This window comes from Candidatus Pantoea communis (genome assembly GCF_011752685.1).
GTDB lineage: Bacteria > Pseudomonadota > Gammaproteobacteria > Enterobacterales > Enterobacteriaceae > Pantoea > Pantoea communis.
This window is the reverse complement of record NZ_VWXC01000019.1, coordinates 57,205-114,875: the sequence shown is the minus strand read 5'-3', so window position 1 is coordinate 114,875 and position 57,671 is coordinate 57,205. Positions and strand designations below refer to the sequence as shown.

Sequence of the window (57,671 nt, the reverse complement as noted above, 5' to 3'; positions counted from 1 at the left end):
ACAGTTGTTAAGCGTTAATTAGCACCGGGAGTCTTACCGCCAATTCTTTTAAAAAGAAGACGAAAATAAATTCGTCGGGATGGCTGCGGCTTTTTTCGCGAGGAAGGTTTTACCCACATTAAAAAACAATCCCACTTTGATAATTGGAGGGTACGATGAATACACAACCACGTCAGAGTCAAATTATAGAAAATAAGTCGGTGGATTATGTCCCGGAATCGGAACGCCAAGGTAAATCGCACAGTTTATTTACCTTGTGGTTCTGTACCAATATTGCACCCTTGGCGGTTGTCAGCGGCGCGATTGCCACCGAAACGTTTCATCTGAATGTTATTTCTGCTTTAACCGCGATTGTTGCCGGCCATCTGTTTGGCGGGATCTTCCTTGCGTTAACCTCTGCGCAAGGGCCGAAAGTCGGCATTCCACAAATGGTGCAGAGCCGCGCGCAGTTTGGTCGTTATGGTTCGCTGCTGGTGATCAGCTTCACGACGGTGATATATCTCGGGTTCTTTATCTCGAATATTTCGCTATCCGGTAAAGTCATCAACAACGTCTTCCCGTCGATGCCGGTAAGCAGTGCCACGGTCATTGGCGCTATTCTTGCCACCGCCATTGGTATCGTCGGATATCATTTTATCCACCGCATCAATAAAGTCGGCGCATGGATCATGGGTGCGGCGCTGATTTTGGGCCTGGCGCTGATGGTGTCACAACCCTTTCCGGCTGACTTTTGGTCTCGCGGCAGCATGAGTGCAGCAGGGTGGTTTGGCACTTTCTGCATAGGTGCGGTATGGCAAATCAGTTTCTCGCCCTATACCTCTGACTATTCGCGCTACCTGCCCGCCAATGTCGGTATTGCACGCCCGTTTATTGCCACCTATCTGGGTGCCTGTGGGGGTACTATTCTGGCCTTTATTTTCGGCATGATGGCGGTCAATATTGCGCCAACCAGTGATGCTATGATGTCAGTGCGCCACGCCACTGGCTGGCTCGGCCCGATATTAATGGTGCTGTTCCTGATTAATATTATCTGCCATAACTCGATGAACCTGTACGGCGCAGTGTTATCACTGATCACCGCAGTGCAAACGTTCCGTCCTCACTGGACACCGGGAGCCGCCGTTCGGTTGGTGGTTTCAGCGTTGGTATTAGTGGGAAGCGTGTTGGTCGCGCTGGCGGCATCGCAGAACTTTGTTTCCTTCTTTATCAATTTGATTCTGGCGTTGATTGCGGTATTGATTCCATGGATTGTGATTAATCTACTGGACTTTTATTATGTGAATAAGCAAAAGTATGACGTTGAAGCGATATTTCGTGCAGACGGCGGACGTTATGGATTGCTCAATACCCAGGCATTGCTGGTCTATTTCGCTGGAATCTTAGTGCAAGTGCCCTTTGTTGAAAATGCATTCCTTTCCGGTCCCTATGCGAATTTAATTCCGGGTGTGGATATTTCATGGATCATCAGTTTTGTGGTGACCAGCATAGCTTATCCAATATTTCATCGCAAAACCCAACCATTGTTGGCACGGGTCAGTGATAGCAACGCTTGAATTAAAAGCAAGTTATAATATTAAAAACCAATTGATTTGACCGCTATCATAAAACTGTAAAGTATTCACATCTCAACCAGGCGCGAGGGCGTCTGGTTTATAAAAAGTAAAGATGGTATGCGAGAATAACAGGGATGCCGGCTATGAATAACTGCAGCCCAGTTTGGTGAAACTTGCTGAAGTGAGGATGCGGATACCTAGCAGCGCAATTTATTTAGCGTCTTGTATAACCCGCGTTATAAATCGCGCCGCTGTAGACTGTGCTGGCTGTTAGTCATGAGAAAGAGAGGGCATGAGTGCGTCGGCGAATATTTTATGAAACATAATTATGATTTTGATATTAGGTATATGATTGATAAATAGTGTTTTTCATATCAATCCAGTTTAGACCCACTATCTACAGACTGGCGGAGTGGCTGAGCTTAAACAATTTAAGCGAGGGTAAATCCGATAAGAAACTACCTGGACTTCGGTCAGTATCAAAGGGCTAAGTCTTGTTTTACTACCTTGAGTAAAATGTGCATATTTTCAATGGAATCAGATATTAAGTATTAACGTTTTCTATTCATCGTAATGTCAGTGCCTATACTCTGAGTTATCCCCACTAACTCACGAAGGAGTAGTTATGTCCTGTAAACTTCGCGCTGTTTTGTTTACCACCAGTTGTATCTCTGCTTCGGTTAGCGCCGCCACTGACAACACATTGCTCATCCGTCAGGGTTACCTGTTACCCATGACAGCCAATGGAGTGGGCGAACCTTCAACCGACATACTGATCCACAATAACCAGATAGTGAAGATTGGCAAAAATCTTGTGGCCCCCGATGCAAAGATAATAGACGCCCGTGGTAAGTATGTCATGCCGGGGTTTGTCGATGCGCATAATCATTTATGGGTCACCACCATGCGCGGCCAGTTCAGAAACAAGCAGGGTAAATTTTTCCCTGTCAGCAATAAGTTAGCAAAGGAGATGCAGCCGGATGACATCTGGCAGGCAATGTATTCTGGTTCGCTTGAACTGTTACAGTCAGGGGTCACAACGACGGGTGACTTCTTTGATAACATACGTGGTCCTGCCTGGGGTGATGCAGGTTTCAGGGCGCTGGAAAAGAGCGGTATTCGCGCCATCATGTATTATGGTGGTCCTGACAAAACCACCAAAAATATGATTGATTTGAAGCACCTGGCTGAACTTAAAAAGCAGTCAACCAGTCGCGTCCAGCTTGGGTTGGGCTGGCGGGTCCCCCGGGATTTATCCAGCCAGCAGAACTGGGCAATGCGGGATGAAGAATACAGGTTTGCTGTTCAGCACAAGCTGCCGATTCAGGTGCATGTCAGCGGCGATGCTCGCGCAATGTTTGATGCACTGATAGACCGTCAATACTTATCACCATTACTGACAGTCATACACGCAAGCGATGCGCTGCCACAGCAATTAAACGCCTTGCAGAGAGCAGGCGGTGGACTGGTGTTAACGCCAGTCAGCGAACAACGCGTCGGTTATGGGTTGACGCTGCTTAATCAATTTAAGGGTGTTGAAAGGCAGGGCCTGGGCATAGATGGGAATGCTTTGTCTGGCGGAGCTAATATATTCGAGACGCTTCGCACAGCAGCGCTGACTGAAAGCGGTGATGCTAAAGATGAAGCACTTCCAGACCCGCGTGAGCTACTGATGCTGGCTACACGTCGCTCTGCTGAATCGATTGGATTGGGTGCAATAACCGGAACCCTTGAAGAGGGTAAGCGGGCAGACATTCAGATAATCAATCCTAATACCCTGAATATGGCAGGTTTTGGCGGCGGCGACCCGGCAGCACTCATCGTCTACTCGGCTCAGCCGGCAAATGTGGAGACCGTCATTGTCGACGGTCACATTATCAAAGCAGATGGCAAACTGCAGGGTATAAATCTGGTAGAGCAGCTGAGGGCCTCTAATGCTTCGGCTAAAAGGCTTCTGGAGAGAAGTGAATCGCAGATGTAATGGTGTTTACCACTGTCCTTACAATAAGGACATAACGAGCAAGCTGAGGGGCATTGCTGCCTCTCAGCGAATTATGCCAATTTCCGCAGATCAGACGCAAAAGAGTGGATGATGAACACGCCGCTGAAGAAGGAGCGCTGTGGTGTGGCTTACGAAGACATGACTAAAGTTGAATCGCCACAGGTTTAACAGAGACCTCAGGGGCAATTAAGATGGCTTAAAGAGAGGTGCCCATGAGCGCTAGGCGTTATCCTGGAGAGTTCAAAATTGAAGCAGTTAAACAGGTCGTTGATCGCGGCCATTCCATTACAAGTGTCGCCACGCGTCTTGATATCACCAAGCACAGCCTCTATGCCTGGGTAAAATATCGGCTCTGAATCGCCTTCGCTGTTGCTAATCACAGCCGGTGATAACCCTCAGCGGCTTCAGTCTGAGTCAGGCTTTCTAATTAGGGCGAACGCACCGCAATGTGTCGCGCGTCGCCCTAAATGATTGCAGCTTAACCAAATAATTAACATTGAACACATTTATTTCACGCTTAATGCGTGATTTTGTGAGGGCGGAAGTGTTGGTGAGTGCTAGCGGCTGATGATAGCTGAAGGGGTTTTACTGTGCGGTCGTAGCCATTCGGTGGCGATCATGATCAATGCTAAAACCACACCAAAGCTGCACACCGCATACCATCCCCATAATAAAAAGAGGCGAGTGGCCAACAGCGTGCCCAGGGAGCCGCCAACAAAATAGCCGCACATATAGATGCTGTTGATGCGCCCACGCGCAGCCAGATCCAGCGTAAACGCGGCGTTCTGATTGGCGGAATGGCTTAATCCTGCACCGCCGTCGAGCAATAACAGCCCAATCACCATAAACACCAGACTTTTTTCAGCAGCAAACAACAGAATAAAACCGGATAACATCAGCGCCCCCGACAGCAACTGCGTATGGCGAAACTGACCGCGATCGATAGCGCGTCCGGCTAGCGACGCCGCGCCTGCGCCCGCCATGCCCGCTAAACCAAACAGACCGGCGATATTTGGCCCATAGCCAAACTGCTGTTGCAGCCAAATGGCGTAGGTTGCCCAAAACGCCATAAACAGCGCAAACGTGATGGCACCTTTCAGCGTGTGGCGGCGCAGCGCGGGCAGTTGTCGGGTCATATTGATGCTGGATTTCAGCAGTTTGCGATAAGATTGCCGCTCGTGATGGCGACTTTGCGGCAACACCCAGCGCAAATAGGCCGCCAGCAGCAACATCACAATCGATGCGACAAAATAGAGCGTGCGCCAGCCAGATGCACTGGCGACCCATCCCGCCAGCACTTTTGACAGCAGCACGCCGCTTAATACACCGGAAAGCACCAATCCTGACGCCTGACCGGCACGTCCGGCGGGTGCCAGCAGCGCAGCGAAGGGCGTCAGTAGCTGTGGAACCACGCCCCACAAACCAAGCAAAAAACCGCCCGCCAGCAGCCAAGCTGGTGTCGCCGCATATCCCTGAATCAATAACGCCGCGCTGGCAAGCAGCAACAAACTTACAATCAGGCGACGTCGCTCCAGCAAGTCAGAGAGCGGCAGCAGGAAAAAAATGCCCAACGCGAAACCCAACTGCGTCAGCGCCGGTAGCCAGCCGACGTCGGCCAGAGAAACATGTAAAGAAGAGGCAATCGAGGGCAGCAGCGGCTGAGAGTAGTGTAAATTCGCCGCGCCCAAACCGGCAGCAACGGCCATAACCCAGATTACCAGCGGAATTTTCGTGGATGACATAGCATCTCCATCAACAAGCAGGCGCTGCCGAGACAACGCCTGCAACAGTGTTACGGCACCCAGGCGATGACGTCGAGCAAGGTATGCGCGCCTGGCACCACCAAAGGACCGCCTAAAATCATGGTGGTGGAACAGGGTTTCAAACCAGGGAAATGCGCGGCCCACTCTTCAACCGTTTCGGCAAAGTGTTTGCCATCGTCGTGGAAACAGGCGCGACGCACCACGTTCTCAAGTGACGTGCCACCGGCTTCACAAATGGCGGCAATGTTTTTCATCATGTAGCGCATTTGGTCACGCGCGGGCATGCCGTAATAAGGGAAATCAGGATTACGTGACAAAGCCGCGGGCAGAACACCGTCGCTATCGCACGGCAACTGCTGGCTGAGGAACAGGAAGTTACCGGCTTTTACGGCCTGCGGTTCATGACTGAACGGCTTCGGTGCGTTATCTGTTTCGATGGTTTCAATGATTAATTCGCTGTCATTGGCTAACAGCGTCAAGGCGATCTCGACTCGGCTGCCTTTGCCACCCAATCCCATATATGGAATCACGCAACGCGCCGGAGGATGCTCAGGGAACCAACGTTTCCAGACCTTTTCCATGCCTTCAAAGTCGGCAGGATCGCCGATATAAACATCCGCTTTAACGGCGCGTGAAAGGGATGTGCCAGCAGATTCGGCAATCTGCTGCAATTTCCACAAGGTATATTCCGTTTGCTGCTCAATTTCGGAACCGTACCAAACATAAGGATTGACGCGCGCCTCTTTGGCCAGCGCGCTCGGTTCACCGAGATTGATGCCGCTGCCGTAATCGCCTTGCCAATCCACCGGAATTTCCCCGGCGAGGAACACCCAATCCCCACGGCGAATCGCCGGTGAATAGCCCGCAAGCGGAGCCGGAACGCCAGCCGGAACCGGATAACCGATGTTTTCGCCATCGTCGTCGGCGAGGATCAAATCCACTTCGATTAGCGTGTCTTTAACTAACAGCTCATGAATGCCCATGCCGGTTGAAGCGGGACGCGGATCCTGAATGAATTTATTCCGCTCATCCAGATAGGGCGTGATGGTGATGCGCGGCCAGGTATTTCCCAGCTTGAACTCTTCCAGCGTCGGGAACGCAGAGACGTACCATTGCCAGATGCGCACCGCATCTTTGTTGATGTCGCGACCGGCGGCGGTTTTGGCGATATTGCCCAGCAGATAGCGCGACTGTAACGCCATGTCGTTGCCAAGATTTGGATTCGGCGATATCGCTTCTGGCGCCAACGCGGTTTGATAATCGCTGGCTAAATGCCCGGAAACAAACAGCCAGCCGCCGGCTTTAATCGCCGGTGTGTATGGCATTAACGGTTTGGGTGTGCCATCTGGCCAGACAGCTTCTGGTTTTTTATTGGCATTACTCATCTTCGTTTATCCTCGCATGTGTGAATTTCAGGAAAGAGCATGTTCAAGAATCGCTTTGTAGCTGGCCGCTTGGCCTTCGAGTTCCTTCACTAGACGCCCGGACCGCATCACATAGATGCGATCCGCCAGGCCAATGAGTTCTTCAAATTCAGATGAGGCGATCACCAATGTGCAGTCGTTGTGCCAGGCGGCCTGACGCAGCAACGCGTGGATTTCTGCCTTGGCGCGCACATCCACGCCTTGGGTCGGTTCTTCAATCAGCAGCAGACGCGCACGACTCTCCAGCGCTCGCGCCAGCACCACTTTCTGTTGATTGCCGCCGGACAAGCTGCCAATGAGGGTCTCTGCGCTGCCGGGCCGAATGGTGAGGTCATCGACATAGCGTTGCGCCATGTCGCGTTCGGCCTTATGCCAACGTAAACCCCAGCGCCGCACCTGCTGGCGCACGCGGGCGCTTAACGCGATGTTGGCGCGAATAGGCAAGCCCGGCACAATCGCCGAACCGCGCCGGTCGGCGGGAACCAGCAGAATGCCGTGGCGCAGCGCATGGCGGCTGGTCAACGGCGACAAAGTGCGGCTATCCAACATCACTTCACCTTGATGGTGAGGATCAGTACCAGCTATCGCGCGCAGCAGATTGCCGTGTCCGGCGCCTTGAACACCGGCAATGCCAACAATTTCTCCGGGCAAGGCATGCAGCGATACATCGCTAAACTGTTGCCCCGAGAGCTGCGACACCTTGAGGCGCGGAAAGGTGTTGATGTTGAGCGGCGTCGCGCGAACCGCGCATTCGGATGGCAGCTTTCCGCCGGGCTTCGCCATGCAATCCACAATGTCCTGACGATCAATTTCGCCGCGCCGGAAATAGCCTACATTTTTGCCATCGCGCAGAATGGTGAAGCAATCCGCCATGCGCATCACTTCCCCCAAACGGTGGGTGACATACAAGATGGATTTCCCCTGATCGCGCAGCTGTTCGAGGCGGTCAAGCAGCTGTTCTGCATCATGTTCCGAGAGCACGGCGGTGGGTTCATCAAGAATCAACAGATCGCCGGGATTCAGCAGCGCACGGGCAATTTGCGCCAAATGCAGATGCGGCACCGAGAGTTCGCTGGTCAGCGTGTGGGGTGAAAAAGTCGCGCCCACGCGGCTCAGCGCCTGCTCCACTTTCTCAATTTCATGCGGATTGAGGCGATCTTTCAGCGTGTGCAAGCTTTCGCTGCCCAGCAGGATGTTACGGCCGATGGAAAAACCGGGCACCATCAAGATATCCTGCGGCACCAGACTCACTCCGAGCCGCTGCGCCATTTGCGGGTTTTCCATGCGCACAGGTTCATCATTCAGCAGATAGTGACCTGCGTCCGCACGGTGAATGCCGGTGAGGATGCGGATCAGCGTGGATTTCCCCGCGCCGTTTTCACCCAGCAGCGCATGAATTTCTCCGCGTCTCAGTTCCAGATCAATATTGTCGAGCGCGACCACGCCAGGAAAGCGTTTGCCCACGCCGCTCAGGCGCAGCATCGCCGTGCCGTTTGTCTGTGCATTCAGCATGAATCTCTCCACGGATTAGCGGGCAGGCGAACTGCCCGAACAGGTGATTAGCCGAGAGGCTTGAAGTCAGCAGGCAAAATGCTGCTCTTTGACCACACTGGATTACTCAAATCGCTGGCTGTCATGGCGGCAACGGGCGCACAAGTGCGTTTTGCCGGAGGACGTTTTTCAAGGATGTCGATGGCCATTTTCACGCCGTAATAACCGGTGGAAATGGGGAAGTCGGGCAATACGGCAGTGATTTTGCTCTGTTTCAGCGCATCTTCCGTCACATTGGTTAATCCACCGGCGACATACACCGCTTTCTGGTACTCCGCAGGAATGGATTGCGGAGCCAGCAGGAAGGAACCGGTGGCGTAAATCCAGCTAAATTGTGGATTTGCCTGCGCGGCGTTGACGAATTTGGTTAAACCTTGTTGCGGATCGATATCGGTGCTGACGATGGTCGCGATCTGAAATTGCGGGTATTTCTTCAGCGTATCCACAAAACCGGCGATGCGCCGACGTGCCCAACTGGCGTTGGCCGGACCGCCCATCACAATGCCTTTGCCACCGGCAACATCCTGTTTTGCTAAGGCTTCTGCCGCCATCACGCCTTGGGTGTAATCGTCCTGAACCAGTTTCCACGATTGTTCACTGTTCGATAGCGTGCCGACATCAACCACCGGTGTGCCGTTGTCGATGGTGTCGTCAATAGTTTGCGCTAAACCATCGGGATCGGACGGGTTAATCAGCACCGCATCCGGCTTACGCGCCAGCGCATTTTCCAGTTGGGTGATTTGCGAAGCCGGGTCCATAAAACCTTTGCCCGCTGTGACGGCGAGTTTTACGCCGGCTTCGTTTGCGGCCTGCTGTGCGCCGTACAGCAATGCCTGAATGTACGGATTGGCGTACGAAGGCACCGAGAAGGCAATGGTGTAAGGCTTGCTGGCCTTCGTGATCTGCGTCTGCGCTATGTCATTGACGCCCAAGGTGACGTCGCAACTCATCGGTGTATGTTCGGCAGGCGTCAGCGATAACTCTTCGGCCCACAACGGCGCAGAATTGATCAGCAGGGCGACTGGCATTAACAGCAAAGGCAGGTGTGCTTTTTTCATACTCGTTTCTCCCGGTGAAGGCCAACCATCAAGGGCGGGCAGGCATAAAAAGACGTTTAAGCGGTGCGAGACCCATGCCGCGGGCGCGGGAGATAATCACCGCAATCACCAGCACTGCGCCGGTAATCATCTGTTGGATAAAGGGATTGACGCCGGCGATGTCGAGTCCGGTAGTCAGCAAGGTGATAAACACCACGCCGAGAATCACGCCGGTGAAGCGACCGATTCCGCCACCAATCACCACGCCACCAATCACGGCGGTGGCGATTGACAGAAGATCGTAGCCCTGACCAAGGCTGCCTTGCGCCACTGACACACGTGACGTCAGCATCACGCCGCCCATCGCGGCGAAAGTGCCGCATAAGGTGTAGGCCAACATTTCATAGGCTTTGACGGCGACGCCCGCCACGCGCGCGGTTTCGCGGCTGCCGCCGATGGCATAAATGTAGAGACCGAAACGCGTGCGCTGCATCAGAAACCAGGCGAGCAGCAACACAATGATGGCAATTGCGGCGGCGCTGGGAATGCTGCCCCAATTGCTGCGTCCTAACATCGATAACGCGCGAGGCAGACCAATGATGGTGCCGCCATTGGCTAATTGGTTGGCTAAACCGGCGGTTACGGTGAGAACGCCCAACGTCATCACAAAAGGCGTGACGCGAAATAGCGCGATGCCGATGCCATTAATGAGTCCCACCGCGGTTCCTGAAAGCACCGCGAGCAGCGCGGCAAGCGGAACGTCGATGCCAGCTTTCATCAGCAGCGCGCCGGTGACGCTTGCCAATCCCATCGTGGCGCCAACGGAGATATCAAAACCGCCGACGATCAATGCAAAGCTTTGACCGATTGACACCACCGCCAAGATTCCTGCGACACGCGCCATATTGTTGGCCGTGGTCAAGGTGGCGAAGCTGCCGGGAAATAGCAGTGAAAACAGCACGGCCAGAAAAGCGATAGCAAATAGGATCTGCAATTCCGTTGTGGTTAGCCAAAGGCGTTTTGGCTGTGTCGGCGACGCCGCGGACAGAGATGAAGCAGAAATGCTCTTCGCCATTTACAACCTCTCAGGGAATAAAAAAGCTATTGAGTTGGGATGGCTTAAGTTAGAACGTTCGTACTAACACTATCAATGCGTTGGGTAATAGCGTTTTTATATGATGAGAATTTGCGCTTATGGCGGGCAGCATAACTGCCCGTGAAAGTTATGGTGCAGGGGAGGTGGCGGGAGCGCGAAGGGCGGCAGCAAAGGCTTGAATGATGTAGCGAATGGATTCGCTGCTGTCTTCAGGCGAGCAAACACCGGAAGAGATTTCCGCCAATTGCCCGAAATCAGACATGGTGTAGATCATTGATCCCACTAAAAAATGGAAACGCCAATGCACATCTTTCAGCGACAAATGAGGAAGCGCTTTTGCTAATGCTTCAACAAACAGGCGATCATTTACGTCGTAGGCTTCACTGAGCGTGGCGCGAGAATCTGGCGATGCATCGGCGACTAAACGTGCGCGCATCTTATTGAATAAATCATGTTTATCGCCCGGCTGCACATTGAGCGCCGGTTGGACAAAGGCCTCGATAATAGCTTCAATGTCGTTTTCCAGCCCGGTAAGTTTTAACTGTTGCAGGCTAGCGCTACGACGCTCAGTTTGTGCCCGCGCACGACGCAAAAAGATATGACGAAACAGTGCCTGACGCGTACCAAAATGATAGTTAATGGCCGATAAGCTCACGCCAGCTGCGCTAGCTAAATCGCGAAAACTGACCAATTCTGGATTGCGTTCGGCAAAGAGCGGCTCTGCGGCTTCGAGTATACGTTGATAAGCTTCTCCTTGCGGGAGGCGCTCGCTTTTCTTTTTCAACATCATTAATCATTATGTACGAACGTTCTTACTAATTTAGTGAGATTACTTGAGCGACTGGGTTCATACAACTTTTCTCTGCTGCAGAAAATGAAAGCAGGGTATGAGGTGTTTTAACGGCCTAATGCGATCATGTATTGGAACCAATGCAATGATCAGCGCTGGTAATGTTGGAAATAACCCACTGATGAGAAAGTTGCGGCATCGTAAAGGTCCAAGTGCGCACTCAATTACATTATTTAACATAATAAGTATTGCGCGAATTTTTGTATGCTATTGATTAATATCAATATTAATGCATCTATTGAGTTTACCTGACCGCTTCGAGCTACCTGCTAAGGATCCTGTGATGACAGGCTCTGCTGCGGAGTTTTTAACGGTGAACGAACTTAACCAGCTTAAAGTTATTCAAATCGTTGTCGACCGATGGCTGATAACCCATCTCGCTGCTGAGCATCTTGGTATTTCCGACAGGCATTGTCGTCGCCTGCTTCAGCGCTATCGCACAGACGGTCCGCTGGGCATGGCTGATCGGCGGCGCGGCAAGCCCAGCAACTATCAGCTGCCAGCAGGCCTTGCTGAAAGTGCGGTTCAGATCATCCGCGAGCGCTACGCTGATTTTGGCCCGACGCTGGCCTTCGAGAAGCTGGCCGAGCTGCACGGCGTGACGCTGTCTAAAGAGACCGTACGCAAGCTGATGATGCAGTCAGGACTCTGGATCCCGCGCAGGCATCGCGTCCCAAAGATTCAGCAACCGCGTTACCGGCGCGCCTGTGTCGGCGAGCTGATACAGATCGACGGCTGCGATCACCGCTGGTGCGAGGAACGTGGCCCGGCCTGCACGCTGCTGGTTAATGTGGATGACGCGACCAGCCGCCTGATGCAGCTTCATTTCGTCCGCTCCGAGTCCACGTTCACCTACTTTGAAGCCACGCGCGGCTATCTGGAGCAGCACGGCAAGCCGCTGGCGTTTTACAGCGACAAGGACAGCGTGTTCCGCATCAACAATAAACATGCGGCTGGCGGCGACGGTCAGACGCAGTTCGGTCGCGCGATGAACGAGCTGATCATCACCGGCATCTGCGCCAACACCAGCTCTGCCAAGGGCCGCGTGGAGCGTGCACACCTCACGTTGCAGGATCGGCTGGTCAAGGAACTCAGGCTGCGTGACATCAGCACGCCTGACGCGGCTAACGCCTTTGCCGCTGAGTTTATGGCGGACTACAACCGGCGTTTCGCGAAGGCACCGAGGCATGATTTTGACGTTCACCGTCCGCTCGATGCAGACGACAACCTGAACCAGATATTTACCTGGCGCGAACCGCGCAAGGTTTCGAAAGCGCTGACGGTCCGCCACGATAAAATGCTGTTGCTTCTTGAGGATAACGATGACAGCCGCCGCGCGATGGGTAAGTATCTGGATGCCTGGCAGTACCCGGATGGTCGCGTTGAACTCAGGAGTCACGGCACGGTGCTCCCCTACGCTACCTACGACCGGCTGTCTGAAGTTGACCAGGGTGCGATCGTTGACAACAAACGGCTTGGACACGCGCTGGCCGTGGCCAAGCTGATGCAGGACAAGCGTGATAATACGCGGTCTCAGGGCCTCCCGGCCGGAACCGGGCCGAATCGGAGAAGTGCGAAGAAAGATCCAGCTAAAAAGCGGCAACGTGCGGTCAATGAGGATGATTTACTGGAGGCGATGATTGATTTACAGGCGCGAAGCCAGGAGATATTTGGAAGTTGAAGTATTTATCAATACAATCAGAGCGATACCGACATTCACAAGGATGAGAGATGAAGTTATTTTCAACTGAACGGACCGATGTATATCTGCTGAACTTAGACCATTCAGTCAATTTTCAGCGTTACTTGCTTGATAACAGAGCCAATTTCGCGCCCTTTGAACCACTGCGAAATGAAGAATATTTCACAATCAATAGCGTGGCTGAAAGGATCAGTAATGCGCTACTCGATTATGAAGAAAGAAAGTGCATCCTTATGGTTTTTACCTTTAAAGATGATAACAAAATTATAGGTAGTATAAATTTCACCAACTTTATATTCGGTGTTTTTCAGGCATGCTATCTAGGATTTTCAATCGACCGGGATTATCAGGGTAAGGGCCTGATGCATGAGGCGCTAAAAGAATCCATCTCCTATGTACATGATAAATATAATATTCATAGAATAATGGCTAATCATCTCTCTTAAAATTTACGCAGCAATAAGACTCTGAGTAGTCTGGGCTTTGTAAAAGAAGGTTATGCATAATCTTATCTGAAAATAAATGGTGTTTGGCAGAACCATATACTTAACTCGCTGATCCTTCCGGAATAATTAGCCACTTTATTAAAACTAAATTTTAATTTTAGTTAACCCTCAAAGCAGAGGGTTAGTTCTTTTATTAAAAGCCTAACCGGACACCTCAGGTTGCCTGAACCCGGTCATCTCTGCTTAGCTTTAACATAATTATCTTCATGATATTAATCGCATTTATTGGATTATAACCTCATCACCATCTCAAACTCCAAGTCGGTTAGCCTCTTGATAAGCGTTAATCATGTTTTGGTGGAAACTATCATAGCTTGGCATTACAGATGCTAGGAGATCTGTATCGATACCACGATCTTCAAGATAATTGATTTGAGAGGCGGTTGAAGCATCACCACCTAACGCCTCTTCCAACTGCATTTTAGCCGAGTTAATGGCATTGTCATTCCCGGATAAATCTTCAAGCCGTGTACAGTGCTGGTAATTATCTCTCAAAACGCAAAGCATCCAACTTTCTGATTTTGGCTTAGGAACCATCGCCACGCCACGCCCTCCAAGTTTACTGTCGTGAAACCCTTGCTGAATTGAATTGACTTTATCCTGCCAAAGTGAGGCATCAGCAGACCGCGTGCCATCACAATCACGAAACAGTACAGCTATGACGGAGTCATCACCATATTCAGCAGCAAGCTCAACAGACCTGTTACCTAGAGTCTTAGCATTACGATAAAAATAGCCAGTTTCCAGTGCACTATTCTTCTTACCCTGCAGGCTCATGCTCTTTCTGTTCTGCCGCTGCTCGCCAGCTAAACGAATCAGCTCAGGTTTGGCCACAAAGATGTAGCGGTCTGGAGTAGTATCGAGCATGGAGAAATTCATCAAGCCTTTGAGCTCTTTATCTACAAAATATGTCATTGGACCAAAACTGAATTCCGGTCGAGTACATTCACCCATTCTGTTAGTACATGAACCTAGGTCTGAGGGGCCCTCACCACTTAATACGACAATCATTATCAATCCTTGAATTGGGATGGTTGCTTCTGATCTAGCGCTATATTATCAAGCGTTAAAAGTTGCAGGTCGGTATCAATAAACGCCTCTCCAGGCCCCATAACCTCAAGCTTTTCATTAATACGATCAATACTGAAGAACGGTCGTATACGAGTATGTCCTTGGGGTGATTTGTAAACAAACTGAACGCCTTTGCGAGCGACATCATCCTCTAGATAATTCAGTATCATTGGACTGTGTGTGGTCACAATGACTTGTGTTTTTGCGGTGACAAGAGCATCAACAAGTTTTTCGATGATTTGTGGATTTATGCCGTTTTCAATTTCATCTAGAAGAAGCAAGGAACTTTCTTTGGATTCGACCTGCGCCATAACAGCCAGAATACGCAACAAACCGTCGTTAAGCTGTCCTGCATCAGTCTCACAAACGATCACATCCTCATTGGAATCTGAAAAACGTTCCGTGACAATCAGCCTCTTCCATCCTCCTTTTAAAGTTGAGGTACGCAGGCCAACTATCTGCGGATAAAACGATTTCAGTATCTGTAGCAGCTCCTTTCTTTCCTCGACCGTAAGCGTATCCAAGTAGCCTGATAGCTTTTCACCACCAATGCCAACGCCTGATGGCTTCAATTCTGACCGGGAGCGCTTACGCAGCAAATGAGGGGACAGCAGCTCAAGAGAGCGGATATTTTTGAGTGCATCACGGAAATGTACAATCTCTTCAGCAATCACATTATCTTTTAACGCCGATAAGATTGAACCTCTGTACTCGAACGGAATCGGTTCATAGCTCCGATCATGAGTTCTGTATTTACCATCAAGAACCTCAAGGTACATGTTATCATCAATGGAGATATTTTCCCTCGTCATTCTCATGTAAACGCGATTGAAGTGGCCTTGCCAGACAAGGGATTGACCATTCATATCAAAAACGACTTCTAAAAATATCGTTTGCAGCGAAGTCTTGCTGCTACTTGTCCGGGAGTGCAAATCCTTCGGTTCCCACCCTCGTGCGTCTAACCAGGTGTAAAGTTCACCATGCATCTGCTCTGATATGAAATCGATAGCCTGCAAAATGGTACTTTTCCCCGCACTATTCATCCCGACAAAACAGTTAAATTTCTGCAAGTTAATCGAGATATCAACTAATGATTTAAAATTTCGAATAGCTATTGTTCGGATCATTTTTAGCGCTCTTTTTCTTTCTAAACAATGCGTTAAGATGTGAAGTATATATTACTCACCATCAGTTTACTCAGTTCTGACTTTAAGTTCCTATTTTGCTTACGCATGGGCTCATTAAGCTCCATCTGATACTCACAATCGATATTTGGGACTTATCGCAAGCCGGCATTGGACTTTGACCCTCTTTAAGTCATCTTAAATGACTCTGAGGTGTCTGTTAAACCCATGGCGATTCAATTTATTCAGATACGATATCTTCATAACAACATGTAACGGTGAGCGGCCATGCTGTTTACTGTATGGTCGTAAGGCGCTATGCAAGCCGTCAGGCGCGGCAGATTTTTACTTTTATCAACATATCCACCGGATAGATCAATTGTTTTAAGATCATAAGAAGATCATATTGAGATCAATAGAAGATCAAAAGAGATCACCAGCGCTCTATCTTAATGATCTAAATGAGAAAAACTACACATCGGGTATCTACTTTCATGAATAAGGTATTTACTTTCATGTGCTTGGTATCCACTTTCATGAAAAAGGTCTCTACTTTCATGGAAAAGGTATTTACTTTCATGCTATAAAGGTATCCACTTTCATGATAATGCGATCTTATTGACCTGTGGGTGTGGATAAGTGGGAAACGACAATAAAGTCATAGACATAAACAATCCTTTTGCGATCGTTAAAAAGGATTCAGAAACAGTTTATCTACTGGAGCCGAACAGCAACAAAACCGTTCAGCCGGTGGCATTACTGCGTCTGAGCGTCTTCACTCCCGTCGCGCCCAAGGAAAAAGGAAAGCGTGACTTTCTGATTGACGCGTCTGATGAGCTCTCCAGCCTTGAGGTGGCAAAACGCGAAGGCTATACGGATATCAAGATCCAGGGCGCCAAGCTGAGCATGTCCACGGATTTTAAAACGTGGCTTGGCATCATCATGGCCTTTTCCACCTACGGCTACAGCAGCGAAACCATTCGGCTTCCCTTTACCGATTTCGCCAAGATGTGCGGCATCAAGTCGGCAGATCTCAACGCCCGCTCTCGAAAGCGCCTGCACGACTCGCTTTTCAGCATTTCCAGCGTGACGCTCGCCTTCAGCAGTAAGGATGGTAAGAAATCCATGTTTTCTCACCTTGTGCAGCGCGCGGTGCTCAACATGAACACGGATACGGTGGAGATCACGGCGGACAGCAATCTGTGGGAACTTTACCGCTACGATCATAAAGTCCTGCTGGGCCTCAAGGCGCTGTCCGAATTGTCCCGTAAGGAAGCCGCACAGTCACTTTATATCTATTTTGAGAGCATGCCCGGCGGTACGCTTTACATCTCCATGAAGCGCCTCAGAGAGCGTCTGGCGATGGGGTCGCCCGTCAAGCTGCAGAACTCCATCATCAGGCGCGCGATGGCCGACCTGAAGAAGATAGGCTACATCGATTATACCGAGCTGAAAAAAGGCCGTGAGATCCAGTTTGTCATCAGCAGCCGCTCTCCCAAGCTTCAGGCGTTATCCGGTCACTGATTTTCCGGAAAGGTATTCACTTTCATGCAGACGGCACTGAAGTCTCTGCTTTCATGAGTTAAACGTCAAAGGTATCTACTTTCATGAATGGCCGGCGGAAACCTATGCCATACCTGTCCCATTCAGGGTATATACATTCATGTATCCCGTTGTAAGGTCGCCCCCCCTGACGTCACTGGGCGTTATCCGGTCTTTGCTTTCATGTAGACCTCCGCTGAGGTCTCTGCTTTCATAATGATCCCGCAGTAAACGTATCTACTTTCATGGAAATCGCGCACCCGTCACGTAGCGGTTCATGAAAGTAGATACCTTTCTGTGGGACGATCAGTGTCTCTTCATGAAAGCAGATACCTTCAGGCTGTGTTTACGGACTGCAGCATGAAAGTAGATACTCTTTCAGATCAGCGATTACCCGGTAGGACAGTATTCATGCAAGTAGATACCCTCATCATGTAAGTAAATACCTTCAATCGGGTTACGAAGCCCTGTCCGATTTAAAAGTAAGTGAGTGGTTGCTAACTATGAAGAGAAGGTATAATGGGCTCATTAGCTTTGAACTACATTCCGGCAGGCGGGAGTGAGTATAAGTTATGCTTGCGGCCGCATGGCGGGGGGGAGATCGTGAAAAGGTATTCACTTTCATGGAAGGCACAGGAATATGTCAGTCAGGGCTTACCATTGCGCCGACCATCATGAAAGTAAATACCCTTTCCAACGTTGCTACACTGTCACCTTTTTCACTGGCGTGAAGACTGTAACTTGCATTCGTCACTTGCTCCCGTCTCCCGGTTATTAAATGCTTCCAGATCAGCCTCCAGAACCCGGGTCATTGCCGGAGTGGGCACCGATGAAAACATCAGCCACGGAAAACACCAGGTAACCATGTTCAGCAATATTGCCGGTGCAGTGTACTCGATCCCGGCCTTCCACCCTATCAGGCCGGAAATCGCCAGAACCAGGCCGAACGACAGGGGAAGGTTTACGTATGCATATCCCCACCATGCGCGCTGGCACCATTTTTTATCAAAACGGATCTGACCGTCCTCTTCGCTGAGCCAGCTGCGCCATGATGCAAGATATCGTGGACGCTGATTGAACTGGTGACAGAACTCAACCGCCAGAGGCTGTAGCCGGTAGTTAAAGATGCCCGTCAGCGGATGCAGTGCGAGCTGCTTTAGTTCGCGTTCTGCGAGTTCTTTCGCCTCATCACTCAGGTAATCCATTGTTCGGATCTGAATAAGACGCTGCTTTTTACGGTTCAGGAGGTCGCGTATAAACCCGGACGGATCGGCTTTAACCAGCCACGCGTATACAAGCGTCGCCATCATAAATCCCGCCATCACCAGCCAGACCTGAGAGCCAAATTTAAAAAACAGCTCCACGGCTTCAATTATTCCGGCAGGCATCCTTTGTTACTCCTTTTCACTGATTTAATTCATACGGGCGGCAGGCTTTTCAGCACCGCCGCCGCTTCCGCGCCCTGCCCGCTGAACGAGACCGCGAGTGTGGACGCGACGTCCAGCGCAAACACCCGCGTATATACCTCAATCGATCGCGCATCCTTGTGTCCCGCCAGCGCCTGAATCACCTTGAGCGGCTGACGGTGGTACAGCAGGTGCATGATGTACGAGTGACGGAACGTGTGCGGCGTCACCGGCACCGAAAAGTGCACGCCGTCGTCCGCAGCGCGCGCCACCGCCGCCTTCAGCCAGTTGCGCATGGTTTCGTCCGTCACCTGCCAGAGCAGCTCGCGGCGCCTCGGCCGCTCGCTCGCGAGCCAGACCTCGACCTGACGGACGTAGGCGGGATCGGTGAGCGGCACCATGCGCACCGCGTCCTTCGGCGGTCTGCCCCGCCGGCTTCTTACCTTCTCGGACAGAATTTTCACGAACGGCCGGGGGCCGTCTATCACAAACGACTCCGGCGTCAGGCTGCAGGCCTCGCCGATGCGCGCGCCGGTGTTCCACAGGGTGCTGAACAGAAAGTGGTGGCGCCGGTCAGGCATGTAGTGCAGCAGGGCGGCGATTTCGGGTGCCAGTAAATAGAAGGGCGTCGTGCCATTGGCGGTGGCCATGCGCCTGAGCGCCACCGCGGTCGCAAAATCGGTGCCGGGCGCGAAGGCGAGCGTGGTGACGCGTTCTGGCGAATTCTGCTGGGGAATGAGGCTGTTCATCCGTTAATTTTCACGTAGCGATGTCTGTGCATAGAGAGGGCTATTTTCGCCCGGGGGGCGTTCGGGAGCCAGATCAATAAATCGCGGAAAAAGGATCCGGGATTTGGTTTTACCCGCAGATTAGCGGGTTATCCAAATCCCGTAAAGGATCCTTTTTTCCCGGAAAACCGCCCTTCCCCTTGAGCCACAAGGCCTGCGGGCCCGATCCCGCCGTTTGGTATAAATGGTGAAAAGCCAAAGAGCAGTGTTTATCAAGTGATGCCTACGTTACCTGGCACTTTAATACGTTAAGGAGCGTGCTTCATCTTGAAGCTCTACAGAGCATGATTGCCGAACACTGCGCGAACCTGTAGCTGACACTGGACTAACTCAACCTCAAGAGGCAGCATGTTATGAGCATCGTACCGGGACTCTAGTGGGCACGAATTCAATGATGAATCCAATAAGGAAATAGCCGTGGCAGGAACAACAGGTAAAGCGCTGACGAACCCCATATCCTCCGGTGGGGGCGGACCAAGATTTGAAGCTTGTATCCAGGCGAAGTTTGTTACTTTGATGTTAAGCGGAGGATTTTCTCCTTGCCTACCCCCCTGGCCTATTAAAGAAATAAAGTTGCAGGGTAAGGTGGCTGGATATGATACTGATGACCTTATCGTTATTATAGAAAACCCGGTTAATAATGAACTTAGGAAACTCCTAGGTCAGGTTAAACACTCAATTTCGATGACTTCAAAAAGCTCACTCTTTGCTGAAGTTATTCAGGCGGCATGGAATGACTTTAACAATGCCGACATTTTTAAAAAAAATCGAGATGTGATTGCACTTATAACCGGTCCAATCAGTTCCACGGATATGGAAGGCGTGAGCCACTTACTAGAACAGGCACGACATTCAAAGGATGATAAAGAGTTCTTTGCAAAAATATCAACGGCCATATTCTGCTCGGACAACGTCAGAAAAAAACTTCAGGCTTTTAGAGAACACTTAAATAAAGCGAATGGAAATCAACCCGTAGCGGATATTCAGGTGCACGATTTTCTCAGACACTTTCATTATTTAGGTTATGATCTAGATCGTAAGAGCGGTGTTATCTCATCTCTCTTACAATCGCATATATCTCAATTTAACAAAGATATGCCTGCTAAGATTTGGAGTCAAATTATCTGCGAGGTGCAGGACTTTAATCAAATGGCGGGGACAATAACCCGAAGCAATATCTCTGAGGAAATTTTAAACTTTTTCCGAAAACCATCGTTGACCTATATCCCTTCAGATTTTGTAACAACAGAAGTAAGGAAGACAAAATACTGGTCTTCACATGAAAATGGAAAGGATTTATTTCTTTTAAATATGATTGGTGCATGGGATGAAAATAACAAGCACGATCGTGAACTTATTAAGGAGATTTTAGATACAGATATTGATACGTGGATACTCTCGCTGAGAAAGCTATCAATTATCCCTTCTCCTCCTGTTCAGTTTAAAAGGGGAATATGGAAAATTAAGGAGCGTACTTCATGCTTCGAAGATTTATATGATTTCTTATTTGAAGATCAAATTACTAGGTTCTGTTCAGGTTTTTTAATCGCGTTTAATAAAATTGATAAAGCGATAAAGTTAGATGAGGATGTATCCGGGTTCAGGTTTGGACTGGATAATGAGCTTTTATATTCAGACGCTTTAAGGAATGGATTATCTGAAACTTTCGCGCTTCTGGGATCCCGTTTATCAGATTTTAAAAACTGCAAACCTTACGAAGTTCAGCACTCTCTTAATGAGGCTTTAGAGCAACTGCTGGCAAAAAGTGGCTGGAAACACTGGGCCACAATGGATCGGTTCATGCCAAATCTTGCAGAGGGAGCGCCTGAAAAGTTCCTGAATGTACTGACCGAAAAAAGGGAGAATGAGCCTGAGCTCTTTGCAGAACTTCTGAAGGAATATAATACTGGCTTTAGCCCGATCAAATACTGCCTGGGCCTGATCGGCGCGCTTGAAACCCTTGCCTGGGAGGGGGTGTTCTTTGTAAGAGCCATTATATTTCTAAGCTGGCTTGCGGAGAGAGACTCAACCAGTAAAATCGCAAATAATCCTTTTAACTCCCTTAAAGAAATATTTTTACCATGGCGACCGCATACGTTAGCAACGAAAAGTAAGCGGTTAGCAGGTTTGAAATTACTTTTCAAAGATTTTGATGATGTTGCGTGGACTTTGGCTCTATCGTTGCTGCCAAACATTATGACAACCTCTACTGGGACTCGGGAACCAAAATGGTGGATAATGCCTGAGGGAAAATGGGAACCTACTGTAACAAATCGTATTTACTGGGAAACATGTGAAGTTGCTGCCAGCGAGGCTATCAGGCATATCAATGGGAGTACAAAAAGGTATTTAAATCTCATTGATAATTTTGCCAGTATACCGGAACCGCAGTCTGAACAGTTTTTGCTTATCCTAGGAAATATTGTTCCGGAGGAATTATCTGATGAAGAGAAAAATAAAATATGGGATGCACTGCTTAAATTTAGCACCAGGCACAAAAATTACCCTGAAGCTAACTGGTCTCTAAGTCCTGAGCAATTGCATCCAATTATTGATCTTATTCCCCGGTTCAAACCCCAGGATAAGATGATAGTCTACCGTAAATTCTTTACAGATGATGTTTTTTCAATGCATTCTAGAAAAGACTGGGATGAATTTGAGAAAGAGCAGTCTGAAAAACAGAATGCTGCCATCGCTGACCTGTATGCCATTGGCGGTCTGGATAAAATCATCGATTTCGCAAAAAGTATAGATCGTAATTATCTTGTCGGAATAAGTCTTTCTATTCTGGGTAATGAAGATTTGGACTTTCAGATTATTAGTATGCTTCCAGATTTTGAAGGGGATAAAATTTATCCATTTTTATCTTCTTATGTCCTAGGAAGAAAAAACACCTTAGGATGGGAATGGTTTGATAGTCTCGATAAATCCAAGCTTAGGAAAAATGAAGAGGCTTACGTGCTCTCCTGTTTCCCTTTTACAGATGAAGTATGGGATAGATTAAATTCAAATAATGAATCCACTTACTGGAAGATCGCGCGTCCAAATTTCCATCAAAAAATCACTGACTGTAATTTACCATTGCGTAAGTTACTGCGACATAACCGACCAGGAGCCGTAATTAATGCAATAAACCAGTGTATTTTTACTAATAAAGTAGTAGATGCAGATATTGTAGTCGAAGCTCTGCTTAAGTACACCGGGAAGAACGACGATGAAAATATTGATAATGTTCCAGATGTTTATGCAATTAAAAAAATAATATCATTGATACAGGAAAACAATACCATTCCTCAGGAAACGAAGCTTGCTATTGAGTGGAAGTATCTATCCCTGCTAGACCAGTTCAGTGAAATTAAACCCACTTCCCTTTTCAAGGAAATGAGTGCTGATCCTAATTTCTATAAACAGATTATTTCCCTGATCTACCGTCCAAGAGATACCGTTTCTGATGATAAGGAACAGGTAACGGAAGAAGAAAAAAATATGGCCGTGAACGCATACCGTTTGCTATCTAACTGGGATTTAGTGCCTGGCACTGACGCAAATGGTATTTTTAACTCCGTTCAGTTTGAAAAATGGTTTGATGAGCTGAAAACGCTGGTTCTTGATTCTGGTCAACACGACATGGCACTTTATCATCTGGGTAATGCTCTGATGTCTCCTCCATCTGATCCATGTGGGCTTTGGATACATACTGCTATTGCAGAAGTTCTCGACCATCCTGACATGGACAGGTTACGTGAAGGATACCGGATAAGTATTCTGAATTCCCGCGGAGCTCATTTTGTAGATCCTGAAGCTAAGGAAGAACTCGCGCTTACACAAAAATATCTTAAGCTGGCTTCTGAAGTAGAAGATTATGGTTATCTACGACTGTCAGGGACGCTGATGAGCATTTCCAACATGTATGCCGAAGAAGCCCGTTCCCGTCTTCAGGATAGAACTTTGGAGTAACAGACCTGCCACTGCCGGCCATTTCGGCTAACTTATGATTGGCAACGCTACGTGAATACTTGACGACATTGGGTACCAATGCGCATCACATTTCACGTAGCGATGTTTAAGTGAATGGATTCGTTTTAGTTAGGGATTTTGCTAAATCAGTTTCAATGCTGACATAAGGCAGGTAATTATTGTTTTTGACGTGTTTTTTAAACACGATGTGAAATGTATTTAAGGTAGCTCATTGATTCTCTTATGTTTATTGTATTTTTCTATTCGTTGACGAGACATTTTTTCGGTGAGTTAAGCTTTTTTTAATGGGAATTTCAACCTGAAATTAAGCGTAGTTTTTATTATTTAACAATGATTTAGGAATGATTTTAGGAGGGTTGTCAATCTCCAGACAGAAAGATTAAGCGGGAAGACTATCAAAACTCTCCCGCTTAGTTAGTTTATTTCATTTAGACTTCATGTCGGCCAGCATTCGTTCGATAACCGCTTTGACGGCGCAATCTAGCTCATCCTGATAGGTTGCCGGAAGGCGGGAGAACTCATAGGAAACGAGGCGTTTATCTGTATCGATTTTCTTACGGGCAAACTGCTTTTTATCTGCAAAGTCAGCCATCTTCTCTGTAATGACTTTTTTGGTCCCACGCGTTAATTTGGCATCCGCACTTTCCGTACGGAAAAAGCCAAGAATTTTTGTTTTGATAGCCGTTTCGTCAAGCCCGATAAAGGAGTCGTTAGCCATACGTTCACGCACCCCGGCAGCCAGTGCATCATAGCCGATGTGTTTTGAGGTGGCCTTTTCAGCGGCATCAAGCAGGGTCTGATAGTCGCTGATTGACAGTTCGTTCACTGAGGGAAACACGGCAATCATTTCATCTGGTACAGCTGCCGCCTGAAATGCTCGCGTGACCTTAGACGCAGACAACCCTTCAGCTGAAGCGATATCAGCCTGCTTCATGTCATCTGGATACATCAGTTTAAGGCGTTTACCTAACTCACGTAGGGTATGTTCTTTGGCTGTCTGGATATCGACTGCCAGCTGACGTGCATCAGCAAGTGACAAGTCATCACGTGTTACGAGGACTTCAAATGGCGTGTCATTGAAGATACAGGCTGCGCGGCGGCGCGATCCATCCAGTATCTCAATGCGCCCTTCCACCTCACGACCAATCGCAGGAAAGAACTGCTGAAGTTTAATCGTGCGGGCGATATCGCTGACTGACTCCTGCGTCAGGAAACTCTGGTCGCGGCCATTGATGGATGCATCCACAAAAGTCTGTGCTTCAATGTCATCGTGCAGAATCTTTGTGAGAGTAAAACGCGCCTCTGCACCGGATTTGAGGGTGAAGACCCGTTCGCTCTCTGATTCGCTCATCATTTTTGAGAAGCTTGAGTTTCCTAGCTGGCGGCCAAGTTTGACCATTTCCTTTTTCATTTTATACCCCTTACAAACTCAATTCGTTTAAACACCGCCTGCGTAAACCGCTCTGCTTCACGTTTTGCATTTTTCAGGGCCTCAGAACTCCCCGGATATGAGCTGGGGTCGGCGCTGACGATGGTGTCGAAGCTTTCTCCACAGCGTTCAAACCCATCCAGACGTGGCAAGGTGGCGTCGAGAATATGAGACGTGAAGACATCCCGTGCCAGGCCATGTGTCATTTCATGATCGCGCTTTGAGGTCATCTTGGACATAAAACCAATGTTGCCCTTAATCTGCGGTGTGATGCCCTCTTCTTCTAACTGCTCGATCATTTCCGGTAAACGAGTGAGATATTTGAGCGTTGAGTGAAAATCAACCTGAGCTGGCGGCGTTGGCGTCAGCAGCAGATCGCTTGCAGCCAATGCATTAAGCATGAATGCATCAAGGTGCGGACCCGTATCGACGAAAATGAAGTCGTAGTCTTTACCAACACGATTAATGATGGTCTGGCGAAGAACATCCGAAGGCAGCATGTCAGGAAGATGCTGTCTGACGAGGTCATTCCACTGACTCGCGATAAAGCCATCATCAATGGAGGCTGGGATCACATCCACACCCGGGATAATGGTGGGCTTAATGATGTCATCTTTAAGCTGTTCAGCGTCTAGGTCGTTCAGCATTGCCTGCGCAGCCGTTTCCATAATGGAACCAATGCTATTGGCATGGTTCAGAAACATGGTGCTGGAAGCCTGTGGGTCGAGGTCTATCACCAGAATACGCAGGTCGTGCTGCAGCAGATCCTGATGAACGCGTAGGCCATGTGCCAGGGTAACGGTACTGACTGTTTTTGATACGCCCCCTTTCAGGTTCACGACAAAGACAACAAAGGGGCCTTCACCGGCGTGTATATCGCGATATTTAGGAACCTTACGATGGGCATAGATGTCCATTACGTCCTGAATGGTAAGCGCATAATGCTTTGCATTACCCGCATCTTTTTTCCCGAAAACATGGCCCTTCTCTTCCATTTCATCAATTGCCTGCTCAACGGCACGGCGGCTTAGCTTAGGAAGGTTGGCAACCGAATTTCGTGTGAAAGTCTGATAGTACTGATCGAGACCAAATTCATTACGTCTTACTGTAATGTCGTCACTCATGCTGCGCAGCATTGCATTTGCTCTGCGTGCCGTCTCATCTAATCCGCCGTAATTACTCTTCATTCGTCCGCCCCGTTGGCAATCAATGATGCAAGTGTACGCAATATAATTGTACGTGCAAGATTTAATGGAAAAACATCAAATGTTTGTACGTGTGAAATTATCCGTTCATTTAACTTGTTAGTTGCATGAGGCAACAGCACAGTAGCGCTATACAAAGCTGCTCAGTGTTTGGATGACCGCCCTCCCCTCTTCCGGATTAGCTATTTTAGTAGAACGAGAACCTCAAGTTTTTCCCATCATGATTTCACGTCTAAGTTGATGATTATCATACTTAAAGTATCAGAATTTCAATGTGAAATTCCCGTTCTGATTCATGTCAAATCTGAGATGTAATCAATGCGAAACAGATTTCGAACAGAATAACAAATGAATCCTATACAAGAAATTGCCACAAGAAGATCATCAACCCTAAAGCCCAGGTTCTCATCTTTTTTTAAGATAATGCATTATTCATTACACTCAAGAAAGAAAAATGAAATTCATGACTAATGCTGTGTTGGTATGCCTTGCACTTCCCTGCTCGCCTATGGCTGTGGCTGCTGCCTGCGCTTCTGAACAAAAAGCAGTGAATCAAGTTAACGCGTCAATTCTGGTAGACCAGACGACCTCCCTTGTTGTGCCGAAATCCATTAATATGCAGATCGAAAGCAAAGATGGTTTTATGCAAGGAAAAGGTGCCTTCACGTTTGACCAGTGTGGAGGGCTTCTTCAGGCCGACATTGTTCAGGAGAGAAATGAAAAAGCACCCAAAGGTATCCTGACATCAATTTTCACCATGCATGCAAGCAGACGGGAGTATGGCTGGGATACAGTTATGACCTTTCGCAATTCTTTTACTGATACCCTAACGCAAAAAAACACCCTGTTTGTTGATGCTCAAATCAAAGGTGCTTACTTGGTTAACCCGAAGGGAGCTATCGAAAAGTCTGGTGATATTACAGAAGGAATCTATGGCACCCTGAAGCAGACGAGCACAGCAATGACTCATTATCAATATAACGCTAAAGGTCAAATTGTTGGCGCCAAAAGAACTAGTTCTCTCAAGTCCGACCGAACTTTTACTCAATTCAATTACAACGCTGCAGGTCAGCTGACTGGCAAGCAATCTGCTTCAAGAAAATCAGAATACAGTTATGACAAGTTAGGCAGGCTGGCAAAAGAGATCAGTATTCAGATTTTTTCCACTACTGAGAAAGCGGTAACACGCTGTCTCAAGAGGGATAAGTTTGATCAGTGCATAAACGCGGTTGAGCATGTCACAATTATTATTCCAGATTATGCTGGGGGCAAAGACAAGATTGAAGAGCATGATGTGAACGTGAGCCGTTCCTATATTTATTGGGAGTGATTTACTTGGCCATGTCGCGGGTGTGTTGGCACACTCGCCGAGCTAACGTCGGCAAAATGTAAAATCATGCAGAAAACTTAGTTTGGGATTTTGTAAGTAGTCTAATCAACCCCATACGGTCTAATACTGGCGTTTATAAAATGCGAAATATAAATTGTGAAGTTAGCATGGCAAAGCAGATAGTTGCTGATTAGCATATTCTGGCAATGGGCAGCTCTTTCCAGTTAGTAGTCCAGGCTTTGCTTAACATCTCTCGCTTCATGCGCCATTCCGGCTGAATTCCTTTGCCTGCGAAACCGATGCTGTAACGCCCGGAACGATTCATCTTATCCATCAGACTCATCAGGGCATCACTTCCCGCACGTGGAGCATGTTCATCAAACAAATTGAGTTGAGCGAAGCCGTCAGGTCGCAACTCGCTCAGCATGATACCGGCTTTAGCAAATCGAAAACCCGGCTGCCAGATGCTATCAAGTGATCGTATGGCCGCCTGAATAATGTCGCGTGTATCCTGTGTTCAGACCTGAAGTCGGACAAACGCTGTGTTGCTGTAGCCGGGCCGCCCGTTGTCAAAAGGTGAAGTGCGGATAAAAACCGAAACGTGGTGGCAGAACTGACGGTCTTCACGCAGCTTTTCACCGACACGCTCGGCGTAAGTGCAGATAGCCTGACGCATGGCCTCATAGGTTGTAATGCGTTCCCCGAAACTTCGGCTGACCACTATTTGTTGCTTAGGGGGAGGGGCATCCTCCATTTCAATGCAGGACTCACCGTTGAGCTCGCGCACGGTCCGTTCCAGAACGACACTAAAATTCTTACGGATAAACACAGGGGAGGTGCGTGCCAGTTCGAGTGCTGTTCTGATGCCTAACAGATTAAGCCTCTTGCCGATTCTAGAACCCACGCCCCACAGTTCTTCGACGGGTTGCCGTGACAACATTTGCTCAATGCGCCCGGGATTATCAGCTGTCAGCGCCAGCACGCCACGAAACTGGGGCCACTCTTTGCTTGCCCACTGAGCCGATTTTGCCAGCGTTTTCGTTGGTGCCAGGCCACAACCCACCGTCAGACCGGTGCATTGCAGAACATGCTCCCGGATCATCCGCCCGAAATTTTCATAAGGCATGGTCAGTTCCATTCCCCTGCAATCGCAAAATCCCTCGTCCACCGAATACACTTCCAGGCGGGGAACAATCTCCTCAATACAGGACATCACCCTGTTGCTCATGGAATGATAAAGCGCGTAATTGCTGGAGAAAAAATGGATCTTAACGGGGAACTGCTGGTTTTTAATTTTGAACCAGGGTTCTCCCATGCGTATGAATTTTTTGGCTTCTTTGCTTCTTGCTATAACACAGCCATCGTTATTCGAAAGAATGCAGACAGGTTCATTTCTTAGCGAGGGCTGAAACGCCTTCTCTACGCTTGCATAAAATGAATTCACATCGATAAGCCCAAACATTCAGTTTCTCCGGCGCGTGGTGTGAACGAAATGGATGACTACGCCAAAAATTTGAAGAGAATCAGGATCGGGTTTGATGACAGGGTAGGCAGGATTCATTGGCTGCAGAACCGGCCCGTCAGGTGTGATCAGCAGGCGTTTTACCGTAAACTCGCCGTAAACCTCAGCGATGATAATGTCACTGTGTTCAGGTTTCAGTGAGCGATCAACGATAAGCAGGTCACCGTCATACAGGCCAATGTCCTGCATGCTGCTGCCCTGTGCGCGCAGGAAGAAGGTGCTTGCCCTGTGAGTGATGAGATGCTCATTGAGGTCCAGCTCCTGCTCAGCGTAGTCCTGGCAGGGTGACGGAAACCCGCACGGTACGCGTTCAAGAAACAGTGGCCGGAAACGGGGAGGCGGATTAGACGCCGGATTTATCAACTCAAAGGCGTTGAACATAAAAATAGTCTCGCATGAAATAACTGTATATATTTACAGTAGTATTAACTGGCTTTCAGGCAGACGCAAGATGCTCTTGGCAGGGGAGGGGAGGTAAACCTGTCTGTTCGTTGATTTTTAAAGCTATATAATCCTCCGTGTGATTATAAAATAACCAACCGTCTGCTCGCTACTAACTGCATGGTATGCAGCAATCTATCCACAGCTTTAGGCATCGGGTGTGCAGGGCTGATGTGGATAGCCTTGCATTCAGATACTTCAGCCCCATCCACCTCATCTCTTTCTTCGCTAAACACGGTGCGCTGGCCCGGGTTATATCCTCTTGATAAGTGCGAGATACAGCTGCGTAAACAGGTGAAGTGGGTTTTGCCATTCATGATGCTTTCCCTGGTGGGCGTTTTGGGTACGGACGTGGTAAACAGCTTCCAAACTGAGGATAACTTTCGATATCTTTTATCACTGACAGTTTCTGTAGTAGCGATCGCTTTCTGGTGCTGGATGGCAGCCTGTGCTGTGAAAATATTCAGGATTAGCAAATAGCTGAGCGCTGCAAGCCGTCATTGGCCTCCCGGCAGGCCGCCGGATCTTCAACCTGACTGCGTTAACCGGCGAAGCCAGTATGCTTCGCTGATTCACTAAAGGATGCATTACGGGCCATAAAGCTTAGCTCTGAAGGTTTAATAATCTGCTGGTCCTCAGCGGACTGAGAATGTCATCAAGAACAATTAATCCTTACTGAAGTGGAAGATGCATTTATGGTGGCATGCCAGCACATCTCTTAATGAGATGACTGTATTTAATCAGGGGCAGGAAAGTTAACATGAACCAGACAGGAAACGGTTTGCCTCCGTTTCCTGCACTGACTGAGTAAAGGAAATGACGTGCTTTTCTAGTCAGTTTTCGCGGAAAGCCCCGACGTTAAGTCTGCGCCGGTTCAAATAAGGCAATCGCATTCGCCAGTATGTAATCAGTAAATTCTTTCACGTGAAACACCTGAAAGCGGCTACTGTTGAGATCGCTGATGAAGCCATCCGCTGTAGTCTTAAGGCTAGTCAGCCAGTCATATTCTTCATGCAGTTTGCTCCGGCAGAGCTCATCGTCATAACGGTTCTTCAGGCTGAAACTGACTCTTTTCATGACAACCGGGTCGAGTTGCCTGAAACTGTCAATAAAGAGGGCGGGGTCGGTCAGGTGTAAAAACGGCAGTTCAAACAACCTCAATCTGGTTTGGTCGGAGAGGCTAAGTTCTGAAAGAAACGTGAAGTCTCCCTTTTTAAGCTCTTCACTAAACTGTGCCGCAAACTCCTCTAGTGAAGAATCAAATCTGTTCTGCTGTGCGACCTTGGCATGCTCACGGATGGCTTTGAAATCATCCCCATCACGGTTAAGAAAACCCATCCCTTGCCAGGCCATTAATTCATTGTGACGTGATTTCACAAACGCATGCTGAATTTCCTTCGGCCCCATACGGCTGTAGTGGCTGTCTGTCTGGTGATTAGTCTCATTTATGATGTCCTGAATCACATCCTTCGTCAGGCCTTCGTTCGCCAGCTCTATCAGGATGCTTGCCGTCATCAGGAGTTCACCAAACTCCGTGATTTTGCCAGAGAACAGGTTATCTCTCGCAATGTCATACTGCTCGGATAACACGTTCTCCCTGAGCTGCCGGAAATTCCAGAGATATTCCCATGCCTGAGCGCTGGCGCTTCTGAAAAAGCGTGTGATGTCCAGCTGCGTGCGAAGTTCATCCGTCACCTTTCCATCGCAGATCAGTTCGCGCCAGTGCTTTCCATCCAGCAGTTTCTCACTTAATACAGGAGAGGAGTATTTCTGCACAATCTTGTCGTACTTACTGTCCTGCTTTTTGTCGCCCAGCATCAGGGAGTAGTTAATCTTGCCGATAGTATCAAACTCTTCATGGCTGAGATTGCCGCCCCGGTATTCCATGGAGAAGATCAACAACTGGCGGCAAAAGATCCCCATAAACTCGTCATTTTTGACGTATTGAACTCCCAGCAGGTTGGTGATTCGTTCGACATCCAGGAAGTATTGCCTCAGATGCCTTAGGTTGTTGTAACCCGCAGATCGATAGAGCGCTTCTACAGATTGCATGTCAGCTTTAAATGCTTTTGCAACAGTACGGCTGCTCACCTTGCCTAAGAACTCCCCGCAGGCACCGTGTAAATCCGATACGACCTCAAAGGTTCTGCCAATAAGCTTTTCTTTTTTTCTGATGTAACCAGCACTGGCGTGATTGTCGTCATTATTTTTGCGTTTTTCGCTTTTTATGATTTCATCTTCATTCGCAATCAGGATCGCTTTGTATCCGTTAACTTCCACAAAGTGATTGATATAGCCGAACAGCAGCGTCAACTCGATGCTCGTTCTCTCGATATCATCAAACACCAGCACAAAGCCATTAGGTTCCCGGCTGAAGTCACTCAGGTTTATGCTGGGAATACTGGCGTTGATATCTAGGTCAGGTTTGCTGTCGCCATTAAGATCGATTTTGAACGATGCCTTTAACGTATTCTTGAGTACGTTTGCACCGAAAATCAGAGCTTTGTTTGAGAGGACAGGGTGAAGCTGACGATAGAACTCATCTTCAATCTGTTCAATGGTGTTGATGCCATACAGGCTTACCTTGAGAAATTTGAATTCCTTATCGGGTGTCTTATATTCCCTGAGCACCCGTTCAATAAACCAGGTTTTTCCTGAACCCCAGGCGCCTTTTATCATGATGGCGTATTGCGGCTCGGTTTTCAGGTCAAGGTAGTAGTTAATAAATTCCTGGGTATGGCGATTGTCCATGTGTGATCCCTTTTATTTAGCAGGCTCAATCTCTGAAGACCGTCCGCCTCTGAACAGCGAGTCAGCAGTATACGCACCTCACGTGGGATATCGTTCTCAAGCCGCATTTATTCCCTGGCGATTCCATGATCGTACTGACCCGAAGCGAACACCTTCCTGAGGTTTCCAGGGCATGGCTGAGTAAAGGGTGAGCGTTTCGTTTTCTGCTGGTGGCTTCATCTCCACCGGGGTGGGCATCGCATCATTGCCCGGTAAAAGTCTGATGTGTGCTGTAATGCCGTAGGCGGTTAGAAAGCGTTGACTCCAGCCACATTGGCTACTCAAAGCCTGCCTGCGCTAAACAGTAAGCTGGCGGGGTTTTCTGGGGAACAGCCCTTCATTTCAGGCAGGTGAATTTGCCTGATTCAAACCATTGGTCAGTGCAGGGCAGCTCACCTATCATCCTGCAGAGTAGATGCGGGAAGGTCGCAATCAGAATTGGCAAGGATCATTCGCCCATACAATACGGGCATTTTGCAACATTTGCGCTGTGCCGCTTTGCCAAATTTACGGCCTGATAGGTTTTATACACGGAGCCCAGGAAAATACGGTTACTGTTATCAATCAGGCTGGAGCACCCCCTGACGTGGAGTGTTGCTCCACCTGCTACGGCAGGGGTCAGATAGCAGTAAAATGATGACTCCATGAGAGAACTCCTCATATTAACAGTGGCCCGAAAGCATAACAATTTGCTTCAGCATAGTGTTTCAGAACGTGTAATAGAAGGACAGGCGTTATAACGATTTCATGCCTGTGATCTCCGTTATCATCTTTTCATGTTTGCTTTGACCTGGCTTCAACGCAGTACGTCCAAGATCTAGGAGAGAGGGTTGTCCAATGAAATGTGCGTAGTTAAAAGAAGGGCGGTTCAAATCGCACAGAGTGCCTTGACTTGACAATCAGATTATAAGGAACCCCTATATGTCGAAAACACCAGTCTAACGAAATTATCTATTGCTACGAGCAGACCGGCTACCATGGTTGCCTCAAAAGTGACTATGAACGGTAAAATTAATCCATTTAAAAAATATTCTCACTTTCGCCATCAGCGGTTTTACAACATATTATGTAGGTCGTGCATAAGCATAAATGAGATATGATGATGGATATATGAATGCGGTTTAGACCATTTTCACCGCGTGATAAAACACTCGCTTGAGTAATGCTGCCTGTCTCTTATTTTATATCCCCCCTATAGATAAATGAATGATTACTTATTTTTTGATTAGTATGCCATCAAGATATACAGCGCCTTAAGTGATTTTTATTATCTTGCGCCAACTTCCAAAAGTGATTGTTTGTATTCACAACAAGGATTCGACTCGTTTCTTGTTAGGTTTATATGTGAATAGAGGAGGGTGCTTGGTAAGGCTTTTTATAAATGATATGTATGTTACAACAAAACTAAATGAAAGAATTATGGATGCCGCTATGATTTTTAAAAAAATAACTCGCATTAGCGCATACAATACTACACCCATTATAAGAAGCTGGAGAAGATTTATCGAAAAACCCAAGAGGGTTTTTTCTATAAATTTTGACTTTGAAAGAATCAACTTGTTTTTAGTGGCTAATGGTGATTCGCTTTTTCTTAAGATATATATACAGTCAAGGTATCTCCTAAGTTCGTATTCGTCTCGTCTTGTTAGCTCAGGATTTCTGTTCATTATGATGAGCATCATTTTTGCATCTTGGATATTATTGGTTTTAGTAACGTACATCAGAGATTCTTCTTCAACTTTCTTTTCTAATAATTTCAATGTTTCAGTGTTCTTACCAAAACTTTGTAACGCGGAACTGATATCCTTGTACAAAGATATTTTCTCATTTCTTAGCAATTTCATTCTTCCGTGAAGATTAAATATCATTGTAAATAAGAAGATTAATATCGTAATTCCAGAGCTAATAAGTGCAAGTAGTGATTTATCAAAATCCATCATATTCTCCCTTAATCCTTTGACAAATTTTTGTCGTTCTTGATATGTTAACAAGCGTTGTAAGTCGCCACAAGGCGGCCACCAATGGTCCGGTAGCTTGAGAGGATCGCCTTCGGGTAGCTACGAAAACACTCCTGCAGCCTGAAAGGGAGAACACATAAGTGTGGTACATCTGCTCGCTCCTGGAAGCAGATATCGTCAAAACAAGCGCACCTACGACGCGACGATGGGGGTACATTAATCTCACCAAAGCCTGGGCTTTCACACACGCCTGGCGACATCAGATAAGGCATCCCCACGATGCTTTTTTCACAAAAGTTATGAGACTTTCAGGGATACGCCCTGAGCTGCATACGACTTTTGCTATGACGCATAAGCCCATTTGGAACATTTGGGCGCTTGCGTAAGGCGCATTAGGAGTATGAAGCTGCGCGGCGTCACTTTGGTTCGAGTGAAACGAGAACAAAGTGACGCGCGCAGCGCATAACGACCAGACCCACGTACAGTGCGGTTTTCAGCATGCCGTTACAATCTGACGTGCACGTATTACGTGTTTTCAGATGCTCAACTGGCTATTTATCAACCATGACGCGACGTTAACGAACAACCCGTTAAGGGCGTTTTATTAGAAGGAGAATGATCGACTCGGTATCGATGGCGACATCAGGAAACTGGTGTACGGAGGCAGACTGACTGACGTCAGCACGGCGCAAGCCGCAAACAGGTCAGAGACCTGGGGAGCCTCGCAAGAACTCAACATTTCGCCGCCCCGATGCACAGATACCAGTCGAGACGCAGGAAGCGCAAAAGCAACCGTGTCATCGGGGAAGAGATGTACAGACTCAGAGTCATACAGCTGTTGGTTTATGGGCTTACAGCTGTAGGTTTTGAAGGAGAAAAAAAGTGTCTGGTAAATTAGGTAAGCAGCTCGTCACGCTCGCACGTCAGGGCGGAGGAAGTTTTAAAACAGTTTCTGATCGTTCAAAGATTGCCAGTCGCTTTTCAGAGCGACTGGCAACCCTTAATATTCAGATTCGGGACGTTAGCCATATTAAAACAAAACATATCGAGAATTATATCCGTAGTCGTCAGGATGAAAATATCTCGTCACGCACCCTGCAAAATGAAATGGCCGCTTTACGTTCAATCCTGTCACAAGGCGGACGTAACGTTCTGGCTAATCCTGCACATGAGAAATTAAGTAATCAGGCGCTGAATATTTCAGGAGCCAGTCGGGAAGGCACTAAAGTTGCCATTTCGGATGAACGTCTCAGAGAAATCGTCATAACGGTTTCAGAAAAGGACAGGGGGATTGCGTTAGGTATTCAGCTCGCCAGATATATTGGGCTGCGTGCAGAGGAAACTGTTCAGTCGGCAAAGTCACTTAAGACCTGGCGAAAAAATTTAGAAGCCGGAAATAATAATGTGCGTGTTGTGTTTGGCTCTAAAGGAGGGCGTCCACGTGATGCCAGCGTTTTTGATAAACAGAAAGTTGTTGTCCTGTTAAATGAAGCTATTCGCTATATCGAACAAAATAACGGTAAGTTAATCGATAAACCAACGCTTCATCAGGCGCTTGATCGTTATCATAACGTATTGCGTGAAAGTGGAATGACGGGGATCTATGCCACGCACAGTCTCAGGTATGCTTATTCCAGGGAAGCCGTAAATCATCATTTAGAAAATGGCATGAGTCGCAAAGAAGCTGAGGCGTTAGTTTCAATGGATCTTGGACATGGTGATGGACGTGGTGCTTACGTTGCCCGGGTTTATAACCGGACAGATGAGTCAGATGAATAAAAGGCTCTTGTAATTTGCCTCAGGCAAACGCTATTATTAAAACGCTTCTTACGTTGTCTTCGGACAACCACCAATGGTCTGTAGCTTGAGATGACCGCCTTCGGGTAGCTGCAAATAACACTCCTGTAGCCTGAAAGGGAGAACACATCAGTGTGGTACATCTGCCCGCCTTTGGAAGCAGATATCGTCAATTACGGCTCCTACTGCCTGGCGATGAAGGTACATTCAACCATCCGGCTCCGGCCTTCGTCCTTCGGGGAAACATTCCCGACAGGGCAAATGTTTCTCTGTTTTCTGGAGAAACTATGTCCATAACCCGTTCCTTTCTGAATGAACTGCGTGTGCCACTCGATTTGGTGCTTTCCGTTGCAACCCGTGTTGCATCTGAATGTCCTGATCTTAAAGCTGCACTCAGGGGAACATCGTGGCTCGCTTCACCTTCCGGTCATTATGAATTTCGTTCCCGCGTCTGGTTTGACGATCAACGTTATCACGCCATTGTTATGGCAAGAACGTTGACCGAAGGCCAGCCGGGCAATGAATTCATTTTCAGCCGGCATGGTAAGCATTTTACACACAACGCTGCAGCCAAAGCGGCTCAGCATGCCGCGTCTGATGCTGCGACTTTCAGGGTGTTCACCGCTCAGAAGTAACAGCACAGTCGTCTGAACCATACATTCGCTATGCGAATGCCCCTCGGGAAACACCTTCCCGACAGGGCAGGTGTTTCCCTCTCAACAGGAGAAACACCATGTATACACTTTTATTACCAACTTCATTTTCCATAAAAGGCATCTTTTCAGCAGCCTCCGCAGCAGCGTTATTCCTGCGGGATCGCTTCGCGGCCGGTGAAAGAAAAGAAGAGTGGATAACAAACCGGGCTGGTTCACTCAGCTTTAAGGTTCATGTTTATCAGCTGCAATCAGGAAAGTGGACGTCTGGCATACTTACCCGTTCAGGCACATTTTACGGTAATCACCGGTTCGGTTCCCTGAAACAACCGGATGAGATTTTCAGCTCGTTCCGACAGGCTCGTCGCTTTGCACTGAAGCTGGCGAATCAGATGGCAAACCTGCGTTATGCATACCAGTGAAGGTGAGTTGTATATGACAATTTCAACCAACCTGACGGATATGCTGCAGTTAGCTGAATTTGAAGGCGAGATGTTGAAAGCACTTGCCTGGCAAAGGTCTGGCTTAGATGACCTTGATGAACAGATACTTCTTTATGGTGAGCTCCCTCTCACTATGAACATTCAGATTAACGTCATTTATAACCTTGAGTTTGGCATGGTTCAGAACCGTTTTCTTGGTTCTGGCTGTGACGAGATAGTTGACTCAATACGTGCCATGAGTATCAGGCTCAACCCTGATTTACATAAACGGATTTCAGCAGAAGGCCGTTATGAAGGTTTGGGTGACCTGGAAATTGCCCGTTTAGAAGCTATTTAATCTGACTAACCCTGTGGGGATTTATTCCCCATCAGGGAGGATAAATCCCCCTTTTTTTGAGGATTTATCATGACACCAATCTACTTCGCACCGCAGCACGTCACCTATACCGTGAGGCCGGCCGGATGGATTTCTCCGACTCAATGGCACAGCTTTACTCTTGCAGTTACAGAGGCATTCTGGCTGTTACCGGTTCACCTTCGTCCGTGCTCGCCAGCAGATGGCACGCGGATGGACCGTGCCTCGATGATGTTCCCTTCTCCCGAGATTTTTTCATTCGGAGGAAATAACGAAGGGGATTACATATCCCGTGGCGTGGTGTTTACAAAGGATCTGTCTGCAGATTTACTCATCGAAACCGAAGGCCAGCCGATCGACTTCTTCACACGTATAGTGCTGATACTGTTGCACAACCACTGTGAAGACTGCTTTGAGATAACTTCATCAGCAGGTGGCGTAAGCTGGTCTCTGCCTGTTCGCTGGGCGATACGGCATCGGCTCATTGCTGATAGCGATGCGCCACAACAATTCTGCACGGACAATTTTATCACCGGGGCTGCTGATGAGTTGCTTATCAGAAATGTTTCCGGTGCTGAGCGTCCATTTACAACGGCAGACTGGGGGCTTGTTTCAGAGTTTGAGTTTTTCCTTGAAGAACTGAAAAACGGTAAACGCTGATCCGGCAATCGTCCTGACCTAACCTGACCCAATGGGGATTTACGTCCCCCTGGGCGGTAAATCCCCCTTTTAATGGAGATTTACCATGCCACTTACACCAACCGAGCCTCTGGTCCTTCCGGGCGTTTACCAGTTTGAGCAGGGAGCGTCCATAAATGATGAACAGTGGTTCAGATTTACCGACGCAGTTAAAGAAGCATTCTGGCTTCTTCCCGCTCAGCTCCGGCCCTACAAGCAGCTTGGTTTTGACATGAACCGCGCGTCAGAACTTTTTGACGAAGAGGGTTCGGTCACGTTCAACCATAAGGACGGCGAAGGCTACTGCCTCAATCCGTTCTACCTCAGGCAGACGCTTTCGGATAATTTTCGGACATACCGTAAAGTGGAGAGCCAGAGATGCAAGCAGGATTTGTTCGTGCGCATCGTGCTGGTTCTTCTGCATAACCTATGCCCCGAAAGCTATTACATAACCAGTTCCTGTCCGCAAAGCTGGCATTTCGCGCAGCGATGGCTGGCATGGAATATGGATATGTTCACCAAAGCACCTGAAAAAATACCGGCATCGTTTGTTATACCCGGCGCAATTGAACACCTGCTGCTGGTAAAAACCTCCGGTCCAGGCAAGCAGGTCACCACTGAAGAGTGGGAAGCCATATCAGGCATTGAGTTCTGGCTTATTCAGCAGCATAACTGCTGACCTTTATACCCATCCTTCCGGGATTTGCTCTCCGGAAGGAGACAGATCCCGCTATTACAGCAGGTGATCCTATGTTTACTTTCGACAGTGACGCGCTCGCGCAGCTGTTTCACGAAACCTACCATCAGGCTATGTCAGTCAGGCTTGTTATCTGTTCGCAGGAAGGTTTGTTCCTGGAGTTCATGAACGGGCTACCCGGTCAGCTTTTCTACCTTAAAGAGCGCATTTATGCGCTTGAATACAGCGGCGGGAGTGCCGACCCGGGTGTGCAGGTTGAACTGAAGTTTGGTCAGATCTCTGAGAATTACGAGCTCACTGTGGATGACCCGGCCTTTTTCAGTCCCATAACGCCGGCAGACAGGGTGGTTGTTCTGTCTGTCCGTTCACCCTATCAGCTGAAGCGCAAAACCATCAGCTGGCACAGTCAGCGTAAACTCGCGCTGTTCCGTGAACGGATCGACCTGATGAGGACCTCGGATTTTTGTGACTGCAGCTGCGACGAAGAACGGGCCCGGTGGTTCGGTCTGGCAGCTTCAACGCTTGAAGAAGCAATGTTCACTGACAGTAAGCGGCATGACCGCCATGCGTTCTATCATTCCAGGCAGCAACTCCGGTTGCGACTGAACAGCATAACCGCCGACGGAAAGATCATTTCTCCGGTGCGTTAACTACTTCCCCTGACGGGCGTATTTCTCACCCGTCAGGGGAGGGATGCGCCCTTTTTTCATTTAAGGAGCATCCCATGACCAAACCAACCAAAAACCGTCGCACAAAGAAAACTGAGAGCGTCGATCTGTACCAGAAGGTCACTGACCGTATCGTTGAGGCTCTGGAGAACGGCGTGGCGCCATGGAAAAAACCGTGGCGCACTGCCGGCCGCTGCGCCGCTGCGGGTCCGTTACCGGTTAATGCCTTAACCGGTAAGCCTTACAGCGGCGTAAATGTGCTGCTTTTATGGCTGGCCGCAGAGGAAAAAGGATACAGCACCGATCGCTGGGTAACTTATCGTCAGGCGCAGGAGCTGGGCGGTCAGGTTCGCAAAGGTGAAACGTCATCAGAGGCTATTATCTTCAGACTTTTTGAAAAGCAGGCTGAGGATGCCAGCGGAATTAAACTATTTGATTCCGACGGTAAGCCGCTGATGGAATCGCGGGCCATGGTAAAGCCTAACTTTCTGTTTAACGTCGAGCAGTGTGACGGTTTACCGGACAGTGTTGCGGCTGTACCGCATGAGTCTCCCGTATCTGAATACCCTGGCACGATAGACTGGCCGACGGAAAAACGGATATGTGAGATTGTGCATATGGCGGGCGTTAAGGTGGAGTTCAGATTACAGAACCGGGCCTGTTACGCCAGACACACTGATTCAATACTAATGCCGAAGGCGGAGCAATTTTTTACCCACGCCGACTACTTCAGCACGCTGCTGCATGAAGTTGTGCACGCCACCGGCCATGAGTCACGACTGAACCGCGAAGGCATAACCAAACCGTCGAAAACCTTCGGCGATCCGGTGTATGCGTTTGAGGAGCTTATAGCGGAGATGGGTAGCGCATTTCTGTGCGCCCAGCTCGGCGTGTTTGGCGATGTTCAGCACGACAGCTACATAAAGTCGTGGCTTGAGGTATTGAAGTCGGACAAAAAAGCACTCTTTCGTGCCTGCCGGCACGCGAGAGAAGCGTCAGAGTTTTTACTGCAGTTAGATCAGAGTGCGGCAGAAGCTGCATAACACACTAACCCGGCATCGCTAAGTAAACGCGTTGCCGTCCCGTGAGGGCATTGTTCCTCACGGGACAGTGCCCTCTTTTTTTAAAAAAAGAGGAATCAACCATGTCAGACTGGTGCCATAACCGTTTAGAAATCACCGGAAAATCCGCGCTCATCAGCATTATGGAGGAGTGGATCAGCGGTGAGGCCGTACCGCTTTACCGTCACGCCGTCATGCGCAGCATAAAGCTGTTTCTGGCAGGCTGTGGTGGCCTGCTACGACCGGTTAAAACGGAGTCCTTTCCGCCGTTTCCCGGGTTAATGCAGAGCGGAACGGGACAGGGCACGCCAGCCAACCTGGCGTTTGAACAGTGGCTTAGTTTACTGCGCAATGACGTACCGCTTGACGGGGAACATCTGCGTAAAATTGAGCGGCTTTACCATCAGTCGGGTATCGACGCGATTCGCTGGGACAGTATTCCGGACGTTTCGCGCAGACATATCGCGCGACTCATTGAGGAGCGCTATGCGGACTGGTTTGGTATTGCCACGCTTTCCCGGGAAATCGATCCGGGTCAGTGCTGGGAACGACTGAGTCAGCTGCCTGACAGGGCTCAACCCTGCGATATGCTGCAGATAATCCCGAGCCGGCTGGCTTCTGAACTGAACGGAAGTGGCGGACTTCTTTCCGGGGCTTCTACGTCCGGCAGCCTCTATTGCCGGCAGTACGGTATGGAGTGGCCGGCAGGTCACAACGTCAGCTGGGAACGAGAAGGCGTCAGCAGCATAAAACTTGCGTTTGATTCCGCCTGGTTCCCTCCGGCAGGAGAGGTCATCGCGGCACTGTCATCCACGTTTGACTGTGAAATTCGTCACTGGTATAGCGAGCCGGTTCACGATCTTGATGGTTATGACTGTTACGATCGGGGCGAGCATGTCTGCAGTGCTGAGGCGATTATTGATGAACTGGACGACGGCAGGCCCGGGCTTCATCTGGTGCCGGTCGCTGAACCTGACGAACCGGAAGGCGCAACATCCGTTCATCAGGCCGCACAGTGATAAACGTTAACAGTGAGTACCTTCGCTGCCGCGTTATTTCGCCGGCTCACCTCAGCGCAGAAGACAATGCGCTGCTTGATGAGATCACGACCCGTGAAGTCGGTAACGGTGAGTGGATCCACTATATCGGCGGGGGCTATCTTCTGCGTTTAACCGCGTGCACCTCGCCGGTTCTGCGACTGAAAGAAGCGGGATTATCGAAAGAGGCCCGTCGCGTGATTGCTTCACTGATAAGTTCGGATGCCTTGGGAATCCTGATTTTTGAATCAGGGGCTCCGGAGGTGGAAGGATTCACCACGTACAGCTGGTAACCAAAAATGGCGAGCCGTAAGGCTTGCCTCACACCCTGAGGGGAACACCTCCTCAGGGGCGTGTTCCCCTTTTTTATGCAGAACACGCATGACTTTTATCAATCATCGCAGCGCATTCCTGAAGATTTTCAACACAACCGCCCGTTATCATCACCGGCACAAGGTGTTTGAGGACTTCGTCAGCAGTGCGGCCATTGCGCTCCACAACGGCGTTGCGCACGATGCAGAACTGGAGACGCAGTATCTGAGCATAATTGCCGGCTACGAGAAGGAGGACGTCGCCAGGATGGCTGAGTTACTGGGTCACGTCGTGATGGCGCTCGATGAGCATCGTTGTGATTTTCTCGGCGGCGTTTTTATGGAGCTTGAGCTGGGTGATAAGTATCGCGGCCAGTTTTTCACGCCATGGGACGTATCGCGAATGATGGCATCAATGCAGCTTTCCGGCATCGATGCGCTGATGCAGGGAAAAGACTTCATAACCCTGCAGGAGCCGGCAAGCGGTGCAGGTTGTATGGTCATCGCCTTCGCTGAAGAGTTTGCTCAACGCGGTTATACGGTCTCAGAACAGTTGTGGGTGTCGGTGACGGACGTTGATCCGCTGGCCGCCAGTATGTCCTATATACAGCTCTCGCTTTGCGGCATTGCAGCAGAGGTTGTGACCGGAAACGCGCTGACGCTTGAACGGCGCCGGACGCTTTACACCCCGCTGCACTACACCGCCAGGTGGGCAGCAAAACTCGGCAGTGCAGAGCAACGCGCAGCCTGACCATAACGCCTCTCCGGAGGCGTTTTTTTTTGCGGGTCAGTATAGAGTTTGCGGTGGATACCGACTCCCCGGCAGGGCATGGTTCATGGCATGACGCTGACGGAGGTACTGATTACATGCAACCCACGCAGGAGCAGGCACAGATCATCGCCTGGAAAGGCAGAAAACTTGTCGTTACGGCGTTTGCCGGCACAGGCAAAACGTCCACGCTCGAAGCTTACGCGCTGGCAAACCCCACGGAGCGGATGCTTTATCTCGCCTACAATCGCGCGATCAGGGAGGAGTCAGAGCGTCGCTTTCCATTTAACGTGGAGTGCAGAACGTTTCATCAACTGGCATGGCCAACGTTCGGGCGGCACTTCCAGGCGCGGCTTACCACGTCTCTGCGCATAACGGATATTGCGCGGCTGCTCAATACCCGGCACTGGCTACTGGCACGGACTGCGCTGAACACGCTTAACACCTTTTTGTACAGCGCCGACGGGGAAATCTCATTTCTGCATCTGCCCGATGAGAGCGATCGGGGCGGACTGGACGCGGGAAAAATACTCGGAGCTGCACAGGTCATATGGCATGAAATGACCCGGATGGATTCACATTTTCCGGTGACGCATGACATCTATCTAAAACTTTATCAGCTGTCAGCGCCGGAGCTGAATAAGAAATGGGACGTGATCCTTTTCGATGAGGCGCAGGATGCTAATCCGGTGACCAGTCAGTTTGTTCTCAGCCAGCCCTGTCGCATCATCCTTGTCGGCGATCGTTATCAGCAGATTTATCGCTTCAGGGGGGCGGAAAATGCCCTCGTTTCGCCGCAGCTGGAGACTGCAGACAGGCTGTGGCTGACGAACAGCTTCCGGTTTGGTACGGCGGTTGCGGACGTTGCGAATGCCCTGCTTGCCGAGGCGGGGGAAAGCCGCCGGATCAGCGGCCTTGGTGGTGAGGACCAGGTTGTAGCCGAATTGCCCGCCGGAACAGCGCACTGCTGTGTTATCAGCCGGACGGTAGCAGGCGTGATTGGCTCAGCTCTGATGGAGAGCCTGACGGGTAAAAAGGTGTACTGGGTGGGCGGAATGGAAGGATACCTCATTGGTGAACTGGAAGATTTGTACTGGCTTTCGGTCGATATGCCCGATCGTATTCAGTCGCCGCAGTTGACGCGCGATTATCGTGACTTCGAAGAATATCGAACCATTGCCAAAGTAACAAAAGATCCGGAAATGGGACAGGGTGTACGATTGCTGGACATGTATTTTCCACTGCCAATGTTGCTGGCCGTATTAAAAAAGCAGGCGGTGACGCGCGAAAGCGATGCTGATGTGACAGTCGTGACGGCGCACCGTAGTAAAGGGCTTGAGTGGAACGCGGTCAAAATCAGCGATGATTTTGTTGATATTACCGATCCCCTTTTAAATTCGCGTGAAAAAGAAGATGAGCTGAATCTTCTGTACGTATCGGTGACACGCGCGCGCAAAATTCTGGTGCCAAATGAGCTGGTCTCTATCGTGACCGGCTGCCTTGATGCATTGTGCAAAGGCTCTGAAACGCCGGGCGGAAAGGAATCAGAGAGCGCAGATGCTGCGCTTGATATCAGCGATGAAGCTGAATTATCAGGGAGCCAGAATGTTCAGTAAGCTCATAACCATGATATCCGGAGGGCAAACCGCGGCTAAGCCAGCGCAGGCTTGCAGTAAGATTCCGGCAGGATATTTCGCGCCGCAGTCAGCCACAGAGCTGCTTGCTTCCCCGCATCGTAAGCTCCTTCTCAGGCAAATATGGGATAACACGTCTTTGCCGGAGGAGATTTATAACCGGCTTTACCTGACACCGCTGAAAATACTCGCTGAGGGCGTACAAAACGTGCCGGCCAGCACTGAAGGTGAATGGAGTAAAGAGGGCGGGTACATCGATCTCACCCTGAAATTTACCGCATGCAGCGTCAGGCTGGCAAAAGGGCATATGTTTCCTCCGGGCGCGGTACCTGAGGAACAGGCTGCTAAAAACACGCTCTGGAATGCTGTTGTTTTCTGGTCAGCGCTTACTGCGCATCTGCCACAACTGACCCGGATTGAGGGAGAATTGCTGGACGGACAGTGCTGGATCCCCGGTATGTCAGCGCCGGGTGCACCTTATCGGTTCCGGATAAACAATGCAGCCGACTCTGGCATGGCGGCAATGATGGCGGCCAGGCTGTTGCCTCATGACGGAGTCTCCTGGCTCTGCGGAGATCGCCAGGCCTTGCGGGTGATGGCTTCGCTGGCTGGCGGAGATGCAGCGGCCATGCCGCTCATCAAAGAAATTTTCGACAAAGCGCGAGGCATCAGCAAATCGCCCACCGATTCTCCTCAGACGGGCATGTCTGCAATGCCCGCTGCGGTGCCGATGCCGGATTACGTACTGCCAGCAACGGCTTTCCCTGACGATATCATCAGTGCTGCCTCTGCACTCGACGGTATCGGGTCAGACAGTTCAGTGGATATGGCATCCGGCCTCTCACCAGTGAACGTAGAACCTCTGCTAACTGCAGATGATGAAACAGGTTCTTTGCCCCCGGCTCTTTCAGAAAACAGCGGCGCAGTAACTGAGCAGCCAGTGGCAAAAGAAGCGGCTGATGATACGGCCATCCTTCTCAGCATGTTTGCTGCAGCTGAACCGGCGGACACCAATGTGGATGAACAGGCTGAAGGAGCAGGAACGGATAATGCAGATGACTGTTTGCCTGTTCAGGATATGATTGAACAAGTAATTGCGGTCCCGGATGAAAGCCTGGAACTCATTCCCGAAGCCAAGCCGCAGGAAATATTGCCTGTTATCGATTCTGTGCTGGATCAAGCCAGCAACGAAAAAGTGTCGTGTGAAAACCCTATCACTCTCGCTGCACCTGAAAGCGCAGATGTTAGTAATCTTGGCGAGCAGTTTTTATCGTGGCTCAGAGAGTCAGTCAATAATAAATCGCTCAGTGTGAATGAGAGAAACAGCCTGCTTCATGCAGTAAGTGGGTTTATGTTTATTTCTCTGCCGGGTGCAGTATTTAAATTTATCGAAGTAACAGGCATTGATAATGATCGCAGGGCTGTGCAGGCATCATTTGAAAAGAACGGCGTATTGCATATGCGTAACGATAAACGTTTTTTCAGAGTACGCATATATGAATCTGAAGGTCTTGAAGGTAAGTATCAGAAGCGGAGTGGGTATTTAGTTCGACTCTCTTTATTTTATCAGACAGGAAAGGATAGGGTTAAAGACAGCCAATATATTCTGATTGAAAACTAATGAGGGAACCCGGAAGGGTTCCCTTTTATAATTCAAGCTGGAATAGCATTCTTCACTGCATCAGGAACAACAGGTCTGCCGTTGGCGATACACGTAGCGGTAAATACTGCTTCTGCATATACAACATTGTTGACCAGTATTTGCTGAACAAAATTGACGCGACTGCGTTTCTCGTTTGCCTGGAGGGCGCATGTTACCTGCATTTCATCGCCTTTTTGCAGACTCTTTTTAAAGCGCAGCGTGTATTTCAGGATCATGTGAAGGCGTCCTTCAGCGAACTCCTGTTCTAGGTCTAATCCAAGCGATTCTTTCATAAAAGCGTGACGAGTCCATTCCATGTAAAAGGGATAGTAGAGACCATCTACAACACCTTGGAAATCAACGTGTTTTTCGTCTACGGAATAGGTTTTGGTAAACATCATAAATCCTTAAAGTAGTTCAACAGCGCAAACCGCATTGGCAGTATTAAATTTTCAAAATCCTTTTGCGAGGTATCAACCCCGGTACAAATATTGAGGGCCATGCTCATGTCATCCTCAATACCATAAATGAAGCTAATCCCATGATATATGTTGTGCTCACGCCGTTGCTCATCAATTGCATTGTTTTTTTCATTGCGCAAAGCGTCATCCCAGATGACAGTGCTTACGTCACCCTTGTTAATCTTGGTGAGTTCGATGCCGATTTTTATTAGAAGGCTGTCTTTATACTTACCCTCGTAATAAAATTTGTTATCCCAATCAGCATAGCCATTGCTTTGGTGAGCAGAGATTTTATTGTTGACAACTAATAATGTTGAGATGTAAGTAGTGTGCTCGAGTTTATCGAGAAATTTAATGACTTCATTACTGCAGTGGTGAAATTTAAGTTTTACTTCTTTTGAATCCATTTCACTCTCCGGCATTCATAAATATCGCTTTTCATTATTTTAGTGCTTTGATTTCCCTCTAAAAGAATAGATTTCTCGTCCATTACTTTGAGGACGCCAACATGCAAACCATCAGCGCTTTTCACGTAGCACAATTTGTTATTATTAGGGTCGATATTTGTGACCGTAGATACAATACAGAACTCTCCGAAACTTACATATGGTTCGCCGTACATTCCCGCTATCTGCACCAATTCCACGTCAGGTAACTGGCGGCTGGCTAAGATGAAGAGAGTATCCTCATCCAGTTTCGCATACTCAGTAAATTGGGGGGGGAAACCCTCACCAGTCATGATCCATTTGCCCTTTACCTGAAGCCCGTTTTCGGTGAAAAACTCGGCAATGACATCTATGACGTCCATCCTGCGAGCTGGGATAGAGCCGTCCGATTCCCAGCGGGTATAGGTTGTGTAGGACAGATCCATGTTTTTCTGCTGTATGAAATTTACAACTTCCTGTGGCGTAGTACCCGTGGCAGCCCTACAGCACTTAAGTCTCTTCTCAATAGTATCTAACATTCGCATTCCTTAACGGAAAATATTGCAATGATTTTAAAGGAAAAAATTGCACAGGGTTCGGGAATAATTACTAATGAATGGGAAAAAATTGCAAAAAAGCCATTAGAGGTGGTAATATGTAAAAAGTTAACAAATTTAGTGTTAAACATTATCATAAAATGACCTTTCCTTGACACTTTTACGTGAGAAGTGAGGGCGTGTGCTAGTCGCGAACCATTTGACTAAGTTTTTGAGCAATCAGGGGTTCTGGTCCGTTTGAGCAAATAGATGCTCCTTTCCCATTGTTTGGGTTAAGGAAATTCTCAAATGAAACTTAACTTGGAGATGTTATGCCCTCACATAATCAATCACGTTCGCCAACACCGATTATTTATATAGGTCCGACCAGACGTAACAATCTTGAAGGATGTGCCGTGCAGCTCACGCATTCGTCTGGTCGCGTCATTAGCGCCTCAAAAATCGTTCAGGGCTTGATAGATACTTATTTAGAGGTATATATCAGCGAGCTAACTGCTAAGACTGCTTAGCTAGAAACCTAGACCATTAAAAAATCACTTAATCCACAATCTTGTGGAGGGATAAACTCATGCCTAATCCGCCTGAAGCCCTATTAGCTGTACCCTACTCATTACAAGCGGAACAATGTGTTCTGGGCGCGTTAATGCTCGACAATGAGCGTTGGGATGAAATAAATCTCCTGCTCACAAATAGTGATTTTTTTGTTGCAGCCCATCGTCATGTATTCAAGGCGATGAGCAATTTGTGTCTGTTATCCCTGCCTATAGATCTTATAACCCTGAGTGAAAAACTTGAACGAGATGGCGTGCTTGAACACTGTGGCGGGTTTGCTTATTTAGCGGAGCTTAGTAAGAACACCCCTTCAGCTGCGAACATTCTCGGCTATGCGGGCATTATTATTGAAAAGAGCCGGTTACGCGCTCTGCAGATTATTGGCAACAGTCTTATAGCTGATATACAGGCTAATCGCCTCAATTCACAGCAAGTTGCTGAGCAAGCTGAAAATGCTCTGTTCCGTCTTAATGATCAGGGAATTAACGCAAGCGAGAGCGAATCAGAAATTATGGTTGCTCTTGATCAAGTGCTGAGCAAACTTGAAATAGCGACTGCAATTGAAAACGGAATAACAGGTACATCCACTGGCATGGCTGAATTAGATTTCATGACATGTGGTTTGCAACCGGGTGATCTGATTTTACTGGCAGCACGCCCCTCCATGGGTAAAACTGCTTTAGCTGTCAGCTGGTGCATCGGTGCAATTGAAAGCAAGCCTCAGGAAGCCGTTTTTATCTTTAGTATCGAAATGCCAACTGACCAGCTAACTATGCGCATGTTGTCAATGCGAAGCCGTGTTGATCTTACCAACCTCCGTAATGGAAATCTGAGCGACGAAGACTGGGGACGCATCAGCCAGGGTGCAAATGAAATGGCATCTTGGCGCGATCGCTTGATTATTGATGACAATAGTTCTCAGACGCCGGCGACGCTGCGCACCCGTGCGCGTCGCTATGTTCGTAAGTACGGCAAGCCCTCATTGATTATGGTCGATTACCTCCAGCTTATGCGATGCCCTGATATGGAAAACAGGACGCAGGAAATCGCAGAGATATCCCGTTCACTTAAAGCGCTTGGAAAAGAACTTGGCTGCCCTGTTCTTGCATTGTCACAGCTAAATCGTCAGGTTGAACAACGTGCGGATAAACGGCCAAATAATGGCGATCTTCGTGATTCTGGTGCACTCGAACAGGATGCTGACCTGATTGCTTTTATTTATCGCGATGAGGTTTATCACGCAGATACGGCATATCCTGGTCAGGCAGAAATCATTATAAGTAAACAGCGACAGGGGCCTACTGGAACCATCAAAACTCAGTTCGATGGCAGGTTTACTCTGTTCAAAGAATATCCTGAAGGTGGGTATGACTTTGGCTACGATTTTAGGAGTAATCCTCAATGAGTAAACTGCAGCTGGTAAAAAATTCGTCAGAAAATAATGCCAATTTGGCGAGAATTTTCACTCTTGATGAGCTTTGTGTGAATCCAGATAATCCGCGCAAAAGTCGTAATCCTCTTTTCGACGATCTAAAAGCATCCATCCGGGCGCGCGGTCTTAATTCTGTACCATCAGTTACTCGTGACCCGCGTCTTCCTGAAGGCAAATGGACTTTCAGCGATGGTGGTAATACTCGCTACACCATCATGCGAGAACTTTGGGATGAGACAGGAGATTTGCGGTTCTTCAGAATGGCATGCATTGAAAAACCATGGCCTGGGCGTTTCCAGTGCCTTGCCGGGCACCTAGCCGAAAATGAAACTCATGGGCAATTAACTTTTATTGATAAAGCTATCTCTGTAAGTGAGGCGCGTTTGATGCTTGAAGAAGAACGCGGAAAGAAAATCTCATTACGTAATCTTGCCTCTGAACTTACCAATAGTGGCCTGCCTGTACATTTTTCTACGGTAAGTCGTATGGAAGATGTAGTGACAAATATATATCCATGGATGCCTGTATTGCTTAAGTCTGGTTTTGGTGGGCGGGAGCTTAGAAATTTGCTTAGGCTCCGCCATGGGGCCGAAGCAGTTTGGAAAAAATATGAGTTTGAAAAGAACGTTTATACCCAAGCAGAGTTCGCCAATGTATTTGGTGAGTGCTGTCGTAAGTTCGATGATCCTGAGTTATGGTCTACTGAAATGTTCACTGATGAACTCATTGGCGATCTCACAGAAGCGTTCCCATGCGATGAGCTTGATTATGATGGCTGGTTGCTGGAACTCCGTGGCGCTGATAAAGCAAAGGTAGAATCTGCTGAAAACATTACTCTTCCTGTTTATTCTGGTTCGTCGGCAACATCATCTGCTGTTGCAAATGATGATACAGCTGAGCTCAATCAGACATCTAATGAGCTAGCCTTAGATGATTCATCTCTATCTGAGTGTAATGCCCGGGATAAGAGCCAAGGGTCTGATCAATCGAACGCAAATGAGACAGCTAAGGATTCATCTTCTATATCAAACAAAAAAGATGAAAAGCCTGTTACGCATGATTTAAATGATCTATCACAGTCGGATATTAGTTCAATCTGGCGCCTTAATGCCCTTCAGGATGATATTGAGCATTTGCAAAGTATTGCCTGGCGTTTGTGCTGGGATATCGCCAGTGCTCATGGCTGTGGTAGTTCTTTAAAATCCGCCAATGAAAATACATCACAGCTAGGTTACGAATTGTCAGTGTCCGTTAAGGATGCTCATAAAGTGGCCTTATTTCTTGCTTCGCTGACAGATGATACCGCTTGTCAAAATTCGGCGAACTTCACTTCTGAATTGCTGATCGGGTCATCTGAATCAGCCACACCTGCTTTTGATGACGAACAAACCCTAGCCGTGTTTCGGCTAATCAGGATCCTTCGTCGTCTCCGTGAACTGCAGCGCAGTAGTGCTGCTTCTACTGTTCCTGTAAATGAAGGTTAACTGATGAACACGAACCTCTCCCGTGCTGCTAATGGCTTCCTGCTTGACCTGGTTATGGAGCTTAAAAATGGGTTTATCCGTCGCTGTGACAAAATGGGCCTTTCTTCTGAAGAGATTGCCACGCTGAAAGATATGACCATTGAAGATATTCATTACATCATCAATAGCGAGGTTTCTGTCCTTTCGTTTCAAATAAATCAAGACAATCTGGCACGGCTCATGACACAAGCGAGGGAAGAGCAGACGCGTAAGCAACGTATTGATCGCGCACTCGCTCTTGGTGGCTCAATCAGGCTTATGGAGCATTTTTTCGGGCTGATGAGTAATGACGTTGCTGCACGTCGCAGGATTGCCGGCATAAAAGTTCGTGCAGGTCGTGGAACCGTTCTTAGCGATGAACAGAGTACTGAGCTGTGGGAAATCTGGGCGGCAAATGACAATAAAACGCTTCGCAGCGAAACGGATGAAGGACTTGATTTGATGCTGCTAGCCGCTGAACAAATGGATATTTCTCTCACTGCAGTCTGGAACACTGTTCTCAAGTGGGAGAGTGAGAATCTAACAGCGGCCACGCGGAGAAGAGCATGATTGTTAACCAGTGGAGAGTGTTCACTGTAATCAGAAGGGGTCAGAGTGCGATTTAAAGAGATCATACCGGGCCTTAAAGCTCCGGCGACGGTTCCGACGTCTTTGTCTAAAAAAGCGGCCAGCGCAGTCCGACGATTCTGGCTCGGAGAACATAACTATAAGCGCCTAAATGAAAACCGGACTGGCTACTACAAGATTGATCTCGGCCCGTTCTGGCGACTCCTCAGCCGCGATGAAGAGGCACCTGGGAGATGATGAACCATGAGCGCTATAACACGGCTATGCGCAACTGAAGCGTAGTCAGAATGCTGAGCGATGAGCCTTTAGCGGCACATCGCTCAGCATTTTTTTGTATTCAGAAGGTGAAGAATGACATTACCGGATGACAGCCTTATCCATCAGGCAGTCACAAAACTAACTGACCGACTGACCGCGCGTTTACCCGAAGAACAGAACAGCTATGTCCGTGGTGGTCTGTTGTTCACGGGTAACATACACGATTCCATGCCGCGACGGTTGCTTCTCGATCACCGTCTTTCCCCGCTTGATAAAATGGGCTGGATAATTATCCGCCTGCACGCTCTGAGCAATGATGGCGCCGTTTTTCCTTCCTATGAAGAATTGCAGTTGCAGCTGGCAACGCCGGGAAAAGGCAGGGCATCGAAAGAGACCATTAGCCGCGTACTTCTGATGTTACGCATTACGGGCTGGCTTAGTCTCTGCAAACGCGTCAGAGACGAAAAGGGAAGGGTAAGAGGCAATATTTATGCGCAGCATGATGAGCCATTGTCATTTGCTGATGCAGAAATGTTCGACCCACACTGGCTTAAAACAGTGGCTGAAGCCTGCCTGAGCAGTAACCGGACCATCAGCTCTACGGCAAAAACAATCATCAGTGAAATCAGGCTGGATCCCACAATGCTCCATCATCGCAGTCATCTCCAGATGATAGAGGCCCGTCTGGGCTCAGCTCAAAGTCCTGAAGAACTGACCTGCCGTGCCACACCCGTGAAGACAGGACGCTCACCGGGTTCGAATACCGAACTCAGCTTAAAAATTCATGATCAACTACTCGGTTCGGATTCCGAACTCAGTGAAAGTACCGGCAATAAGAGCCCGGTTCGGAATCCGAACAGTTACGTACGTAGTTTTACTAATACAGATAAAACATACGTAACTGGTTCGGTTTGCCTGCCGGATGACTTCCTCTCACTGCTGAAACCAGAAGACCGGGACATGGTCAATCGCCAGCTGCAGGCGCTTTCGACTGAGCGCTCCGCTCTGGTGCTGTCGAATGTCATACGTGCACAGCGTGAAGGCAGCCTGCAAAACCCACTTGGCTGGTTGCTGACGGTACTTAAAAAGGCCCGACAGGGGGAGCTTTACCCTGCAGAAAACGTACGAAGAGTACCTGATCACATGAGCCCATCATCACGCCCTGAACTGCGCCCCTTTAAGCCTCCCCGTACTGATAGCCGGCAGACGTGCAGTGAGGAGCGCGTAAGAGAAATCGTTCAGAGTCTACGAGTGTCTGTTGGAAATCAGAGAAATGAATAGGCGGACAGTGGTGTCCCAAAAAGTGATCAGCGCAACATGCTGCAGCAAAGGTTAATAAGCGCATAGTGTTGCACCGTGCAACAGAGGTTAAAAAGTGAGCAGTGTTGCACCGTGCAACAGAGGTTAAAAAGCGAGCAGTGTTGCTCCGTGCAACTGTGACCATTAATTAAGCGCCATACGCAGCGAACAAATTTTACATTGCGAATATCTGATTTCGAATTGTTTACGGTCCTCTCAGGAATGAGGATCGCCACTTAACTTACGAAAGCCTTTGCCAATCAGGAGACAGCTATGGCCGAACAGACAACCCCACAAACAGCGCCTCGGCGATCTGGCGGATTAATATCCACGCTGACTGTCGAGCTGCATTCGCATTATGCAATCAGGCTCTGGGAAGGGCGCAATCGTTCAGATGAAAAATCAAAGGCCGAAAAACGGCCGAAAATTCTGGGAATGCCAGAAGCGATTTCGCGGGCAGGATTAGCCGGGCGTGATGCAGCGGCCGGCAACCCCTATGGTGATCAGTTGCTGGTCAAACTTGAAGAGGCCATCAAGCTGGCTACTGAGAAAGTTGAAGAGCAGGTGAGGATTATCGATGACATTACGTCTTGCGTTCCCGCCGGTATCACCATTTCAGACGTTACTTCCTCCGAACCACTGAACCTCGATGTGTTTAGTCGATCACCTCTGGGCTATCGATGTGTCTGGCTGTTAGTACATTACGACCAGCTGGCACTGAAAGCATTCCGGGCATTCCATTACGGCATGATCTCCCGTGCACAGCGCGACCAGTTTCTGGAAAAAGGGAGTAAAGCGATACGTGTAGTCTACGGGTTGATTCAGAACTACCGGACCATGCCAGTGACATACGAGGATATCCGCAATAAAACGGCGCGCGGCTTGGCTGCCATTGAGCGTCTGGGGGAACCCGATCCTGCCGTCATGTCGGGAAAAAAACGCTCTTCATTCTCTCCACTTTCTGCCTTTACCTCAGAGGACGATTAATTTGAACCGGATGCTTACTTCGGGCGTTATCTGCGCCCTTCTCAGTGGCTGTGCAGGTACTGAGTTTGCTGACATTAACAAAAATATCAGCGATACCGCTTTCAGTATTAGTAAGACTTTGCGCGGCAGTGATTCGGATTCCATGGATTCCGGCAACGGTATGCCGGTACTGACAAAAGCATCATCATCTGGCGGGCAAAGTGCCAGCAAACAGTTTAGCGTGCCGGTCGATATTGACACGGCCGCTGCGAGATTAAAGCGCCACTATGGCTATGTGAGTGTTGATGAAATTGAACGTATTCGTTCAAAAGATCGTAACAGCCGCTGGAGTGCCGCTGCTATTGAGGACGCCCATCCAGTGTGGGAAGCCGTTCCGGGAAGCTCTTATCGCATGGGTGGCGATGTGGGTGACAACGACCATATGGATATCGAGCTTGAAAAGAACGGTTCCGGTACGCGGTTGTATGTGACATACAAATCACCCATCGCCTCGCACCTTACCGGCAGCACGTTCGATAACGTTATGTCTCAGGTCCGCCAGGTTGCCTCTGGTCAGGCACGCTAAACCGGAGGCCAGCATGCAGCTTTATCTATGTGAAAAACCCTCTCAGGCCAAAGATATTGCCCGCGTGCTGGGCGTCAGCCAGCGCGGTCAGGGGTGTATTACCGGCGGTAACATTACTGTCACGTGGGCAGTAGGCCATTTGCTGGAAACAGCCACTCCAGAAACTTACGGGGAGCAGTTTGGTCGCCCGTGGCGCACGGAGGTGCTGCCGATCATCCCGGACCGGTGGCAGATGACCGTCAAGAAAGATACTGCCGACCAGTTTGGCGTTATCAAAAAACTGCTGAAACAAGCCAGTGAGGTAGTCATTGCAACCGATGCCGATCGCGAAGGTGAAGTGATCGCACGCGAGCTGATGGAGTACTGCAATTACACCGGTGCCGTGCGCCGGCTGTGGCTTTCCGCGCTGGATGAAGCCAGCATCAAAAAAGCACTCAGTGAAATGCTGTCAGGCGAAAAGACTGAAAAACTGTATCAGGCGGGTATTGGCCGCTCGCGGGCAGACTGGCTTATCGGAATGAACCTGACGCGGCTTTATACTCTTAAGGCCGCTGAAGCCGGGTTATCGGAGGTGTTTTCTGTGGGCAGGGTGCAGACGCCCACGCTCGCTATAGTGGTTAACCGGGATCTTTTAATTGCCGGCTTCAGTCCAAAGCCTTGGTGGAAAGTCAGAGCTCAGCTTGAAAAAGACGGTGTTTCTTTTGAGGCGGAATGGGTTGCTGCAGAGCAATACTGTGACGAAGAAAAGCGGTGCGTAAACCAGCAGATTGCACAGGCTGTTCAGCAGCTCTGCCTGAAGGCCGGGAACGGCAGTGTGATTTCCGTAGAGAAAAAGCGTGATAAAACACCGGCACCGCTCTGTTTTTCCCTCGGAGATCTTCAGGAAGTCTGCAATCAGAAATGGGGGTTTGGCGCTAATGAGGTGCTGTCTATTGCCCAGGGACTTTATGAAACTCATAAAGCGACGACCTACCCGCGAACAGATTGCGGTTATTTGCCAGTATCGATGCGGGAAGAGGTCAACGACGTTCTCCGGGCTGTACAGCATTCCGATCCTGCTATCGGCAACGAGCTTTCCCGCCTTGATACCGCATTCAACTCGCGAGTCTGGAACGACAAGAAAATCACTGCGCACCACGCCATTATTCCGACGCGACAGCCATTCGACATAGCAAAGCTGAACGCGAAAGAGCTTAAAGTTTACTCTCTTATCCGGCTGCACTATCTGGCCCAGTTTATGCCGCTGCAGGAAACTGATGTGACGGATGCCACCTTCAATATCGGTAATCAGCTTTTCCGCACGCCAGGCCGCGTAATGGTACATGCCGGGTGGAAATCGCTGTTCAGTGGCGAGCTGGCTGCAGAGGAAGAAGGTGATAAGGAGTCTGCCGCGCAGCTGCCCGTACTGGAGCAGGGCAGCGTCTGCAGCGTTACCGGTGCAGATGTTAAAGATAATATGACCAAAGCGCCGTCGCACCATACGGAAGGAACGCTTATTGCCGCCATGAAAAACGCAGCCAGCCTGGTCACAGATCCCCAGCTCAAAAGAGTACTGCGCGATAACGCGGGACTCGGTACGGAAGCGACGCGTAGCGGCGTACTCGAAACGCTGTTTAAACGGGGCTTCCTGGAGAAAAAAGGAAAATTCATCATTGCCACGCAGATGGCGCAGGAACTGATCGCTGCCTTGCCAGAGACGCTGACAAGTCCGGGCATGACGGCCCTGTGGGAGCAGGCGCTGGATGATATTGCCCAGGGAAAAAGCGGTCTCAGCGAGTTTATGCAAAAGCAAAGTCAGTGGACACGGCATCTGGTCGAAAAAGGGCGGGACACTGCTTTTAAGGTAACGGTTCCGGTCGGCCCAGGCTGTCCGCTGTGCGGTGGCCAGACCCATCAGCGCAAGAGTAAGGACGGTAAATTTTGGGGCTGTGTTAAGTACCCTGACTGTAAGGGAATTGTTGGTGAGAAAAACCGTAAAAGCCGACGTCAGGCTGCAGGGAAAAACCAAGGATCAGGTAAAGGCCGTAAAAGCACAGCTTCTGCGCCGGCTACCCTGACCCTGCAGAGCCAGAAAGGTTGACAGTAGTGACATTTGGCTTAAAAATAAACGTGCTTGTCTGTCGTCTCTGACGACCACCAATGATTTACCAGCCTGAGAGAATCGCCTTCGGGTGGCTGAACATAACACTCCTGTAGCCTGCAAGGGAGAACACATCAGTGTGGTACATCTGCCCGCCTTTGGAAGCAGATATCGTCAATCACGGCTCCTACTGCCTGGCGATGAAGGTACATTCAACTATCAAGACAGTCAGAATTTAGCTGATTCTGACTCCCCGACGGGAAGACTTCTCCCGTCCGGGCAGAAGTTTTCTCCGTCGAACCAAATTTGACCTCCATGGAGAAAACATCATGTCTGTAAACAACACCTCTAATGCCAGTAACACCGGTAAATCTAAAGACTACTTCAACCTGACCATCAACGGACTGGGATATCTCAGCAACGTTCGCCAGGTCAATGCTCAGTCCGGCACCTTTATCAGTTGCGTTATCAACGCACTGTCAGGTCCGAGCGACAGCCCATCTTATGTGCGTTTTGACGTAACCGTTGCCGGCAAAGAAGCCAGCAGCCTCATTAACCGCTGCCAGAAAGCGGTGGATGAAGATAAGAAAGTGCTGATTGGCTTTGTGCTGAGCAACCCATCAACGGACATTTTTCAGCTGAAAAATGGTGAGCACGCAGGTGAAAGTCGCGTCAGTCTGAAAGCCCGCCTGATTAAGGTGGACTGGATCAAAATAGGCCAGGACATGGTCTTTAAGACTGAACGTGCCGAACCGCAGCATGCGCAGAATGCCGCTTCCCAGCAGCAGTCTTACGCAGAAAACTCATTCTGATTGTTCACTATAGCCTGCTCTTTCCTGAGCAGGCATCCCCCCTCATAAGGAGCATTCTTATGTCCTCACGTGGCGTAAACAAAGTCATTCTCGTTGGCAATCTCGGTCAGGATCCGGAAATTCGCTACATGCCTAACGGCGGCGCTGTCGCTAACATTTCACTGGCAACGTCGGAGTCATGGCGTGATAAGCAGACCGGCGAAAATCGTGAAGTGACCGAGTGGCATCGCGTTGTGTTGTTTGGCAAGCTTGCAGAAGTCGCCGGTGAATACCTTCGCAAAGGTTCTCAGATCTATATCGAGGGTCAGCTACGCACACGCAAGTGGCAGGATCAGAGCGG

At 48.9% G+C, this 57,671-nt stretch carries 48 protein-coding genes and 3 pseudogenes (1 of these 51 running past the window's edge); 31 read left to right on the top strand and 20 right to left on the bottom strand.

The features are described from left to right. Nucleotides 1-155: 155 nt before the first annotated feature. The 3 genes and pseudogenes from F3J37_RS21580 to F3J37_RS21570 all read left to right on the top strand — a co-directional run. The gene (locus F3J37_RS21580) at nt 156-1,553 is read left to right on the top strand and encodes a purine-cytosine permease family protein (RefSeq protein ID WP_166935660.1); all 1,398 of its coding nucleotides are present in this window, start codon (nt 156-158) and stop codon (nt 1,551-1,553) included. Between the two features lie 625 nt (nt 1,554-2,178). Further along, complete coding sequence (locus tag F3J37_RS21575; protein WP_240154152.1) at nt 2,179-3,534, top strand: amidohydrolase family protein; 1,356 nt, start codon at nt 2,179-2,181, stop codon at nt 3,532-3,534. Nucleotides 3,535-3,767: 233 nt separating this feature from the next. Further along, nucleotides 3,768-3,899, top strand: a pseudogene (locus F3J37_RS21570) (transposase); the annotation flags it as partial. Nucleotides 3,900-4,112: 213 nt separating this feature from the next. On the opposite strand, the gene F3J37_RS21565 reads toward F3J37_RS21570, so the two are convergent. The 6 genes from F3J37_RS21565 to F3J37_RS21540 form a co-directional block, all read right to left on the bottom strand. Then, nucleotides 4,113-5,297 (bottom strand): MFS transporter, encoded by a 1,185-nt coding sequence (locus F3J37_RS21565; protein WP_166935658.1) that lies wholly within the window; start codon nt 5,295-5,297, stop codon nt 4,113-4,115. Nucleotides 5,298-5,347: 50 nt separating this feature from the next. Continuing rightward, entirely contained in the window at nt 5,348-6,703 is a 1,356-nt protein-coding gene (locus tag F3J37_RS21560; RefSeq protein WP_166935657.1) for a RidA family protein, read from the bottom strand. A gap of 27 nt (nt 6,704-6,730) precedes the next feature. Beyond that, nucleotides 6,731-8,254, bottom strand: a complete 1,524-nt coding sequence (locus tag F3J37_RS21555) for a sugar ABC transporter ATP-binding protein (RefSeq protein WP_166935655.1) — start codon at nt 8,252-8,254, stop codon at nt 6,731-6,733. Nucleotides 8,255-8,301: 47 nt separating this feature from the next. Beyond that, nucleotides 8,302-9,351 (bottom strand): sugar ABC transporter substrate-binding protein, encoded by a 1,050-nt coding sequence (locus F3J37_RS21550; protein WP_166935653.1) that lies wholly within the window; start codon nt 9,349-9,351, stop codon nt 8,302-8,304. Nucleotides 9,352-9,379: 28 nt separating this feature from the next. After that, complete coding sequence (locus F3J37_RS21545) at nt 9,380-10,405, bottom strand: ABC transporter permease (RefSeq protein WP_166935651.1); 1,026 nt, start codon at nt 10,403-10,405, stop codon at nt 9,380-9,382. Nucleotides 10,406-10,553: 148 nt separating this feature from the next. Continuing rightward, entirely contained in the window at nt 10,554-11,213 is a 660-nt protein-coding gene (locus F3J37_RS21540; protein ID WP_166935649.1) for a TetR/AcrR family transcriptional regulator, read from the bottom strand. Between the two features lie 346 nt (nt 11,214-11,559). On the opposite strand from F3J37_RS21540, the gene F3J37_RS21535 reads away from it, so the two are divergent. After that, entirely contained in the window at nt 11,560-12,957 is a 1,398-nt protein-coding gene (locus F3J37_RS21535; RefSeq protein ID WP_166935647.1) for an ISNCY family transposase, read from the top strand. A 50-nt stretch (nt 12,958-13,007) separates the two neighbouring features. Beyond that, nucleotides 13,008-13,424 carry a GNAT family N-acetyltransferase gene (locus F3J37_RS21530; RefSeq protein WP_240154151.1) on the top strand — a complete coding sequence of 139 codons (417 nt, stop codon included), beginning with the start codon at nt 13,008-13,010 and terminating at the stop codon, nt 13,422-13,424. 309 nt (nt 13,425-13,733) lie between these two features. Here F3J37_RS21530 and F3J37_RS21525 read toward each other — a convergent pair whose 3' ends face one another. Beyond that, a complete protein-coding gene (locus F3J37_RS21525) occupies nt 13,734-14,495 on the bottom strand; it encodes a hypothetical protein (RefSeq protein WP_166935645.1) in 762 nt (253 codons plus the stop codon). 2 nt (nt 14,496-14,497) lie between these two features. After that, nucleotides 14,498-15,682, bottom strand: a complete 1,185-nt coding sequence (locus tag F3J37_RS21520; protein ID WP_166935643.1) for an AAA family ATPase — start codon at nt 15,680-15,682, stop codon at nt 14,498-14,500. A 636-nt stretch (nt 15,683-16,318) separates the two neighbouring features. Between F3J37_RS21520 and F3J37_RS21515 the strand changes: the two genes are divergently transcribed. Then, a complete protein-coding gene (locus F3J37_RS21515) occupies nt 16,319-17,203 on the top strand; it encodes a RepB family plasmid replication initiator protein (RefSeq protein ID WP_166935641.1) in 885 nt (294 codons plus the stop codon). A 737-nt stretch (nt 17,204-17,940) separates the two neighbouring features. Here the strand turns inward: F3J37_RS21515 and F3J37_RS21510 are convergent. After that, nucleotides 17,941-18,609 carry a hypothetical protein gene (locus F3J37_RS21510; protein ID WP_166935639.1) on the bottom strand — a complete coding sequence of 223 codons (669 nt, stop codon included), beginning with the start codon at nt 18,607-18,609 and terminating at the stop codon, nt 17,941-17,943. Nucleotides 18,610-18,638: 29 nt separating this feature from the next. Further along, entirely contained in the window at nt 18,639-19,376 is a 738-nt protein-coding gene (locus tag F3J37_RS21505; RefSeq protein WP_166935637.1) for a tyrosine-type recombinase/integrase, read from the bottom strand. 456 nt (nt 19,377-19,832) lie between these two features. On the opposite strand from F3J37_RS21505, the gene F3J37_RS21500 reads away from it, so the two are divergent. Next, the gene (locus tag F3J37_RS21500) at nt 19,833-23,372 is read left to right on the top strand and encodes a hypothetical protein (protein ID WP_166935635.1); all 3,540 of its coding nucleotides are present in this window, start codon (nt 19,833-19,835) and stop codon (nt 23,370-23,372) included. 445 nt (nt 23,373-23,817) lie between these two features. On the opposite strand, the gene F3J37_RS21495 is transcribed toward F3J37_RS21500, so the two are convergent. Both F3J37_RS21495 and F3J37_RS21490 read right to left on the bottom strand, forming a co-directional pair. Continuing rightward, nucleotides 23,818-24,804 (bottom strand): ParB family protein, encoded by a 987-nt coding sequence (locus F3J37_RS21495; RefSeq protein WP_166935633.1) that lies wholly within the window; start codon nt 24,802-24,804, stop codon nt 23,818-23,820. Then, nucleotides 24,801-26,009, bottom strand: coding sequence for an AAA family ATPase (locus F3J37_RS21490; RefSeq protein WP_166935631.1), 1,209 nt, complete (start codon nt 26,007-26,009; stop codon nt 24,801-24,803). The genes F3J37_RS21495 and F3J37_RS21490 overlap by 4 nt, the downstream gene beginning before the upstream one ends. A gap of 472 nt (nt 26,010-26,481) precedes the next feature. Between F3J37_RS21490 and F3J37_RS21485 the strand changes: the two genes are divergently transcribed. Further along, nucleotides 26,482-27,357: an RHS repeat domain-containing protein gene (locus F3J37_RS21485; RefSeq protein ID WP_166935629.1), complete on the top strand. Its 876-nt coding sequence runs from the start codon at nt 26,482-26,484 to the stop codon at nt 27,355-27,357. Nucleotides 27,358-27,547: 190 nt separating this feature from the next. Here F3J37_RS21485 and umuC read toward each other — a convergent pair. From umuC to F3J37_RS21460, 5 genes and pseudogenes are all read right to left on the bottom strand, one after another. Continuing rightward, nucleotides 27,548-28,819: pseudogene (gene umuC / locus F3J37_RS21480) on the bottom strand (translesion error-prone DNA polymerase V subunit UmuC). Next, a complete protein-coding gene (umuD, locus tag F3J37_RS21475; RefSeq protein ID WP_166935627.1) occupies nt 28,820-29,260 on the bottom strand; it encodes a translesion error-prone DNA polymerase V autoproteolytic subunit in 441 nt (146 codons plus the stop codon). A gap of 143 nt (nt 29,261-29,403) precedes the next feature. After that, entirely contained in the window at nt 29,404-29,637 is a 234-nt protein-coding gene (locus F3J37_RS21470; RefSeq protein WP_166935625.1) for a hypothetical protein, read from the bottom strand. A 541-nt stretch (nt 29,638-30,178) separates the two neighbouring features. Next, nucleotides 30,179-32,071: a P-loop NTPase fold protein gene (locus tag F3J37_RS21465; RefSeq protein WP_166935623.1), complete on the bottom strand. Its 1,893-nt coding sequence runs from the start codon at nt 32,069-32,071 to the stop codon at nt 30,179-30,181. Nucleotides 32,072-33,414: 1,343 nt separating this feature from the next. After that, the gene (locus tag F3J37_RS21460) at nt 33,415-34,047 is read right to left on the bottom strand and encodes a hypothetical protein (protein WP_166935621.1); all 633 of its coding nucleotides are present in this window, start codon (nt 34,045-34,047) and stop codon (nt 33,415-33,417) included. 903 nt (nt 34,048-34,950) lie between these two features. Here F3J37_RS21460 and F3J37_RS21455 point away from each other — a divergent pair. The 13 genes from F3J37_RS21455 to F3J37_RS21395 all read left to right on the top strand — a co-directional run bounded on the left by F3J37_RS21455 (nt 34,951) and on the right by F3J37_RS21395 (nt 45,792). Further along, nucleotides 34,951-35,847 carry an integrase domain-containing protein gene (locus tag F3J37_RS21455; RefSeq protein ID WP_166935619.1) on the top strand — a complete coding sequence of 299 codons (897 nt, stop codon included), beginning with the start codon at nt 34,951-34,953 and terminating at the stop codon, nt 35,845-35,847. A 305-nt stretch (nt 35,848-36,152) separates the two neighbouring features. After that, entirely contained in the window at nt 36,153-36,500 is a 348-nt protein-coding gene (locus F3J37_RS21450) for a hypothetical protein (RefSeq protein ID WP_045816908.1), read from the top strand. 98 nt (nt 36,501-36,598) lie between these two features. After that, a complete protein-coding gene (locus F3J37_RS21445; RefSeq protein WP_166935617.1) occupies nt 36,599-36,940 on the top strand; it encodes a hypothetical protein in 342 nt (113 codons plus the stop codon). Between the two features lie 13 nt (nt 36,941-36,953). After that, nucleotides 36,954-37,298: a hypothetical protein gene (locus tag F3J37_RS21440; RefSeq protein WP_166935615.1), complete on the top strand. Its 345-nt coding sequence runs from the start codon at nt 36,954-36,956 to the stop codon at nt 37,296-37,298. A gap of 69 nt (nt 37,299-37,367) precedes the next feature. After that, nucleotides 37,368-37,976, top strand: a complete 609-nt coding sequence (locus F3J37_RS21435) for a hypothetical protein (RefSeq protein WP_045816911.1) — start codon at nt 37,368-37,370, stop codon at nt 37,974-37,976. 85 nt (nt 37,977-38,061) lie between these two features. Then, complete coding sequence (locus F3J37_RS21430) at nt 38,062-38,673, top strand: hypothetical protein (protein ID WP_166935613.1); 612 nt, start codon at nt 38,062-38,064, stop codon at nt 38,671-38,673. A gap of 71 nt (nt 38,674-38,744) precedes the next feature. Next, nucleotides 38,745-39,341, top strand: a complete 597-nt coding sequence (locus F3J37_RS21425) for a hypothetical protein (protein ID WP_166935611.1) — start codon at nt 38,745-38,747, stop codon at nt 39,339-39,341. A gap of 74 nt (nt 39,342-39,415) precedes the next feature. Beyond that, nucleotides 39,416-40,402 (top strand): ArdC family protein, encoded by a 987-nt coding sequence (locus tag F3J37_RS21420; RefSeq protein WP_166935609.1) that lies wholly within the window; start codon nt 39,416-39,418, stop codon nt 40,400-40,402. Nucleotides 40,403-40,503: 101 nt separating this feature from the next. Continuing rightward, the gene (locus tag F3J37_RS21415; protein ID WP_166935607.1) at nt 40,504-41,439 is read left to right on the top strand and encodes a DUF1281 domain-containing protein; all 936 of its coding nucleotides are present in this window, start codon (nt 40,504-40,506) and stop codon (nt 41,437-41,439) included. Beyond that, nucleotides 41,436-41,750 (top strand): DUF5983 family protein, encoded by a 315-nt coding sequence (locus F3J37_RS21410; protein ID WP_369410692.1) that lies wholly within the window; start codon nt 41,436-41,438, stop codon nt 41,748-41,750. Before F3J37_RS21415 ends, F3J37_RS21410 begins: the two co-directional genes overlap by 4 nt. Before the next feature lie 88 nt (nt 41,751-41,838). Next, nucleotides 41,839-42,519 carry an N-6 DNA methylase gene (locus F3J37_RS21405; RefSeq protein WP_166935605.1) on the top strand — a complete coding sequence of 227 codons (681 nt, stop codon included), beginning with the start codon at nt 41,839-41,841 and terminating at the stop codon, nt 42,517-42,519. A 116-nt stretch (nt 42,520-42,635) separates the two neighbouring features. Beyond that, nucleotides 42,636-44,153 carry a UvrD-helicase domain-containing protein gene (locus F3J37_RS21400; RefSeq protein ID WP_166935603.1) on the top strand — a complete coding sequence of 506 codons (1,518 nt, stop codon included), beginning with the start codon at nt 42,636-42,638 and terminating at the stop codon, nt 44,151-44,153. Then, on the top strand, nt 44,143-45,792 hold the full coding sequence (locus F3J37_RS21395; protein ID WP_166935601.1) for a TraI domain-containing protein: 1,650 nt from the start codon (nt 44,143-44,145) through the stop codon (nt 45,790-45,792). Before F3J37_RS21400 ends, F3J37_RS21395 begins: the two co-directional genes overlap by 11 nt. Nucleotides 45,793-45,824: 32 nt before the next feature. On the opposite strand, the gene F3J37_RS21390 is transcribed toward F3J37_RS21395, so the two are convergent. Genes F3J37_RS21390 through F3J37_RS21380 form a run of 3 tightly spaced genes read right to left on the bottom strand, consistent with a single transcriptional unit; the run spans nt 45,825 to nt 47,238 of the window. Continuing rightward, complete coding sequence (locus tag F3J37_RS21390; protein ID WP_166935599.1) at nt 45,825-46,211, bottom strand: acyl-CoA thioesterase; 387 nt, start codon at nt 46,209-46,211, stop codon at nt 45,825-45,827. After that, nucleotides 46,211-46,681 (bottom strand): hypothetical protein, encoded by a 471-nt coding sequence (locus F3J37_RS21385; protein ID WP_045816920.1) that lies wholly within the window; start codon nt 46,679-46,681, stop codon nt 46,211-46,213. Before F3J37_RS21385 ends, F3J37_RS21390 begins: the two co-directional genes overlap by 1 nt. Next, the gene (locus F3J37_RS21380; RefSeq protein WP_166935597.1) at nt 46,663-47,238 is read right to left on the bottom strand and encodes a hypothetical protein; all 576 of its coding nucleotides are present in this window, start codon (nt 47,236-47,238) and stop codon (nt 46,663-46,665) included. Before F3J37_RS21380 ends, F3J37_RS21385 begins: the two co-directional genes overlap by 19 nt. A gap of 586 nt (nt 47,239-47,824) precedes the next feature. Here F3J37_RS21380 and dnaB-PI point away from each other — a divergent pair. From dnaB-PI to F3J37_RS21330, 10 genes and pseudogenes are all read left to right on the top strand, one after another. Further along, entirely contained in the window at nt 47,825-49,213 is a 1,389-nt protein-coding gene (gene dnaB-PI, locus F3J37_RS21375; protein WP_166935596.1) for an SPI-7-type island replicative DNA helicase, read from the top strand. Further along, a complete protein-coding gene (locus tag F3J37_RS21370; RefSeq protein WP_166935594.1) occupies nt 49,210-50,724 on the top strand; it encodes a ParB family protein in 1,515 nt (504 codons plus the stop codon). Before dnaB-PI ends, F3J37_RS21370 begins: the two co-directional genes overlap by 4 nt. Nucleotides 50,725-50,727: 3 nt before the next feature. Continuing rightward, entirely contained in the window at nt 50,728-51,312 is a 585-nt protein-coding gene (locus tag F3J37_RS21365) for a DUF2857 domain-containing protein (RefSeq protein ID WP_166935592.1), read from the top strand. A gap of 45 nt (nt 51,313-51,357) precedes the next feature. After that, a pseudogene (locus tag F3J37_RS28525) lies at nt 51,358-51,605 on the top strand (ParE family toxin-like protein). 76 nt (nt 51,606-51,681) lie between these two features. Further along, entirely contained in the window at nt 51,682-52,869 is a 1,188-nt protein-coding gene (locus F3J37_RS21355; protein WP_166935590.1) for an STY4528 family pathogenicity island replication protein, read from the top strand. 291 nt (nt 52,870-53,160) lie between these two features. Beyond that, nucleotides 53,161-53,874, top strand: a complete 714-nt coding sequence (locus F3J37_RS21350; protein WP_166935588.1) for a PFL_4669 family integrating conjugative element protein — start codon at nt 53,161-53,163, stop codon at nt 53,872-53,874. Between the two features lies 1 nt (nt 53,875). After that, a complete protein-coding gene (locus F3J37_RS21345; protein ID WP_205299017.1) occupies nt 53,876-54,439 on the top strand; it encodes a hypothetical protein in 564 nt (187 codons plus the stop codon). Nucleotides 54,440-54,452: 13 nt separating this feature from the next. Continuing rightward, nucleotides 54,453-56,519, top strand: coding sequence for a DNA topoisomerase III (locus tag F3J37_RS21340; RefSeq protein WP_166935586.1), 2,067 nt, complete (start codon nt 54,453-54,455; stop codon nt 56,517-56,519). Nucleotides 56,520-56,848: 329 nt separating this feature from the next. Next, nucleotides 56,849-57,331 (top strand): STY4534 family ICE replication protein, encoded by a 483-nt coding sequence (locus tag F3J37_RS21335; protein WP_045816929.1) that lies wholly within the window; start codon nt 56,849-56,851, stop codon nt 57,329-57,331. Between the two features lie 59 nt (nt 57,332-57,390). Continuing rightward, on the top strand, nt 57,391-57,671 hold the 5' portion of the coding sequence (locus tag F3J37_RS21330; protein ID WP_166935584.1) for a single-stranded DNA-binding protein. The gene runs 220 nt beyond the window's last position; 281 of the gene's 501 nt are visible here — the first part of the coding sequence; the start codon lies at nt 57,391-57,393; its stop codon lies beyond the right edge, outside the window.

What these genes read in the sequence shown, in the direction of transcription:
- F3J37_RS21545 (WP_166935651.1), bottom strand. Translation starts at nt 10,405, where the DNA reads ATGGCGAAGAGCATTTCTGCTTCATCTCTGTCCGCGGCGTCGCCGACA.
- F3J37_RS21485 (WP_166935629.1), top strand. Translation starts at nt 26,482, where the DNA reads ATGAAATTCATGACTAATGCTGTGTTGGTATGCCTTGCACTTCCCTGC.
- F3J37_RS21465 (WP_166935623.1), bottom strand. Translation starts at nt 32,071, where the DNA reads ATGGACAATCGCCATACCCAGGAATTTATTAACTACTACCTTGACCTG.
- F3J37_RS21425 (WP_166935611.1), top strand. Translation starts at nt 38,745, where the DNA reads ATGTTTACTTTCGACAGTGACGCGCTCGCGCAGCTGTTTCACGAAACC.
- F3J37_RS21520 (WP_166935643.1), bottom strand. Translation starts at nt 15,682, where the DNA reads ATGATCCGAACAATAGCTATTCGAAATTTTAAATCATTAGTTGATATC.
- F3J37_RS21445 (WP_166935617.1), top strand. Translation starts at nt 36,599, where the DNA reads ATGTATACACTTTTATTACCAACTTCATTTTCCATAAAAGGCATCTTT.
- F3J37_RS21390 (WP_166935599.1), bottom strand. Translation starts at nt 46,211, where the DNA reads ATGTTTACCAAAACCTATTCCGTAGACGAAAAACACGTTGATTTCCAA.
- F3J37_RS21550 (WP_166935653.1), bottom strand. Translation starts at nt 9,351, where the DNA reads ATGAAAAAAGCACACCTGCCTTTGCTGTTAATGCCAGTCGCCCTGCTG.
- F3J37_RS21540 (WP_166935649.1), bottom strand. Translation starts at nt 11,213, where the DNA reads ATGTTGAAAAAGAAAAGCGAGCGCCTCCCGCAAGGAGAAGCTTATCAA.
- F3J37_RS21415 (WP_166935607.1), top strand. Translation starts at nt 40,504, where the DNA reads ATGTCAGACTGGTGCCATAACCGTTTAGAAATCACCGGAAAATCCGCG.
- F3J37_RS21510 (WP_166935639.1), bottom strand. Translation starts at nt 18,609, where the DNA reads ATGCCTGCCGGAATAATTGAAGCCGTGGAGCTGTTTTTTAAATTTGGC.
- dnaB-PI (WP_166935596.1), top strand. Translation starts at nt 47,825, where the DNA reads ATGCCTAATCCGCCTGAAGCCCTATTAGCTGTACCCTACTCATTACAA.
- F3J37_RS21395 (WP_166935601.1), top strand. Translation starts at nt 44,143, where the DNA reads ATGTTCAGTAAGCTCATAACCATGATATCCGGAGGGCAAACCGCGGCT.
- F3J37_RS21460 (WP_166935621.1), bottom strand. Translation starts at nt 34,047, where the DNA reads ATGGATTTTGATAAATCACTACTTGCACTTATTAGCTCTGGAATTACG.
- F3J37_RS21385 (WP_045816920.1), bottom strand. Translation starts at nt 46,681, where the DNA reads ATGGATTCAAAAGAAGTAAAACTTAAATTTCACCACTGCAGTAATGAA.
- F3J37_RS21365 (WP_166935592.1), top strand. Translation starts at nt 50,728, where the DNA reads ATGAACACGAACCTCTCCCGTGCTGCTAATGGCTTCCTGCTTGACCTG.
- F3J37_RS21505 (WP_166935637.1), bottom strand. Translation starts at nt 19,376, where the DNA reads ATGAACAGCCTCATTCCCCAGCAGAATTCGCCAGAACGCGTCACCACG.
- F3J37_RS21440 (WP_166935615.1), top strand. Translation starts at nt 36,954, where the DNA reads ATGACAATTTCAACCAACCTGACGGATATGCTGCAGTTAGCTGAATTT.
- F3J37_RS21495 (WP_166935633.1), bottom strand. Translation starts at nt 24,804, where the DNA reads ATGAAAAAGGAAATGGTCAAACTTGGCCGCCAGCTAGGAAACTCAAGC.
- F3J37_RS21560 (WP_166935657.1), bottom strand. Translation starts at nt 6,703, where the DNA reads ATGAGTAATGCCAATAAAAAACCAGAAGCTGTCTGGCCAGATGGCACA.
- F3J37_RS21525 (WP_166935645.1), bottom strand. Translation starts at nt 14,495, where the DNA reads ATGATTGTCGTATTAAGTGGTGAGGGCCCCTCAGACCTAGGTTCATGT.
- F3J37_RS21380 (WP_166935597.1), bottom strand. Translation starts at nt 47,238, where the DNA reads ATGTTAGATACTATTGAGAAGAGACTTAAGTGCTGTAGGGCTGCCACG.
- F3J37_RS21370 (WP_166935594.1), top strand. Translation starts at nt 49,210, where the DNA reads ATGAGTAAACTGCAGCTGGTAAAAAATTCGTCAGAAAATAATGCCAAT.
- umuD (WP_166935627.1), bottom strand. Translation starts at nt 29,260, where the DNA reads ATGTTCAACGCCTTTGAGTTGATAAATCCGGCGTCTAATCCGCCTCCC.
- F3J37_RS21580 (WP_166935660.1), top strand. Translation starts at nt 156, where the DNA reads ATGAATACACAACCACGTCAGAGTCAAATTATAGAAAATAAGTCGGTG.
- F3J37_RS21450 (WP_045816908.1), top strand. Translation starts at nt 36,153, where the DNA reads ATGTCCATAACCCGTTCCTTTCTGAATGAACTGCGTGTGCCACTCGAT.
- F3J37_RS21435 (WP_045816911.1), top strand. Translation starts at nt 37,368, where the DNA reads ATGACACCAATCTACTTCGCACCGCAGCACGTCACCTATACCGTGAGG.
- F3J37_RS21420 (WP_166935609.1), top strand. Translation starts at nt 39,416, where the DNA reads ATGACCAAACCAACCAAAAACCGTCGCACAAAGAAAACTGAGAGCGTC.
- F3J37_RS21470 (WP_166935625.1), bottom strand. Translation starts at nt 29,637, where the DNA reads ATGAATGGCAAAACCCACTTCACCTGTTTACGCAGCTGTATCTCGCAC.
- F3J37_RS21340 (WP_166935586.1), top strand. Translation starts at nt 54,453, where the DNA reads ATGCAGCTTTATCTATGTGAAAAACCCTCTCAGGCCAAAGATATTGCC.
- F3J37_RS21350 (WP_166935588.1), top strand. Translation starts at nt 53,161, where the DNA reads ATGGCCGAACAGACAACCCCACAAACAGCGCCTCGGCGATCTGGCGGA.
- F3J37_RS21535 (WP_166935647.1), top strand. Translation starts at nt 11,560, where the DNA reads ATGACAGGCTCTGCTGCGGAGTTTTTAACGGTGAACGAACTTAACCAG.
- F3J37_RS21430 (WP_166935613.1), top strand. Translation starts at nt 38,062, where the DNA reads ATGCCACTTACACCAACCGAGCCTCTGGTCCTTCCGGGCGTTTACCAG.
- F3J37_RS21355 (WP_166935590.1), top strand. Translation starts at nt 51,682, where the DNA reads ATGACATTACCGGATGACAGCCTTATCCATCAGGCAGTCACAAAACTA.
- F3J37_RS21555 (WP_166935655.1), bottom strand. Translation starts at nt 8,254, where the DNA reads ATGCTGAATGCACAGACAAACGGCACGGCGATGCTGCGCCTGAGCGGC.
- F3J37_RS21575 (WP_240154152.1), top strand. Translation starts at nt 2,179, where the DNA reads ATGTCCTGTAAACTTCGCGCTGTTTTGTTTACCACCAGTTGTATCTCT.
- F3J37_RS21400 (WP_166935603.1), top strand. Translation starts at nt 42,636, where the DNA reads ATGCAACCCACGCAGGAGCAGGCACAGATCATCGCCTGGAAAGGCAGA.
- F3J37_RS21490 (WP_166935631.1), bottom strand. Translation starts at nt 26,009, where the DNA reads ATGAAGAGTAATTACGGCGGATTAGATGAGACGGCACGCAGAGCAAAT.
- F3J37_RS21530 (WP_240154151.1), top strand. Translation starts at nt 13,008, where the DNA reads ATGAAGTTATTTTCAACTGAACGGACCGATGTATATCTGCTGAACTTA.
- F3J37_RS21565 (WP_166935658.1), bottom strand. Translation starts at nt 5,297, where the DNA reads ATGTCATCCACGAAAATTCCGCTGGTAATCTGGGTTATGGCCGTTGCT.
- F3J37_RS21405 (WP_166935605.1), top strand. Translation starts at nt 41,839, where the DNA reads ATGACTTTTATCAATCATCGCAGCGCATTCCTGAAGATTTTCAACACA.
- F3J37_RS21335 (WP_045816929.1), top strand. Translation starts at nt 56,849, where the DNA reads ATGTCTGTAAACAACACCTCTAATGCCAGTAACACCGGTAAATCTAAA.